This is a genomic window from Roseicella aerolata (genome assembly GCF_020523605.1).
Lineage (GTDB): Bacteria > Pseudomonadota > Alphaproteobacteria > Acetobacterales > Acetobacteraceae > Paracraurococcus > Paracraurococcus aerolatus.
This window is the reverse complement of sequence record NZ_JAJAQI010000025.1, coordinates 1-54962: the sequence shown is the minus strand read 5'-3', so window position 1 is coordinate 54962 and position 54962 is coordinate 1. Positions and strand designations below refer to the sequence as shown.

Sequence of the window (54962 nt, the reverse complement as noted above, 5' to 3'; positions counted from 1 at the left end):
GCATCGGCCCTGACCCGCAGCCGCCCCGGGCGGCCGGGGCGGTGCCGGCGGCCGAGGCCGGAGTCACGCGGCAGCGTGCTTCCGGGGCAGTTCAGCCTGGATCCCTTCGCCCCCGGCCCCGGACCGGGGCGATGGCGCGCCGGGCCGGGGATGGCGGCGCGGATCAGCGCCGGTTGGCCACCTCCAGCCCGCTGCCCGTAGGCGCGGGCGTCATCCCCGGGCCCTGGGCCGGCTGGCAGCCATCCAGCACCGGCCGCCAGTCATTGGTCCGGCAGCGCTTGCCGCGCTCGCAATAGCCGACCACCACCGCCTCCTCGTTCACCAGCGTGTGGACGGCACAGGGGCGCTGCATCAGCGCGGGATGGATGCGCAGCTCCTCCCAGCTCAGCGCCTGGGTGGAGAGCGAGACCGCGCGGACGGCGGTCAGGTCGGCCTCCTCGGCCGATTGCCTGGGCCCGGCGCAGGCGACGAGACCAAGCAGCAACAGCAATGGGGCGAAACGCATGGTGGAACCTCCACCGGGAGGATTAACTCCCCTCCATGATCTGTTTTCGCAACAAGGCTGCGAGCAAACGGCATGGCAGGTCACGAGTCGGGGCGCAAAAGGCGATGCCGCCTGGCGCAACTCCACCGTACCGTTATCCCGCCCGCGGGAGAGGGCAGGGCGGTCCGGCCGCCGGCCTCAGCCGCCGCCACAGGCGCTTCGCCGCAGGCCGCGCGGCGCCGCCGCCTCGGGCGCCTGCACCAGGCTCAGCAGGCAACCGCCCTGCAGCAGGGTGAAGCGCAGGTCATGCGCCCCGGCATGGCCGCGCAGCGGCGGCTCCGGCCAGAGGGCGAGGGTCGGCGCCGCCCTCTCCCGCGCCAGCGCCTCCAGCAGGGCGGCCCGGCGCTCGGGCTCCGGGTCGAACTCATCGCCCTCGAACAGCACCACGGCCAGGCGCGGGCCGGCGGCCGGCAGCCCGGCCAGCAGGCGGCGGAAATCATCGGCGGCGGCGCCGTGATTGTTCGGGCGGCTTAGCTCCCCATGCGCCGCCGGGGCGGTGGCGATCACCGCCTCCACCAGCTCGGGCCGCTCGGCGGCGGCCATGATGGCCTGCCAGCCGCCGCGCGACTGGCCGCCGAGGATGATGCGGCGGTACCCCGCCTCCCGCAGCGCCGGCAGGCCGGCGGTCAGGCGCGGCAGGCTGGCATAGAGGCTGTCCTCGCCCGGGTGCCGGTCGAAGCGCAGCACATCCCAGCCATTGTCGTTGAGCAGGGAAACGAAGGCCGGCGTCGGCGCCTTGCGGTTGTCCCGCTCCGGCCCGCCATAGCCATGGCTCCAGACCAGCACGCCGCGCGCCGTCTGCGGGCCGCGGCGCAGCAGCAGGGGCGCAGGGCGGAAGGGGCCGATCCCGCCCTCGGCCAGCGGCACGGCGGGGCCGCCGGGCCGGCCGGCATCCAGGGCCAGCAGGCGGCATTCCGCCTGGAGCTGGCCGAGCGCGCGCCGGCAGCGCTCCAGCGCCGCCGCCTCGGCCTGCCCGGGTGTCGCGGCGCCGCCGGCGAATCCCCAGGCGGAGCGGCCGGCGGGATCGCGCGCGAGCGCGAAGGCGGCATGCGGCATCATGCCGCGATAGAGCAGGCCATAGGTGGCGGCGAGGGTAAGGGAGGGGTTCGGCGCGCCGAGGGCGGCGACCGCAAAGACCTCCCGATAGGCGGTCTCCTCCGCCACGGATTGGGCGGGCGCGTCGCGCAGCGGAAGGAGCAGCAGCAGCAGCAAGGCAAGCAGGCGGTGCATCACGGACCTGGAACGGGTTGCCGGAGGATGGGACGGGGCGGCAGCCGCCGCAATGCCGGGGCGCCGGCCGGGCGGGCGGTGGGCGGGACCATCATGCCACCGCTGCGGACCGGCGGCGTTCGGGCCGTCAGCCGCCGCAGCCGCGCGCGGCCCGGCGGCGTGCCGCCGGAAGCACGAACGGACCCGCGGCGCAGGCCGGCCCGGCCCGGCGCCTGGGGCCAGGCGGGAGACATGCCATGCCCATCCCCCTCTGCGGTTGCCATCCGGGCTTCCCCCTGGCGCCGGGCCGGCGCGGCCTGGCGGGCCTTGCCGCCGGCGCGCTGGTGGCCGCTTCCCTGCCCGGCGCCGCGCGGGCGGCCGACCCGGTGCGCAAGACCGACCTCACCCCCAACCAGGCGCTGGCCCGGCTGAAGGAGGGCAATGAGCGCTTCGTCACCGACGCGCCCTTCCGTGCCGCGCAGGGGCGGGAGCGGCGGGTCGAGCTGGCGCGCGGCCAGGCGCCCTTCTGCGTGTTGATCGGCTGCTCCGACAGCCGGGTGCCGCCCGAATTGCTCTTCGGCCGCGGCCTCGGCGAGCTCTTCATCGTGCGCAATGCCGGCAACACGGTGGACACCGCCGCGCTCGGCAGCGTGGAGTATGGCGTCGGGGTGCTCGGCTGCCCGCTGATCGTGGTGCTGGGGCATGAAAGCTGCGGCGCCGTCGCCGCGGCGGTGGATGCGGTGGAGCGCGATGCGAGCTTCCCCGGCGTGATCGGGGAGATGATCCAGCCCATCATCCCGGCGGTGCTGACCGCGCGGCGGGAGGGCGGCCGGACCCTCGATGCCGCCGTGCAGGCCAATGCGCGGCGGGTGGCGATGCGGCTCCGGACGCAGAGCGCGGTGCTGCAGCAGGCGCTGACGGCCGGGCGGCTGAAGATCGTGCCGGCGCATTACGACCTGGATGACGGGGAGGTGCACTGGCTGGAGCAGGGCTAAGGGGTGGCAGGAAGGCTGCGGGGCGGGACGCCACCGGCAAGGCCGCACTTCCCTCACGCGGGACAGAGGCTTATTCCCTTGGCCCGAGCAGATCATGACGGCCATGAACGACGCCAGCACCGCTTCCCGCCCGGACCAGCGCCAGGACATCCGGCACGACTTCAAATCCGCCGAGCCGCGCTGGCAGGCGGAATGGGACAGGCGCGCCTGTTTCTCGGTGCCCGACATCCCGCCACCCGAGGCGAAGAAATATTACGTCCTGGAGATGTTCCCGTATCCCAGCGGGAAGATCCATATGGGCCATGTCCGCAACTATACGCTGGGCGACGTGGTCGCGCGCTACAAGCGCGCGCGCGGGCACATGGTGATGCACCCGATGGGCTGGGACGCCTTCGGCCTGCCCGCCGAGAATGCGGCGCGGGAGCGCGGCATCCACCCCGGCACCTGGACCTACCAGAACATCGCCAATATGCGCGCCGAGCTGAAGCGCATGGGCCTCTCGATCGAGTGGGCGCGCGAATTCGCCACCTGCGACGCCGAGTATTACGGCCGGCAGCAGAAGCTCTTCCTCGATTTCCACAAGGCCGGGCTGGTCGAGCGGAAGGAGAGCTGGGTCAACTGGGACCCGGTGGACGGCACCGTCCTGGCGAATGAGCAGGTGATCGACGGGCGCGGCTGGCGCTCCGGCGCGCTGGTCGAGAAGAAGCAGCTCAGCCAGTGGTTCTTCAGCATCACCAAGTATGCGCCGGACCTGCTGGAGGCGCTGGGGACGCTGGACCGCTGGCCCGAGCGCGTGAAGCTGATGCAGGCCAACTGGATCGGCCGCAGCGAGGGCGCGCGGGTGCGCTTCCGGCTGGCCGAGCCGGTGGGTGGCATCGCCCAGGATGACCGGAAGGCCGAAGGGCCTGGAGGTCTGAATCCGGAGGCGCAGATCAGCGAGGTGGAGGTCTTCACCACCCGGCCCGATACGCTCTTCGGCATGAGCTTCCTCGCCGTCGCCGCCGAGCACCCGCTGGCCGCGGCCGCCGCGGCGCGTGACCCGAAGGCGGCCGAGTTCATCGCGGAGTGCCGCCGCATGGGCACTTCGGAGGCGGCGATCGAGCAGGCGGAGAAGCGCGGCTACGACACCGGCTTCCGCGTGCAGCATCCCTTCCTCGAAGGCGTGACCTTCCCGGTCTGGATCGCCAATTTCGTGCTGATGGAATACGGCACCGGCGCGATCTTCGGCTGCCCGGCCCATGACGAGCGCGACTTCGAATTCGCCTCCAAATACGGGCTGACGATCAGGCCGGTGGTGCTGCCGCCGGGCGCCGATCCCGCGCGCTTCTCGTTGGACGGCAAGGCCTATGTGGATGACGGCACCATCTTCAATTCCGGCTTCCTCGACGGGCTCGATGTCGCCGCCGCGAAGCGCAAGGCGATCGAGGCGCTGGAGCGATCGGGGCAGGGGACGGGCGTGGTCAACTGGCGGCTCCGCGACTGGGGCGTCTCCCGCCAGCGCTACTGGGGCTGCCCGATCCCCTTCATCCATTGCGAGGCCTGCGGCGTCGTCCCCGTGCCGGACGACCAGTTGCCGGTGAAGCTGCCGGAGGACGTGGATTTCTCGAAGCCGGGCAACCCGCTCGACAACCACCCCAGCTGGAAGCACGTGAACTGCCCGTCCTGCGGCAAGCCGGCGCGGCGCGAGACCGATACCTGCGACACCTTCGTGGACAGTTCCTGGTACTTCGCGCGCTTCTGCTCGCCGCGCGCGGACGCCCCGGTGACGAAGGCCGCCGTGGATGCCTGGCTGCCGGTGGACCAGTATATCGGCGGCATCGAGCACGCGATCCTGCACCTGCTCTACAGCCGCTTCTTCACCCGCGGCATGCGTGACACCGGGCACCTGACCATCGCGGAACCCTTCGAGGGGCTCTTCACCCAGGGCATGGTGCAGCATGAGAGCTACAAGGGCACCGATGGCCGCTGGCTCTATCCGGAGGAGGTGGAGTTCAGCCTCGCCCCCGACGGCACGCGCAGCGCGGTGGTGAAGGGCACCAACGAGCCCGTCACCATCGGCCGTGTCGAGGCGATGTCGAAGTCGAAGCGCAACACGGTGGATCCGGGCGCCATCATCGACAGATACGGTGCGGACACCGCCCGCTGGTTCATCCTCTCCGACAACCCGCCGGAGCGGGACATGGAGTGGACGGAGAGCGGCGTCGCCGGCGCCTACCGCTTCACCCAGCGGCTCTACCGGCTGGTGGCAGCGGCGCTGCCCGGCCTGCCGCCTGCCGGCACCTCGCCGGAAGGCGCGACGGGTGCCGCGAAGAAGCTGCGGCAGGTGACGCACAGGACCATCGCCGCGGTGACCGAGGCGCTGGAGAGCTTCGCCTTCAACGTCGCCGTCGCGCGCATCCATGAATTCGCCAATGCCATCGCCGATGCCGGGGAGGGTGAGGGCATGGGTGCCGCGCGACGCGAGGCGCTGGAGGCGATCGCGCGCCTCGCCTCGCCCATGATGCCGCACCTGGCGGAGGAGTTGTGGTCGCTGCTGAACCCGGGCACGGAGGCGCTGGTCGCCCAGCTTCCCTGGCTGGAGGCCGATCCGGCCCTGCTGAAGGCGGAGACGGTGACGCTCGCCGTGCAGGTTCTCGGCAAGTTGCGCGGCACGATCGAGGTGGCGGTGGACGCGGATGAGGCTACCATCTTCGCGCTCGCGGAGGCGGAGGAGAATGTGCAGCGGACCATTGCCGGCAAGCCCATCCGGAAGCGCATCCATGTGCCGGGCCGTGTCGTCAACTTCGTCGTCTAGCCTCGTGCCGCGCGACGACCGGGCGGGACAGGCGGGCCGCCCGCCCTCTCGCCGCGCCCTGCTGGGCGTGGCGGGGCTGCTCGGCCTTTCCGGCTGCGGCTTCCGCCCGCTCTACGCGCCGATCACGGCGGCGGATGGCAGCGAATCCGACCTGGCCACGGAACTCGCCGCGGTGCGCGTCGGGCCGATCCATGAGCGGTCCGGCCAGATCCTGCGGCGCAACCTGCAGCGGCGGCTGGAGGACAGCCAGCCGGGCACGCCTGCGCGCTACATGCTGAACGTGCAGGTGGTGCCGGGCATCGAGGTGCTGGGCTACCGGCGGGACGGCACCATCAGCCGCCTCCGCTACATCTTCACCGGCACTTGGGATCTGGCGACGCTCTCCGTCCCGCCGCAGACGGTGGCGCGCTCGGCAATCCCGTACCGGACCCTCGACTCCTTCAACATCCCGGACCTGCAGTTCTTCTCGGCCGACAGCGCCCGGGACGCGCTGGAGAGCCGGGCGATGGAGCAGATCTCCGAGGAGATCACCCGGCAGGTGGCGCTGGCGCTGCGGCGCCAGAAGGAAACCGGGACCGCGACCGGCTGAGGGCAGGGTTCCGGGCGCCGGGCCATTGCGGATCGCGTTCCTGCCTGAACGCCGGTCCGTTGCAGGCCCCTCTATTCGTGCAGCGTCACGCGCCCGGCCCTTCGCGGCCTGCCGCGATCTGCGCTTCTACCCCCCATACACAGGAGAGGGCGGCGATGGCGAAGCTCGACGCACGGCGGACCGGCGCCTTCCTGGCCGATCCGGGGGCCTGCCGCGTGGTGCTGCTGCATGGTGACGATCCCGGCCTGATCCGGGAACGCTGCGAGGCGCTGATCCGCACGGTGACCGAGGGCGACAGCCTGCGCCTGGTCGAGGCCGGCAAGGAGATGCTGCGGGCGCCGAATGCGCTGGCGAATGAGGCGGCGAGCTCCCCGCTGACCGGCGGGCGCGTGCTGGTGCGGCTGCGCGACGCCGGCGACGGCAAGCAGGCGGTGGAGGCCGCCAGGGCGGCGCTGTCCGGGCCCGGGCCGGGGCTGGTGGTGATCGAGGCGCCGGAACTGCGCACCTCCGCCGCGCTGTTCAAGGCGGTGGAAGGCTCGGCGGCCGGTGCCGTCATTGCCTGCTACCGGGAGCGGGGGGCGGAACTCTCGGCCTCCATCGGGCGGATCCTGCAGGAGCTGGGCGTCTCGGCCGAGCCGGCGGCGCTGGAATGGCTGGCGCAGCGCCTGGGCGAGGACCGGATGCTGCTGCGGCGGGAGCTGGAGAAGCTCGCCCTCTTCGTCGGGCAGGGCGGCAAGGTGACGCCGGAAGCGGCGGTCGCCTGCGTGGCGGAGGGCTCGGCGCTGGACCTGGAGGAGGCGCTGATGGCCGCCATGGCGGGGGAGGTGGCCTCGGCCGACAAGGCGCTGGACACCGCCTTCGCCGAGGGCGCGAACGCCGTGCAGGTGGTGCGGGCGGCGCTGCGCCATGTGCAGCGGCTGCACCTCGCCTCGCTGGCCGTGGCGGCGGGGGCGGCGCCGGCCGGGGCGCTGGAGGCGCTGCGACCGCCGGTCTTCTTCCGCCACAAGCCGGCGATGGAGCGGGCGCTGCGGGTCTGGCGGCCCGATGCGCTGGAGGCGGCCGGGGCGGCGCTGCTGGAGGCGGAGCGGCGGACCAAGACCACGGGCCTGCCGGCGAACACCATCGCCCGGAACGCGGTGACAGGGCTGGCGCGGCAGGCGGCTGCGCGGCGCTGAGGGGGTAGCGCCGTCATTACCTTGGGGTTGACGGTGCCCGCGGCTCCTGCGGCCTGCGCCTCGCCGCCGGCGTGGGAACGTCCTCGCGATCTCCTGGACGGCACGCCGCGCCGGGGCACAATCTGGTGACGGTGGCCACCGATCGGTGACGGCGCGGATCCCGGCCCGCCATCCGCTCGATGCGTCGGGCCTGTTCTGTGGCGGATGCATCCGGACGGCGACCGCCCCTCATCCCCCACCGGTCGCGCCGCCCGGGAGGTGCGCCATGACGACAGGCCCAGGACAGCCCAGCTTCAAGGAATTCGAGCGCGACGGCTGGCATCGGCAGGCCCCGCATTATGACGAGCGGGCCGGCCGGATGACGAGCGAGGTGGTGGCACCCCTGCTGGAGGCGGTGGGCGCCCGGACCGGCATGCGCCTGCTCGATATCTGCTGCGGGCCGGGCTACCTGGTGGATGAGGCGGCGGCGAGGGGCCTCGCCCCCATAGGCATCGATATCGCGCCGGCGATGGTGGAGCTTGCGCGCCGGCGGGTCATCGGTGCCGAGTTCCGCATCGGCGATGCGGAGGCGCTGGATTTCGGCGACCAGGCTTTCGATGCGGTGGTCTGCGCCTTCGGCCTGCTGCATCTAGCGCAGCCCGAGGCCGCGATCGCCGAGGCCTTCCGCGTGCTGCGGCCCGGCGGATGCTACGCCTTCACGGTCTGGGACGGGCCGGAGCGGGCGGCCTTCCTCGGCCTCGGCATGCAGGCGGTGCTGGCGCATGCCGATATGGGCGTGCCGCTGCCGCCTGGCCCGCCGATCTTCCAGCTGGCCGATCGCGCCGCCACCGGGGCGGTGCTGGAGCGCGCGGGTTTCCGCGCGGTGACGGTGCGGGAGATCCCCATCGCCTTCCGCGAGGCACGGCCCGAGGATGCCTGGGACTGGTTCGAGAAGAGCACCGTGCGGACCATGGGCCTGATCGCCCAGCAGAGGCCGGAGGTCCAGGCGCGCATCCGGGCCGCGATCATCGAGGCCGCAGGCCGCCATGCCGGACCCGCGGGCGTCGCCATCCCGAGCCCCGCCCTGCTCTTCGCCGCGCGGCGGCCGCCCCTGGCGTAATGCCCGGATGGGGGAGGGGCATTTTCTCCCCCTGCCCCTTACTGGTTCAGCAGGCGGATCAGCCCGTCGAGCTGATCCAGGTCGCGGTACTGGATCATCACCTGCCCGCCGCGCCCGCCATGGCGGATGCTGACCTTCAACCCGAGGCGGGTGGAGAGGTCCCGCTCCAGCGCGACGGTTTCCGGGGCCGGGGCAGCGGGCTTCGTCGCCGGATCGCGCGGCCTGGCGGCGACCAGGGCTTCAGTCTGGCGGACATTCAGGCCACGGTCCACCACCTCCAGCGCCAGGGCTTCGGCATCCGGCGCGGTCAGCAGGGCGCGGGCATGGCCGGCGGTGAGCGCCCCGTCGCGCAGCAGCTCCCGCACCCGCTCCGGCAGGGCGAGCAGGCGCAGGGTGTTCGCCACATGGCTGCGGCTCTTGCCGACGGCCTGGCCAAGCTGGTCCTGGGTCAGGCCGAATTCGTCGGTCAGGCGGCGGAAGCCCTCCGCCTCCTCCAGCGCATTCAGGTCCTGGCGCTGCAGGTTCTCGACCAGGGCGGCGGCCATGGCGGAGCGGTCATCCAGGTTCCGCAGGACGACCGGCACCTCATGCAGCTGGGCCAGCTGGGCGGCACGCCAGCGGCGCTCGCCGCCGATGATCTCGTAGCGGCCCGGGGTGCCGGGTTTCTCCCGCACCAGAATGGGCTGGAGCACGCCATGCTCCCTGATGCTGTCGGCGAGTTCCTGCAGCGGGCCAGGGTCGATCGGGCCGCGGGGCTGGAAGGGGCCGGGCTCCAGCATCTCGATCGGCAGGCCGCGGAGGCCCTCGCCGGCGGGCTGCTGGGCGGCGTCCGTCGTGGTAGGGGGCGGCGCCTCGCCGAGCAGGGCGGAGAGGCCGCGGCCGAGCCGCATGGGCTTCTTCGGGCCGCTCATGCGCGTTTCTGCCGACGCAGGACCTCGGCCCCCAGCGCGGCATAGGCCTGCGCGCCGGGGGAGCGGGCGTCGTAGAGGCTGACGGGCAGGCCGTGCGAGGGTGCCTCGCTGATGCGGATGTTCCGCGGGATCACGGTCTCAAATACCTTGTCCTTGAAGAAGCCACGCACGTCCTGGGCGACGAGCTCGGAGAGGTTGTTCCGGCGGTCGTACATGGTCAGCAGGATGCCCTCCAGCGCCAGGCCGGGGTTGAGGGCGCGCCTCACCCTCTCGATGGTCTGGGTGATCTGGCTGACGCCTTCCAGCGCGAAGAACTCGGTCTGCAGCGGCACCAGGACGCTATGGGCGGCGACCAGGGCGTTCAGCGTCAGCAGGCCAAGCGAGGGCGGGCAATCCAGCAGGATGTAGTCGAAGCTCCCGGTGAGCTTCGGGTCGGCATCGAGGGCGGCGCGCAGGCGGCGCTCGCGGTCCTCCATCGCGACCAGCTCGACCTCCGCACCGGCCAAGTCGGAATCCGCAGGGACGAGCTGGAGGTTGGGAACCGGGGTGGGGCGCAGCAGCTCGGCCAGGGGGCGGCCATCCACCAGCAGGGCATAGGTGCCGGCACCGCGCTCGGCCCGGTCGATGCCAAGGCCGGTGGAGGCGTTACCCTGCGGATCGAGGTCGAGCAGGAGCACCTTGTGCCCCGCCGCGAGGACGGTAGCCAGGTTGATGGCGGTGGTCGTCTTGCCGACGCCGCCCTTCTGGTTGGCGAGGGCAATGACGCGGGGACGGGCCCGGTCAGGCATGGAAGCCGGCAGGACGGATCTCACTGAGACGGAGGATGGTGGCGGAGGGCTCGGTTCGGCTCGCGAACCGCTCGATATGCATGATCCAGCCGCGGGCGGCATCCGTCAATTCCTGCTCGGCCGTGCGGCCCTTCGGAAACAGGGCAGTACCGCCAGGGGCGAGGATGCGGTGGGCATGCGGGAGGAGGTCGGCGAGCGGGGCGAGGGCACGGGCCGTGAGGATGGCCGCCGGGGGCAGGGTGGCGGCCTCGATTCGGGTGGGGTGGACCTTCATACGGGGCAGGTTCAGCACGCGCGCTGCTTCGATCAGGAAGGCCGATTTGCGGCGGTCGGATTCGACCAGATGTGTTTCACGGCCAGTGGTGAGGGCGAGCATGAGACCGGGAAAGCCGGCGCCGGAGCCGAGATCGACGAGCGGCCCTTCCATGGCTGGAACAAGGGGTGCCAATTGAAGCGAGTCCACCACATGGCGCTGCCAGATGGCTGCCTCGTCCCGTTCGGCCGTCAGGTTGATCCGGGCATTCCATCGCAGCAGCAAGGCGACGAAGTCACGCAGCGCCGCCTCCGTTTCACGTGGAACACCCAGATTAAGGTCGGATGGTTTCACGTGAAACGCACCTCGCTCCGGCGGAGATGGACGGCGAGGGCGGCCAGCGCGGCGGGCGTGATGCCGGGAACGCGACCGGCACTGCCGAGCGTGGCAGGGCGGGCCCTGTCCAGCCGCTGGCGCATCTCGGCGGAAAGCCCCGGCACCTCGGTGAAGTCGATCCCCGCCGGGATCGACAGCCGCTCCTCCCGTTCCAGCACACGCAACTCAGCTGCCTGGCGCTCCAGGTAAGGGGCGTAGAGCGCCTGGGCTTCCAGCTCCGCCCGCACCCGCCGTGGCAGGTCCCGCAGCCAGGGGAAGAGGCGGTCCGCCGCTTCCGTCGTGAGCGCCGGCAGGGCAAGCGCTTCCAGCGCGCTGCGCCAGCGGCCATCCTGGTTGATGGGAATTCCGGCTGCGAGATACCAGGCCGGCGAGCCGCCTTCGGAGCGGGAGCGCGCCAGCGCATCCTGCACGGCCGCGGCGAAAGCACGATGGGCACCCGTCCGCTCCGGCCCCACCACGCCCCAGGCGATGCCTTTCTCCGTCAGGCGCAGCCCGGCATTGTCAGCCCGCAATGCCAGCCGGAACTCGGACCGCGCGGTGAGCATGCGGTAGGGCTCCGTCACGCCCTGCAGCACCAGGTCGTCTACCAGCACACCGGTATAGGCTTCGCCCCGGGTCAGCACACGGTCAGGTTCGGCACCGCCCGCACGGCAGGCAGCGTTCACCCCCGCCATCAGTCCCTGGGCCGCCGCTTCCTCATAGCCGGTCGTGCCGTTGATCTGACCGGCAAGGAACAGGCCGGGGGCCGCGCGCACTTCCAGCGTCGGCAGCAGGGCGCGCGGGTCCACATGGTCGTACTCGATGGCATAGCCAGGCCGCAGGATGCGGGCGCGCTCCAGCCCCGGGATGGACGCGATCAGGGCCTCCTGCACGGCCTCAGGCAGGCTGGTGGAGATGCCATTGGGATAGACCGTGTCGTCCTCCAGCCCTTCCGGCTCCAGGAAGATCTGATGCCGCTGCCTGTCCGCGAAGCGGACCACCTTGTCCTCGATCGAAGGGCAGTAGCGCGGTCCCACCCCTTCGATCCGGCCGCCATAGACGGCGGTGCGGTGCAGGTTGGCGCGGATCAGATCATGCGTCGCCGGCGTGGTCGCGGTGATCGCGCAGGCGATCTGGCGATTGGTAATCCGCTCCGTCATCCAGGAGAGCGGCTCGGGCGGGTCATCGCCCGGCTGCGGCTCCAGCGCCGCCCAGTCGATGGTCCTGCCGTCCAGCCGTGGCGGGGTGCCGGTCTTCAGCCGGGCCAGGGGCAGGCCCAGGCGGTGCAGCGTGTCCGAGAGACCGATCGCGGGTTCCTCGCCCGCCCGGCCGGCCGGGATGCGGGTCTCCCCGATATGGATCATGCCGCGCAGGAAGGTCCCGGTCGTGATGACCACCGCCCCGGCGCCGATCCGCCGGCCGGAGGCGGTCACCACACCTGCGATGCGGTTGCCGGGGCCGACCACCAGATCCTCCGCCGCCTCGGCTGCGATGGTCAGCCCCTCGGTTGCGTGCAGCAAGGCCTGCACGGCCTGGCGGTACAGCCTGCGGTCGGCCTGGGCGCGCGGCCCCCGCACCGCCGGGCCCTTGCTGCGGTTGAGCAGCTTGAAATGGATGCCGGCGGCATCCGCGGCACGGCCCATCAACCCGTCCAGCGCGTCCACCTCCCGCACCAGGTGCCCCTTGCCCACCCCGCCGATGGCCGGGTTGCAGGACATCTCGCCGAGTGTCTCCACCCGGTGCGTCAGGAGCAGGGTCTGCGCCCCGCAGCGCGCCGCGGCCGCCGCCGCCTCGCAGCCGGCATGGCCGCCGCCCACCACCACCACATCGAAGATCGCGTCGAACATGGCAGGGGTATAGCGAAGCAGCGGCGCACGACGAAGCGCCACGCGTGTACAGCGGATTGCGTTCAGAACTGAACGCCAATCCGTGACCGGCTATGCGGAGTCACGCTCCCTGGCGTTCACGCCCCTCCGCGATCTGCTCTAGCCGATCCGGAAGCCCAGGCCGTCCTGCCACATCATGGTGGCGAAGCGCGTATCGGCCACCAGTTCCTCCGCCGCTACGCCGCCGCGCTCCAGCACGCCCCGCACCCCGGCGAGGCGGTCCTCGTCCAGAGTCGCCACCACGCCGCAACTGATGCAGAAGCCCCAGACCCGGCCGATGCGGCTAGCGAAGATGGTGCCGGGTGGTGCCGTCTCCGCAATGTTCTGGTCCACCAGCCAGACCTCGCCGCCCAGCAGCGCATCCTCGGCGATCAGCCCTTCCTCCGGGTGCCGGTCCAGCACGCGGAAGATGGACAGCCAGGAATGGGTCAGGGCGTTCAGCACCAGCGCGCCTTCTCCGGGCAGGCGGGCATGCTGCCGCGCCACCCGGTCGATGGCGCGCGAGCGGCCGGGCGGCGCCGTATAGATCGCCAGGTCGAAGGCATAGGCCAGCTCCTCCTCCGAGACCTGGCCCATCTCGGCATCCATGGACAGGCCGAGGCGCTTCATCTGCTCCAGCACCTTCTCGCGCGGGGTCACCCGCACCGCCATTTCCTGAAGCCGCTGCCGCGCCGCCGCGCAGCGGCCGTAGATGTCGCGGATCTCGTCGCCGGTCATCGCCATGGCGTCACTTCCCGATGCAGAATTCGCCGAAGACGGCATCCAGCACCGCCTCCACCCCGACCCGGCCGGTGATGCGCCCGATCGCCCGCAGCGCCGCCCGCAGCGCCTCGGCCCGCAGTTCAGGCAGAGGAGCGGTGTCAAGCTCGGCCAGCCAGCCGGCGGCCTCGGTCAGGGCGGCGCGGTGGCGGGGGCGGGTCAGGGGGGCTTCGGCGGCAAGGCCGGCGCGCGCCGTGGTCTCCTCCGCCAGCCGCGCACGCAGGGCAGCCAGACCATCGCCGGTGCGGGCGGAGACGGGGAGGGGCGCGATGCCGCCGATCGAGGCCGGCGCCGGCGCCAGGTCCGTCTTGTTCGCCAGGACCAGCACGCCGGGCTTCACCCAGGCCAGCGTCTCCGCATCCGGCGCCTGGTCGGCGGCAAAGACGGTGAGGACAAGGTCCGCTTCCTCCGCCCGGCGGCGGGCACGGCGGATGCCCTCCACCTCGATCTCATCCGCCGCCTCGCGCAGGCCGGCCGTGTCGGCCAGCGTCACCGGCACGCCGGCCAGGTCCAGCCGCACCTCCACCACGTCCCGCGTGGTGCCGGCGCGGGCGGAGACGATCGCCGCCTCCCGCCCCGCGAGCGCATTCAGCAGCGAGGACTTGCCGGCATTCGGGGCGCCGAGAATGGCGACCAGCAACCCCTCCCGCAGCCGCTCGCCGCGATTCGAGTCGGCCAGATGCGCCGCGATCTCCGCCCGCAGCGCCGCGGCGGCGGTGGCCACCGCATCGTCCAGCCCGGCCGGCAGGTCCTCGTCCTCGAATTCGATGAACGCCTCCTGCCGGGCGAGCAGGGCGGTGATGCGGGTCGCCCAGCCGCCATAGAGCGTCGCTAGCGCCCCCTCGGCCTGGCGGAGCGCCTGGCGGCGCTGGGCGGCGGTCTCGGCGGCGATCAGGTCGGCGATGCCCTCGGCGGAGGTCAGGTCGAGCCTGCCGTTGAGGAAGGCGCGGCGGGTGAACTCCCCCGGCTCGGCCGGTCGGGCGCCGGCGGCGACCAGGGCCTCGGCGACGCCGGCGATCACGGCGGGGCCGCCATGCAGCTGCAACTCGGCGCTGTCCTCCCCGGTGTAGCTGGCGGGCCCCGGGAACCAGAGGACGAGGGCGCGGTCCAGCACCTCCGCGGTCTGCGGGTGGCGCAGGCGGCGGAGGGAAGCATGGCGCGGGGCGGGAAGGGCGCCGGCCAAAGCGGCGAGGGCGGCGGCGGTGCCGGGGCCGGAGAGGCGCAGCACGGCGACGGCGGCGCGGCCGGCGCCAGAGGCCAGGGCGAAGATCGTGTCGGTCATTCGGCATCGAGGGGGGCGCTGCCCCCTTCACCCCCGCCAGGGGTCAGGCGACCCCTGGACCCGGCCTGGGTTCGAGCCCTGGGAAAAACCATGGGAGATCGGCGGCCATGCCACCGAGGAGCCACGCTTTGGCCTTGGCGGTGATCGCAGGGAGACAGGGCTTCCCCGTCACGCAGCACGCAACCGGGATCTCCGGGGCCCCCCGCGGACAGTGCCACGCGCATCACCCCTTCGGGACAACATCCTTCTCGGTCAGCATCAGCCGCGGCACCCGCCCGCCGCGCTGCAGATGCGCCGCAAGGATCTCGTCCACATCGGCCGGCGTCTCCGGCCGGTACCAAACCCCTTCCGGGTAGATCACCAGCGTCGGCCCGAATTCGCAGCGGTCCAGACATCCCGCCTGGTTGATCCGCACGCCTTCCAGCCCGAGTTCCTTCGCCCGTGCCTTCATGTAGTCCCGCAGCTTCTCGCTGCCCCTGGCGGCGCAGGAGCCGCGCTTGTGCCCGTCCGGCCGGCGGTTGCAGCACACGAAGACATGCGCACGGAAATAGGGGGGCGGGTCGGCGGGAACGGGTGCGTCGGCCAAGGCGTCTCTCTCCGGTGGGCCTAAGGGGACGACTGCTGGGAAGCCGGCCCGTCGCACCCCATGTAGGGCAGATCGCCGAAGGGCGGAAACGCCCCGAGGCGCGACTCCGCCATGTAGAGAAGAGCGACCTCCCCCTCTCGCGGCCAGGGTGATCCCCGATGTCCAGGCTTCCGCCCGAGAACCTGCTGCGCCACGCCACCTCCCCCTACCTCCTGCAGCATGCCGACAACCCGGTGCACTGGCGCGTCTGGGGGCCTGAGGCGCTGGCCGAGGCGGAGGCGCTGGACAGGCCCATCCTGCTCAGCGTCGGCTACGCCGCCTGCCACTGGTGCCATGTGATGGCGCATGAGTCCTTCGAGGACCCGGAGACGGCGGCGCTGATGAACGCCCTCTTCGTCAACATCAAGGTGGACCGGGAGGAGCGGCCGGATATCGACGCGCTCTACATGAATGCCCTGCACCTGATGGGCGAGCATGGCGGCTGGCCGCTGACCATGTTCCTGACCCCGCGGGCCGAGCCCTTCTGGGGCGGCACCTATTTCCCGCCGGAGCCGCGCTACGGCCGCCCCTCCTTCCGCCAGGTGCTGCAGGGCATCGAGGAGGCCTACCGGGCCGAGGGCGGCAAGGTCACGCAGAACGTCCAGGCGCTGAAGGGCGCGCTCGCCCGGATGGCGCAGGCGGCGCCGGGACCCGTCCCGGACCGGGAGGTGCTGGCCCGCATCGCCCTCGGCCTCGTCCAGCACACGGACAAGGAGGAAGGCGGCTTCGGCGGCGCGCCGAAATTCCCCAGCCCGCCGATCTTCCGCTTACTCTGGCAGATGCGCCACCGCCTGGGCCAGCCGGCCTGCGCGGAGGCGGTGGAACTGCTGCTGCGGCGGATGTCCCAGGGCGGGATCTACGACCATCTCGGCGGCGGCTATGCCCGCTACAGCACGGACGCCATCTGGCTCGTCCCGCATTTTGAGAAGATGCTCTACGACAACGCCCAGATCCTGGAACTGCTGGCGCTGGTCCATGCCGACCGGCCCGACCCGCTCTTCGCGCAGCGTGCCGAGGAGACGGTCGGCTGGCTGCTGCGGGAGATGGTGGCGGAAGGCGACGCCTTCGCCGCCACCCAGGATGCGGACAGCGAGGGCGAGGAAGGCAAATTCTACGTCTGGTCGGCGGCGGAGGTGGATGCGCTGCTGGGCGAGGACGCTCCGCTCTTCCGCCAGGTCTATGACGTGACGCCGGAGGGGAATTGGGAGGGGAAGAACATCCTCCACCGCCGCCACGCCGCGGCGCCCCTCTCCGAGGATGCCGAGGCCACCCTCGCGCGCTGCCGCGCCCTGCTGCTGGATGCGCGCTCCAGGCGGGTCTGGCCGGGCCGCGACGACAAGGTGCTGGCCGACTGGAACGGGCTGATGATCGCGGCGCTCGCCCGCGCCGCCTTCGCCTTCGACCGTCCCGACTGGCTGCTGCCCGCCCGCCGCGCCTTCGCCTTCGTCGCCGGCCGCATGCTGGCCCCGGATGGCCGCCTGCTGCATGCCCTCCGCCACGGCCAGGCTTCCGCGGCCGGCCTGCTGGAGGACCATGCCGCCATGGCCCGCGCCGCCATCGCGCTGTTCGAGGCGACGGGGGAGGCCGCCTATCTCGGCAATGCCATCGCCTGGGCCGATCTGGTGGAGACGCATTTCGCCGCGCCCGATGGCGGCTACTTCACCTCGGCCGAGGATGCGCAGGATGTGCTGGTCCGCGGCCGCAGCGCCATGGACAACGCCACCCCCTCCGGCAACGGGATGATGGCCGAGGTGCAGGCGAAGCTCTTCCACCTGACCGGCAATGACCGCTGGCGCATTGCCACGGAGACGACCATCGCCGCCTTCGCCGGATCCGAGGGGGTGGCCGCCATGCCCGGCCTGCTGGTCGCCACCGACCTGCTGACCGAAGCCGCGACGGTGGTGGTGGTCGGCGACCCGGCCGAGCCGCGCGCCCGGGCGCTGGCGGCGACCGCGCTGGCGCATCCGGACCTGACGACGGTGCTGATCCGGACCGCCGGGGCGCGCGACCTGCCCACGAGCCACCCCGCGCATGGCAAGGGCATGGTCGGCGGCAAGCCGGCCGCCTATGTCTGCCGCAACGGCAGTTGCGGCCTGCCCGTCACCGATCCCGCATTGCTGCCGCTCGCGCTCAGCCGCGAGGACCTCCTGGCCGCGTGATTTCTTGCCTGTGCATATAATCATCCCGGCAGCGCATCCGCTTGACGCTGGCCCGGCTTGGGTGTGCCATCCCCCGCTTCATGCCCCACATCACCATCCATACCCCGCTCGGCGAACTCACCGTCTTCGAGGAGGACGGCGCGATCATCGCGCTCGACTGGGGCCGCGGCGTCGCCCCGGCGGGCGCCGGGGAGCCGCCGACCCCGCTACTGCGGGAGGCCGCGGCACAGCTTCACGACTATTTCGACGGCCAGCGCACGCAATTCGACCTGCCGCTGAACCCGCATGGCAGCGAGTTCCGCCGCAAGGTCTGGGATGCGCTTCGCCGCATCCCGCCCGGGGAGACGCGCAGCTATCTCGACATCGCGCGCGAGATCGGCTGCCGCTCCCCCCGCGCCATCGGCCAGGCCAATGGCGACAACCCCATTCCCATCATCATCCCCTGCCACCGCGTGGTGGCGGCGGATGGCTCCCTCGGCGGCTATTCCGGCGGCGACGGTGCGGCTACGAAGCGTTACCTCCTCGCGCTCGAAGCCCGGTCCCGTGCCGGCGCCGGGGCGGGGGAACTTCCCCTCATGCAGCCCCAGGGCGGGGCGACTGTCCAAGGAACCTCCCGATGATCCACGCCATCCGCGTCCATGAGCACGGCGGCCCCGAAAAGCTGGTCTGGGAGGAACTGCCGAAGCCGAGCCCGAAGCCGGGCGAGGTGCTGATCAGGCAGCATGCCGTCGGGCTGAACTACATCGACGTCTATTTCCGCACCGGCCTCTACAAGGCTCCCTCCATGCCGGTGACGATCGGCATGGAAGGCGCCGGCGTGGTGGAGGCGGTGGGCGAGGGCGTGACCGAGCTGCAGGCCGGCGACCGGGTGGCCTATGCCGGCGCGCTCGGCGCCTATGCCGAATACCGCTGCGCCCCGGCCGAGAAGCTGGTGAAGATCCCGGAGGGGATCGACTTCACCCAGGCGGCGGCGATGATGCTGCAGGGCATGACGGCGCAGTTCCTGATCAAGCGCACCTATCCCGTGAAGCAGGGCGACACCATCCTGGTGCATGCCGCCGCGGGCGGCGTCGGCAGCATCCTGGTGCAATGGGCGAAGCATCTGGGCGCGACCGTCATCGGCGTGGTCTCGACGCCCGAGAAGGCGGAGCTGATCAAGGGGCTGGGCGCCGACCACGCCCTGCTGACCAGCGAGAACATCCCGGCGCGGGTGAAGGAGATCACGGGCGGCGCCATGCTGCCGGTGGTCTATGACAGCGTCGGCCGCGACACCTTCCTCACCTCGCTCGACTGCCTCCGCCCCTTCGGGCTGATGATCAGCTTCGGCAATGCCTCGGGCCCCGTCACCACGGATCTCGGCGTGCTGGCGGCCAAGGGCTCGCTCTACGTCACCCGCCCGACGCTCAACACCTATACCGCGAAGCGGGAGGATCTGGTGGCGACGGCCAACGACCTGTTCGAGGCGGTGCGGTCCGGCGCGGTCAGCATCAAGGTCAACCAGACCTATCCCCTGAAGGACGCGGCCGAGGCGCATCGCGCGCTGGAATCCCGCCAGACCACCGGCAGCACGGTGCTGCTGCCCTGACGCCATGGCCGTGAGGTGTCCGGCCGCGCACGGCGCGGCCGGCTGGAGCAGATCGCGGACGGGCGTGAACGCCCGGGAGCGTGAATCTGCTCTATAATCAATGACCTACAGCGGACTGGCGTTCAGTTCTGAACGCAATCCGCTGTAGACTGCGCCGCATGGACAGGCTGCAGCAGCTCCAGGTCTTCCGGCGGGTGGTGGAGACGGGGAACATCACCCGCGCCGCCCGCGACCTGGCGATGAGCCAGCCCAGCGTCTCCCGCATCGTGGCCGAGCTGGAGCATCGGCTCGGCGTGCCGCTGCTGCTGCGCTCCCCCCGCGGCCTCTCGGCGACCGAGGCAGGAACGGCCTTCCACCAGGAAGCGGTGCGCATCCTCGACGCGCTGGAGGAGGCGGAGGCGAATGCCCGCGGCCTGCAAGGGGCGCCCACCGGCCTCGTGCGCATCTCCTGCGTCGCCTCCTTCTACAACGCGGTGGTGCTGCCCTGGCTGGCGCCCTTTCTGCTGGCCAATCCCGGGCTTTCGGTGGAGGCGCGGCTGGCCTCCCGCCCCGTGGATCTGGTGGAGGAGGGGATCGATCTCGGCATCCGCATCGGCCCGATCCGGCAGCAATCGCTGATCGCGCGGCGGCTGGGGCGCGTCGATTTCGCGCTCTTCGCCGCGCCGGCCTATCTGGCGCGGGCCGGCATGCCGGAGATGCCGGAGGAGCTGGCGAGGCACGAATTCTGCACCCTGCGCACGGCGCGGCCCGGCGACCTGCTGGTGCTGGAGGGGCCGGATGGCGCCACGGCCTCGGTGCCGATGCAGGGCCGCTTCGCCTCCGACGATATCGGCGCGGTCCAGGTGGCGGCGGAGGCCGGGCTCGGCCTCGCCCTGCTCGCGCCCTGGGGCGTGATGGGCCAGGTGGCGACGGGGCGGCTGGTCCCGGTGCTGCCGGGCTGGCGCGCCGAGCCGCGGGAGGTGAATGCGGTCTGGCCCGGCGGGCGGGCCCTGCCGCGGCGGGTGCGCGCGGTGCTCGACCTGCTGGTGGAGAGATCGGCGGCGGAGCCGCGGCTGCGGGCGCGGTAGAGCGGATCGCGGGCGGGCGTGACCTGCTCTACCCCCCGGTCGGCTTCACGTAGTAGCTGTACCGATACGCCTCCCGCAGCCCGAGGCTCTCCTGCAGGGCGCGCGAGGGCCGGTTGCCCGACGCCACCTGGGCATAGAGCGCCTCCGCCCCCAGCCCCCGCGCCCACTGCGCCGCGGCGCGGATGAGCCGGGCGCCGAGGCCGCGGCGGCGGAAATCCGGCCGCGTCGCCAGGTCGAAGATGCCGCAATGCGCACCGTCCGCCACGGCGAAGAGGCAGGCGGCATCCACCCCTTCCTCCCGCAGCACCAGCCAGGCGCCCGGGGCGGCCAGCAGGTCCTTGTTGCGCAGCTTCTCCGCCCGGCGGGCCGGCGTCTGGTGCTCGGCCGTCGCCACCAGCGCCATCCAGGCCTCGCTCGGCCCGCCCTCGTCACGCACCTCCGCATCCGGCCGCGCGACCGGGACGAGGGGGCCGGCATGGACGATGGTGGGGTCCTTGTCGGGGAGGTAGCCGCGCGCCAGCAGCGCCTCCGCGAGGCCCGGCGGGTCGAGCGGGGTGGAGCGGAAGCGGCTGGGCAGGCCGAGGCGGTGATAGGTCGCCTCGATCCGCCCGATGCGGGCAGCGAGGTCCGGATCGGGCGCGGGGTCGAGCGCGCAGCAGGCATTGGCCCGGCCGGTGCCGCCGAGGAAGGCCTTCAGGACGAAGGGCCCGTCCCAGGCATGGCGCGGCGCGGGCAGGGCAGTGAGGCAGGCGCGTTCGAGCGCGGCGATCGCCGTCAGGGACATGGGCGGCGCCTCGGGCATGCGGGGGATCTCCACCGGATCGGGGCGGGCAGCATGGCGGCGCGGCGTCCGGCTGGCCAGGGCAGGGCGCCGCGCTTGCGCCTGCCTGGCCGCGAAGGACCGATAGCTGCGGCGGATCGGCGTTCAGACAGGAAGGCCATCCGCCGCAGGCGCGTCCGCCGGCCCCGGTGCCTCCCAGCTGCCGTCCGGCCGGAGCCGCCAGACCGGGCAGGCCGGGTCGGGCGCGGCCAGTCGCCGCACCTCCAGCGCCAGGCTGCCGCTGTTGTTCGCCGCGGTCTGCCACCAGTCATTGGCGAAGAGGTAGAGCAGCCCGCCCGCCGGCGCCTGGCTGTGCAGGACCAGGGCATCGCCGGGCCGGCGCAGGCTGGCTCCGACCGGCGCGACCTGCCGGCGCAGTTCCTCCGGGTCGCGCCAGAAGAGATAGGCCATCAGCCGCAGCAGCCCGTATTCCTCCAGCGGCCAGGCGCGCCGGTGCGCGACGGTGGCCGAGAGCGCCATCCAGTCCACGCCCGGCAGCCGGCGGCGCCAGAAGAGCGGGCGGCGCAGGTCCAGCCCGCGCGCCACCTGCCCGGCCGGGCCGGTGGGGGCATGGCCGGCATCGCGCCAGGCACCGCCGAGCCAGGTGATGCGATAGGCCGCCCCCGGCTCGATGACGAGGCCGGTGCGGTCCCAGCTCCGGTGTGCCTCCGTCCAGATCTCGATCGCCTCATCGGGCGCGAGGCGCAGCAGGTCAGGCCGGTGCAGCAATCGGCGGGACGCCTCCGCCCGCTCGGCCACGCTGGGATGCAGCCGGCCTCGTACGCCGGCATCATGGCTGGCATCGCCGGGCACGGGATGCCAGCGCGGCCAACTGCCGATCCAGCCCCAGGCCGGGCGGCGGGCGATCTCGTCATGCAGCCGCGCCAGCGGGTCGGGGCGCAGCGCCGCGCGCAGGCCGGGATGGAAGGAGAGGCCATGGTCCTCCGCCTTCTGCATCATCCAGTCGAGCGCGATGTCGGAGAGGCCCGTATCGGCATAGCCGCCGCCCACATCCGCATGCGCGCCGCGGAACCAGACCTGCTCGAAGCGCTCGGTCCAGCTTCCCTCCGCCGGGTGGTTGAAGGGGGTGGGGAAGAACTGGGCGCGGCGCTCATCCATCGCCATGGCGTGGTAGACGCCGCGGCAGATCGGCGCCGGATCGGTGTGGTAGGCGGCGCGCGAGACCAGGCCGCGCAGGGTGAACCACCAGCCCCAGAGCGGCGCGCCGAGCGAGGCGACGGTGTCGAAGACGCCGAGGAATTCGACATCCACCTCCGGCCAGAGCAGGGAGGGGTCGATCGGCACGCCCTGCCGCGACTGCCGCCGCGCGAGGTGCAGCCGGACCAGGTCCGGCGCATAGACCATGTTGCCCGCCTTCAGCAGGCCGGAGCGGCGGATGATCCCGGCGACCACGCGCACGGTATAGGCGCCGCGGGAGAAGCCGATGAGGTAGATGCGGTCGCCCGGCCGGTACTGCCGGACGATCTCCGTATAGGCCCGCGTCGCGGCCTCCGCGACGCCGCCGCCGGCCGCGGATTCATAGAGGGCGACGAGCCGCACCCAGAGCGAGGCGAGTTGCGCCACCAACCCGGCGCCGAAGATGGAGAGCAGCGACTGCACCCGCTGCGCCCCGATCGCGGCGGAGGAGACGCCGGTGCCGACGCCCGGCAGGTACCAGACCGTCTGCGTCTCATCGTTCAGCAGCGCCTGGGAGAGCTTGCAGACATTGGTGGTGGCGGGCCGGCCATCCTCCATCCTGTCCGGCGCGTTGCCGGTGCCGTCGCAGAGGATGACGATGCGCCGGCCGCCCGCCGCGCGGGGCGGGGCAGGGCCGAGCGGCGGCGGCTCGGCCTCGAAGCCCCCTGCCGGCACGAGCCGGCGCCAGCGCCCGAGCATGCCGCCGATGGCGAGGAGGCCGGAGAGGGTGGCAGCGAGCGGCACCAGGAGGGAGAGCCAGTCCCGCGCGACGGCGTGCAGCCAGCCCGGCAGGGGTTCGGGCGCGAACGCATCGAAGCCGAGCCGCCAGAGCCGGGCGAGACCCCAGCCCACCAGGAGGGCGACCAGGGCGGCGACGACGAGGCCCGCCGCATGCCGGGCCCGGTGCCGCCAGAGGCCGATGAGCGCAACCTGGACCAGGCGCATGGCCCAGCGGCCGAGGGCCCAGCCGAGCACGCCGAGCGTGACGACCACCGCGAGGAGTTGCGGCAGCTTCAGAAGATCCTGCATCCCGCATCCTGCGAAGGGATGCGGCCGAGACTATCGGTTAGCTGACCAAAGAAACAACTTTCCCGGCCATGCTCAGCCCTCGGCGGCCAGGCGCTGCACCGCCTCCCGGTAGGTCGCCTCGAACAGCGCATCGAGCGCCGGGTTGACGCCGCGGAGGCCGGCGGCGACGCGCCCGGCCCAGCCGACATATTCCAGGCGCCGCGCATGGTCCCAGCCCTTGGGCGGGCTGGCGCTGATGGCGCGGAGGTTGGAGATCTTGTCGGCCAGCTTCAGTTGCTTCGCGGCATCCGATTTCTTCGGCCCGTTCCGCACCTGCAGGCCCTTGCGCACCTCCTTCGGCAGGGACTTGTCGTCCGAGACCTCGGCGACGATGCCGGCGACCTCGGCGCCGAAGGCGGCCTCGATCTGGGGCAGGGTGCAGGGCTCCGGGTCCTGGTCGCTGTCCTCCACGGTGTCGTGCAGCAGGGCGGCGATGATGGCCGCGGGCGGCGCGGCATGGGCGGCGAGAATCTCCGCCACCTCCAGCACGTGGTTCACATAGGGCTCCGACGCGGCGCCCTTGCGGCGGTGGGTGGCGTGGATGCGGGCGGCGAAGACGGCGGCGCGGAGGATGGTGGCGAGGTCGTTGGGCTGGGGGTCCATGGGGACAGGATATCACGGCCCCTTGGGCGAGATCACGGCATGCTCCGCCTCGCCCCGGTCCCGCCGGGTATCCGAAGGGCTCATGTTGGCGGCCCTCCGGGCGCTGGCGTCGCGGCATGGGCCGCGGGCCGCAGGTCGGGACGTCATGCGCCGGGCATGAGGCTCGCCGCCGAGCCGCCGGCCACCCCGCAGGGGCCACCAGCGGGTATCAGCCCTCCGCGCGGTTGCGCATATGCCGCGCCAGGCCCTCGACCTGCGGCAGCACCAGCGCGCCGAGCGCCTGATCCGCCACCGTCTCCGCCCAGGCCCGGCGGAAGCAGGCGAGCCAGCCCTCGATCTCCGGCCCGGCGATCGGGGCGTGCAGGTGGCGCCGGCGCAGCATGGGCGGGCCGTGCCGCTCGACGAACAGGGGCGGGCCGCCGAGCCAGCCGGTCAGGTACTCGAACAGCTTCTGCTCGGAATTCCCGAGGCTCGGCGGGTGGATGGCGCGGCAGGCGGCGGCCTCCGGCAGGCTGTCCATCAGTTCGTAGAAGCGCTGGGTGAGGCGGCGCACCCCCGCCTCGCCGCCGATGCGGTCATAGGGGGTGGGCTGGGTCGGGTCGGACACGGAAAGCTCCCGGCGGATGGCAGGCGAGGCGCATCGCGCATCCGGCCTGAATGGCCCGGCAGTCCGGGCCGCCGCGCCATGGCGGACCGCGTTCCCGCCGGAACCCTGATCCACCGATGGTCACGAAGGGTGAAAGGGCAGGCGATCGCTCCGGGACGTGAATACCCCGGAGCGAGCCGATCTACGCCACCGCCTGGGCCGGCTGGCGCTGCACCCGCAGCCAGCCGGTCGCCAGCAGCGCCACGACCAGCAGGGCGATCGAATACCAGTTGAGCGGGGCCCAGCCCAGCCTCTCCTGCAGGAAGCCGGCGAGGAAGCTGGCGGCGGCGGTGGTGCCGAAGACCAGGAAGTCGTTCAGCGCCTGCGCCTTGCCGCGCTCGCTCGGCCGGTAGCAGGTGGTCACCAGCGTGGTCGCGCCGACGAAGAGGAAATTCCAGCCGACGCCGTTGAGCGTGAGGGCGATGCGGAAATGCCATTCCGACTGGCCGGCGAGGGCCGCCGCGACGCCGGCCAGCAGCACCGCGATGCCGGCGAACATGACGTTCAGCGTGCCGTAGCGGGTGATGAGGTTGCCGGTGAAGAAGGCCGGCACGAACATGCCCATCACATGCAGGAAGATGACCCAGTGCGCTTCCGCATGCGGCAGGCCGCAGGCGACGATGGCGAGTGGCGAGGCGCTCATCAGGAAGGACATGATGCCGAAGGCGACCATGCCGCAGATCACGGCCGCGACGAAGCGCGGCTGCGACGCGATCTCCCGCAAGGGCCGCGGCGGCAGGGCCGCGGCCGCATCCGTCCCGCCGGTGATCGAGCCCGGGCCCTGCATGGGCGGGAAGCGGATGAAGGACATGATGGTGAAGACGGTCAGGTGGATGCCGACCATCGCCGCATAGGTCGCGAGGTAGAGCGGCACCACCTGGTCATGCGTCAGTCGCACCAGGCTCGGCCCGAGGATGCCCGCCACCACGCCGCCAGCCGTGACCCAGGAGATGGCCTTGGCGCGATAGGCCGGCGGGGCAAGCTCGACCGCAGCGAAGCGGTACATCTGCAGGCTGGCGACGGCATAGCCGAGGATCAGCCCGCCCAGGCACATCAGGATGAAATTGGCGGTGAAGAGGCCAAGGCCCACCACGGTGGCCCCGGCCATGCCGAATACCGAGCCGGTGCGGAAGCCGAAGCGCCGCCCCATGCGCTGCATCAGCAGCCCGGCCGGGAAGACCGCGAGCATCACGCCGAGATGCTGCATGGTGACCGGCAGGGTGGCGAGGTCGCGGTTTGGGTAGAAGGTGACGACCGAAAGCGCGGTCGCCGCGAACATCATGGTGTTGCCGGCCTGCCCGATCGCCTGGCAGCAGGCAAGGAGGAAGAGGTTCCGCCGCATGGCGGCGTCGAGAGTCTGCTGCATCGGCCTACCGGCGTTTCCCCTGTGGATCATCGCCGCTGCGGCTGGCCCGGACAAGGCGGGCTGCCGGCCGGAACGCGCATGGCCGGGCTGCCCGCAGCGCGGGTGCGCCGCCGCGGAAGGGGGGATGCGAAGGCGCAGACGGCGGCGAAACGAGGCGGGGAGCTGCGGCGGACCGGCCTTCGATGCCGGTCTGCAGGCAATCCTCCGCAGGTCACTGCCCGCGGGGCAGGGGTCCGTTCCGGGGCGTCCGGCGCTTCCGCGGCCGACCCCTGGGGACCGGCGGCGCCCGGCCGTCCCTGCCGGCGGCGGGCGCTGCCCGCGCCGGCCGGCGCTTCCGCGACGCGACCGCGGTCAGGTATTCATCGCGTCGAAGAAGTCCTGGTTGGTCTTGCTGTATTTCAGCTTGTCCAGCAGGAACTCCATCGCGTCCTGGATGCCCATCGGGTTCAGGATGCGGCGCAGCACCCACATCTTGGACAGGGTGTTGCGGTCCACCAGCAGCTCTTCCTTGCGGGTGCCGGACTTGGTGATGTCGATCGCCGGGAAGGTCCGCTTGTCCGAGAGCTTGCGGTCGAGGATGAGCTCGGAGTTGCCGGTGCCCTTGAACTCCTCGAAGATCACCTCGTCCATCCGGCTGCCGGTGTCGATCAGCGCGGTGGCGATGATGGTGAGCGACCCGCCTTCCTCAATGTTGCGGGCCGCGCCGAAGAAGCGCTTCGGGCGCTGCAGGGCGTTGGCGTCCACGCCGCCCGTCAGCACCTTGCCCGAGGAGGGTACGACCGAGTTGTAGGCGCGGCCGAGGCGGGTGATGGAATCCAGCAGGATCACCACGTCCCGCTTGTGCTCGACCAGGCGCTTGGCCTTCTCGAGCACCATCTCCGTCACCTGGACGTGGCGCGTCGCCGGCTCATCGAAGGTGGAGGCCACCACCTCGCCCCGCACGGTGCGGGCCATGTCGGTGACTTCCTCCGGCCGCTCGTCGATCAGCAGCACCATCAGGAAGACATCGGGGTGGTTCGCGGTGATCGACTTGGCGATGTTCTGCAGCATCACCGTCTTGCCGGTGCGCGGCGGCGCCACGATCAGGGCGCGCTGGCCCATGCCGATCGGCGCGATCAGGTCGATGACGCGGTGGGTGTAGTCCTTGGTCGGCCCCTTCGCCACGGATTCGAGGTCCGGGTTCTCCATCTTCAGCCGGCGCGTCGGATAGAGCGGCGTGAGGTTGTCGAAGTTGATCCGGTGCCGGAGCATCTCCGGCGGCTCGAAATTGATGGCGTTGACCTTCAGCAGCGCGAAGTAGCGCTCACCATCCTTCGGCGCGCGGATCTGGCCTTCCACCGTATCGCCGGTGCGCAGGCCGAAGCGCCGCACCTGGGCGGGGGAGACATAGATGTCGTCCGGGCCGGGCAGGAAATTGGCCTGCGGGCTGCGGAGGAAGCCGAAGCCGTCCGGCAGGATCTCCAGCGTGCCTTCGCCGTAGATGGCCTGGTCGTTGTCCGCCAGCTGCTTCAGGATCGCAAACATCATGTCCTGCTTGCGCAGGGATGACGCGTTCTCGACCTGCAGCTCCTCGGCGAAGGAGAGGAGTTCGGCGGGGCTCTTGGCCTTGAGTTCGGAAAGATGCATGGCGCAGCGCGTCCATATGCCGGGGAAGCGGGACCCTTCCCAGTCAGGCCGGCAGTGGCGCGGAGGAGCCGCGCCGATGCCCCGGCCGTTCCGCCTGTGCCGCGAACACGTCCGCTACCTGCTTGCAGGAACGGATCGGGGCCGTCGGCCGGCGAAGTCCCGAGGAGAGGAGGGAGGTAGGGCGGCACGGCGCGAAACGCCTGCACCACCCCAGGGAGCACCGCGACCCTAGGGACCGCGCCACCGCCCGTCAACCGCGGAGTTGGTCCGCGCGACAGGCAAGTTCAAGACCCCGGGCTCAGAACGGCTTGACGATCACCATCAGCACGATCGCGATCATCAGGACAGTCGGCACTTCGTTCATCGCGCGCCAGTAGCGCTCGGTCCGCGGCCGCTCCCCCCGCTCCATCGCCTTCCGCCCGAGGCTGAGATGGTGGTGGAACCAGGTCATGCCGATGACCGAGAGCAGCTTCACATGCCACCAGCCCGCGGTCCAGCTGACGATGCCCGGCGTCAACACCAGGGTGATGCCGAGCAGCCAGACCACGATCATCGCCGGGTTCATGATGGCGCGGATCAGGCGGCGCTCCATCACCTTGAACAGCGCGTCCTGCTCCCCGCCCACCGGCACCTGGCTGTGATAGACGAAGAGCCGCGGCAGGTAGAACAGCCCGGCCATCCAGGCGATCACCGCCATCAGGTGGAAGGCCTTCACCCAGGGGTAGGCGGGCGCCAGCAGGTCGAAGGTCACGCCGCCTTCTCCTGCAGCCCCAGCAGCCGCGGCAGGTCCTCCATGCGCGCGAAGGGCTCGGCCCCGACCGCGGCCAGGACCGCTGCATCCGTCTCCCGCGTCAGGCCCAGCACGCGGCAGCCGGCGGCGATGCCGGCGCGGCAGCCGAGCAGGCTGTCCTCCACCACCACGCAGGCCGCGGGTGCCGCCCCGCAGGCCGCCGCCGCGGCCAGGTAGATGTCCGGGGCCGGCTTCGGCTCCGCCACATCCTCGAAGCTGAAGACCCGTTCCCCGAACAGCCCGGCGATGCCGAGCCGGCCGAGCTTCGCCCGCAACTCGATGCGGGAGGAGTTGGAGGCGACGGCGACCGGCAGGCCGGCCGCCGCGACGGCCCGCAGCGCGGCCAGCGCGCCCGGCACCGGATCGAGCCCTTCCATCAGCGCACCGGAGATCGCCTGGCCCAGCTCCCCGGCCCAGCGCGGCGGCAGCGGGCCGACCCGTGCCTCGATCATCGGCAGCATGTCCGGCAGCGCCATGCCGAGGAAGGTCTCGCGCGCCTGATCGGGCGAGAGCCGCCAGCCGCGCGCCGTCAGGTCGGCCGCGACGATGCGGTTCACCAGCCCTTCGCTGTCGGCCAGCACGCCGTCGCAATCGAACAGCACCGCCGCGGGGCGGCGCGCGGGCGGAAGGGTCACGCCGCTTCCTTCACGCGCGCCTTCGCCCGGGCATGCGGGCAGTCGCCGAAGGGTTTCGGGCATTGCCGCCCGCCCGCGAAGCTGCACAGCGCCCGGCCGCCGGCCCGGGCACCGCGCACCAGGTCGCGCAGCGCGGCGATGAAGCCCGGATCGCTGTTCTGGGCGGGCACGCGGAAGTAGCCGGGCACGCCGAGGCGCTCCGCCTCCTCCCGGTACTCGACATCCAGCTCGACCAGCGTCTCGGAATGCTCGGAGACGAAGGCGATGGGGCAGACCAGCACCGCCACCTTGTCATGCGCCGCGCGCTCCAGCTCCGCCTCGGTGGAGGGGCCAATCCATTTCTGCGGCGTCACCCGGGACTGGTAGCAGACCACGTGGTCGAGCCCCTCGATCCCGAGCCGCTCGACCACCGCGGCGACGGTCTGCTCGACCTGCCACTGGTAGGGGTCGCCGGCCTTCACGATGCTCTCCGGCAGGCCATGGGCGGAGAAGAGGATCCGCAGCGGGACGCCCTCCGGCAGGCCAGCCCGCGCCTTGTCCCAGGCGCCGCGCACCAGGGCGGCGGTGGCCTCCGCGAAGGCAGGGTCGGAATGGTAGCAGCAGAGGGTGGTGGTCGGGACCGAGAGCCCCGCCTTCCGCGCCGCCGCCTCCCAGGCCGCCAGGCTGCTGCCGGTCGTCGTCGTGGAGAACTGGGGATAGAGCGGCAGCAGCAGCACCTCATCCGGCGCCCAGGCGGCCACGGCGCGCGCCGCCTCCTCGCTCATCGGGTGCCAGTAGCGCATGGCAACGAAGCAGCGATACTCCGCCGCCTCCCCCGCCAGGGCGGCATCGAGCGCCCGCGCCTGCCCCTCAGTCAGTTCCAGCAGCGGCGATTTCCCGCCGAGGATGGCATAGTTCTCGGAGGCCGCCCTGGTGCGGCGCCTGGCGATGAACTTCCCCAGCCAGGGCCGGATGAAGCCGGGCACCCGCAGGATGGCCGGGTCCATGAAGAGGTTCTCGAGGAAGGGCCGGACGCTCTCCGGCCGGTCAGGCCCGCCGAGGTTGAACAGCACGATCGCCACGCGCGGCCGGGCCGCGCCGGATCGGTCCTGGATGGGGGTCGGAGGGCTGGCGGCCGCGGTCTGGTCCATGTGCCGGAGATGACATGCCGCGGGGGCAGGTCAAGGCCATAACGCCCGGGTGCTGTGGATAACCGCCAGCCGCGCGCGCCTCAGCCCGTCCGCACCAGCCGCACCAGCGCCGAGACATGCTCGGGCGGCGTCGTCTTCTCGATCCCATGGCCCAGGTTGAAGACGAAGGGCCGGCCCCGCATGGTCCCGAGGATGCTGCGCGCCTCCGTCTCCAGCGCCATCCCGCCGGCGATCAGCGCCAGCGGATCGAGGTTGCCCTGCAGCGCCTGGTGCGGCGCGACGGCCGTGGCGGCCCAGCGCAGGTCCATCGAGGTATCCACGCCGAGGCACTGCACGCCGGTCCGCTGCGCGTATTCGGCCAGCATGGGCCCGGCGAGGCGGGGGAAGCCGATGATCGGGATGGTCGGGTTCACCTTGCGGATGTTCCGCACGATCTGCCCGGTCGGCTCGATCACCCAGCGGCGGAACTGGGAGGGGGAGAGCATGCCGGCCCAGGAGTCGAACAGCATCAGCACCTCGGCCCCTGCCTCGGCCTGGGCCAGCAGGTAGCCGGTGGTCGCGGTGACCAGCGTCCGGATCAGGGTGCCGAAGAGCTGCGGGTCGGCATAGGCCATGCCGCGCGCCGCGGCGAAGTCCCGGCTGCCATGGCCCTCCACCATGTAGCAGGCGACGGTGAAGGGGCTGCCGGCGAAGCCGATCAGGGTGACCTTCGGGGCATGCGCGTCCAGCGCCGCCCGGACCAGGCGCACCGTCTCGAAGATCGGGGCGGCATTGGCCACGCAGACCGAGGGGTCGAGCGCCCCGATCGAGGCCGCGTCGCGCACCGGCTGGAGCTGCGGCCCCTCGCCCTCCGCAAACCTCAGCGGCTGCCCCATGGCCCAGGGGACCATGAGGATGTCGGAGAAGAGGATGGCGCCGTCCATGCCGTAGCGGCGGATCGGCTGCAGCGTCACCTCCGCCGCCAGCTCCGGATTTGTGCACAGGGCGATGAAGTCGCCCGCCTGGGCCCGCACCTCCCGGTATTCCGGCAGGTAGCGGCCGGCCTGGCGCATCAGCCACATCGGCGGGGGCCAGACGGCCTCGCCCCCCAGGGCGCGCAGCATGGGCTTCGAAGGGGTCGCCATGGCCGGCGCGGGGCGTTCACTCTCCATGGCCGCACTCTCTCGCAAGAAAACAGGATTCTTAAAAGGTGGTAGGGCAATTAGGGCCTGTGGATGATGTGGAGACAATTGGTTCGCGAACGATCCACAGCCCCGTCCACAGCAGGAATGTCCGGCGACTCGGTGGAATCATGGGGATAAAAGGGAGTCGCCCGGATTCCCGTCGCGACCCCCGTCGCGATCCTCCCGCCGGTCGGTCCGGACAGGACTCGTTAACCCAGTCCCCCGGTCCCATCTGGCGGTCCAGAGTTGTCCCCATTATCCCCCGCCGTTCACGGGATTCTCCCGCCATGCCCCACCGCGCCATCAACCTCCACCTGGTCTCCGACAGCACGGGGGAGACGCTGAATTCCATCGCCCGCGCCACCCTCGCCCGGTTCGAGGACCATCACGTCATCCACCACCGCTGGAGCCTCGTCCGCTCCCGCCTCCAGCTCGACCGGGTGCTGGAAGGGGTGCAGCACGAGCCGGGGCCGGTGCTCTTCACCCTGGTGGACCGCAGCCTGCGGCATGCGCTGGAGGAGGTGTGCGAGCGGCTGGGCGTGCCCTGCCTCTCGGTCCTCGACCAGACCATGGACCTGCTGCAGAGCCAGATCGGCGCCCAGGCGAAGGAGAAGCGGGCGGCCCAGCATGTGATGGATGCCGATTATTTCCGGCGGATCGACGCCATGCACTATGTGCTGGCGCATGACGACGGGCAGGGGACGGCCGGCATCGCGGAGGCGGATGTCTGCCTCGTCGGCGTCTCCCGCTCCTCCAAGACCCCGACCTGCTTCTACCTGGCCAATCGCGGCATCAAGGCGGCGAACGTGCCGATCGTCCCCGGTGCCCCGCTGCCGCGGGAGATCGAGAACCCCCCCTGCCCCGTGGTCGGGCTCACCATCGAGGCGCCGGCGCTGATCGAGATCCGCCGCCACCGGCTGCGGCTGATCGGCGCCGACGGCGTCCGGCAGAGCACCACCGACTATATCGACCCCGAGAGCGTGAAGGCCGAGATCCTGGCCGCGCGCCGCCTGTGCACGGCGCGCGGCTGGCCGGTGATCGACGTGACGCGCCGCAGCATCGAGGAGACGGCGGCGACGGTGCTGCAATTGATGGATGCCTGGCACGCCCGCCGCGGCCAGACGGCGCCGCAGCCCGCGGCCGCGGTGCCGGCCGCCGGGGGCGGCGCGTGATGCCGGCGCTGCAGCGGCCCGAGCCGCGGCTGATCCTCGCCACCGCCTCCGCCGCCCGGCGGGCGGTGCTGGCCGGCGCCGGGCTTGCCTTCACGGCGGAGGCGGCGGCGGTGGACGAGGCCGCGCTCAAGGAAAGCGCCCAGGCCGAGGGGCTGAGCGCGGACGACGCCGCCATGCTGCTGGCCGAGGCCAAGGCGCAGCGCATCGCCCGCCGCCACCCGGAGGCGCTGGTGATCGGCGCCGACCAGATGCTGGTCTGCCCGCAGGAGGACGGCGGCCTCCGCTGGTTCGACAAGCCGGCCGACCTGGACGGGGCGCGGGCGCATCTGCGGGCGCTGCGCGGCCGGACCCATACCCTGGTCTCCGCCCTGGTCTGCTGGCGGCATGGCGGCAGGGTCTGGCAGCACATCGCGCGGCCGCGCCTGACCATGCGCGATTTCGGCGACGAGTTCCTGGACGCCTATCTGGCGGCGGAGGGGGAGGCGGTGCTGTCCTCGGTCGGGGCCTACCGGCTGGAGGGGCCCGGGGTGCAACTGTTCTCCCGGGTGGAGGGGGAGCACAGCGCCATCCTCGGCCTGCCGCTGCTCCCGCTGCTGGACTTCCTGCGCGGGCACGGGGTGCTGCTGCGGTAGGGCAGATCGCGGGGGGACGTGGACGACCGCCGCGTGACTCTGCTCGAGAACCAAGGGCCAGAGTGGATTGCTGTTCCATACTGCAGGCACTCCGCAGCCGGGCGCCGGACCGGTTTCCTTCGAAACTCTGATTGACTGATTTGTGATTGTACACGATCCTGCGATCACGGCGGGCGCCCGGCCCCGCGACACCCGCAGGATGCCCCCCATGTCCCTTCCGCCCCGGCCGGCCGGCGACCATCTCCGCAGCGATGCCGGCCAGCTCCAGTCCGCGCCGGCCGCGCTGCGCGGGCATCTGGCGCTGCTGGAGGAGAACCAGGGCGAGACGCCCTGGTGCGGCCCCGCCGCCCTGGCCCTGGCCACGGGACGCAGCTATGCGGAGGCCAGCGCGATGCTGCGGGCCATCGCCCCGCCCTGGTACCCCGCCGAGGGGCCGATCGTCACGGCCTATTGGCGGGACCTGCTGGGCGGGCTGGAGATGGCCGGCATCCCCTACGCCCCGCTTGCCCTGCCGGAGCGCCGCCGCAGCCTGATCCGCTTCGTCCGGGACGGGCTGGAGCAGGGCTGGTACCTGCTGCGCATCACCGACCATTTCCTGCTGCTGCGCAGCCACGGCTTCGGCCTGGGCACGCTGCACGACAACCGCCACACAGGCGTGCTGGTCTCCCGCAAGGCCCATGGCGGGCGGCATGTGACCCATGCGGCGAAGCTGCTGGGCGGGCCGCTGGCCGGGGCCTAGAGCGGATCGCTGCGGGGCGCACCGGCGGGCCACTACCCCTTCGGCGGCACCGCCTCCAGCACCGCATGCAGCGCCGCGATCGTCTCCGGCGGCAGGCGCCGGATGTCCCGCGCCAGGCGGTTGGCCAGCGCCGTCGCCTCGGCCGAGAGGCCGGAGGTGTCCACCACCACGCGCGGGTGGGAGATGCGGGCAAGCCGCGCCATCTCCTCCGCATCGTCCCAGATCAGGCCGAAATACTCGTTCACCTGATGGATCAGCCCGGGCGAGGGCCGGCCGCGATGCCCGTGCTCCAGCGCCGAGAGATAGGCGGCCGAGACATGCAGCGCGCGCGCCAGCTCGGTCAGCGTCACCCCCCGCGCTTCCCGCAGCGTGCGCAGACGGGCGCCGAAGGGGGTCACCCCCGCGGGCCCTTGGGCCGGCGCAGCAGCAGGATCACGGCGCCGGGATTGCCCGCGGCATGGTGCGCGGCGCCGAGCAGCAGGTGGCGCAGCTCCGGCGCGTTCAGCCAGTGCGGCAGCTCCCGCCGCAGCACGCCGGGCTCATGCCCGACCGAGCCCTTGCCGGTGACGATGGCGACGCAGCGCAGGCCATCCGCCTGCGCCTCATGCAGGAAGCGGCGGACGGCGGCATGGGCGTCCTGGGCGCGGCGGCCATGCAGGTCCAGCGTCCGCTCCGGCCGGGTGTCGCCGCGGCGCAGCGCCTTCCAGCGCTTGCCGTCGAGGCCGGGCGGCGCATGGCCGATCTGCAGCTCCACCCCGCGATGCTGCACCGGGGGCGCGGGCCGGGGCGCGGCCGCGGCCGGCGCAGGGGTGGGTGCCGCGGCGGCGGGTGCCGCGGCCGGTGCCGGCAGGGGCGCCAGCGCCTTGCCCGGCAGCGGCGCCACCTGGGCGCGCGTGGTGTAGAGCGTCCAGAGGGCGCGCTCCGCCTCGGTCAGCCCGCGCCGCGCGCGGGCGCGGGGGGCGGCCGGGAGCCAGGCCCCAACTGCTTCGGAGGCACGCCCCATGGGTCGTCAGTCGCCGGGCGGGGCGAGGCCGCCCGGTTCGGCGGTGCGCGGCGGCGCGACGGCATCGCCGGGCGGCAGGGCCGCGGGGTCGTCATCCACCAGGATGATGTGCAGCCGCCGGGGCCCATGCGCGCCGAGTTCCAGCGTCTGCTCGATATCGGCGGAGCGCGAGGGGCCGGTGACGAACATGATGTTGCGCGGCATGAATCCGCCGGAGACCGCATCCTGGCTCTCGGCCCGCAGCCGGTCCCAGGCTTCCTCATAGGCGCCCACGATCGCGCTGGCGCGCAGCACCACCACTTCGGTTTCCACCAGCAGGTTCAGCGTGGTGGGGCGGTGGGGGGAGGAGGGGAGCATGAGCGTCCCCGTCTCCGCGATGCCGGCCCAGCCATGCTGCACGCTGACCTGGTCTGTGGCCTGGGCGCGGCGCCGCTCGAAGTCCAGCAGCGGCCGCTCGGCCCAGGGAATCGCCTCGAATTCCGGATGCGGGGCGAGGGCGAAGCGCGGCGGCAGGTTCTGCGTCGCCAGATAGTCGGCCAGCGCCGCGGGCACGGCGGCGAGGTCCGGCACCCGCTCCACCGTGCCGAACTCCTTCTCCACATTGCGGATGAAGAGCGCGACCTGATCGGGGCGCGGGAGGCGGGAGCGGGCCGGGATGAGGTGGCGCGGATGGGTGGCGAGGCGCCCTTCCAGCATCGCCTGCTGGTCCGCCGGCAGTGGCCCGCGCTTCAGCCCGCGACGGATGGCGCCGAGGATGGCCTCCTTGGTCATCGGGCGGGCTCCACGAGGTCGAGCCGGCGCCCGATGCGGTCGAGGCGGGTCTCCACGCGGTCCAGCCGCGCGGAGAGGATGGCGGAATGGCTGGCCTGGGTCGCCGCGAGATTGGCCGTCTGCTGCTTGACCGAGGTCATGCGGGTCTTCAGCTCCTGCACGTCCAGGGCCATCCGGTCCATCCTCTCATCCAGGCGCCGCAGGTGGATCAGCGTCAGGTTTTCCGGCGCCTCGCTCACCGCCGCGCCTCCCGCTGCGCCTTGGCATAACGCGCCATGAAGGTGCCGCCCGGCTCCGGCGCCGGCAGGTCGCGGCCGCCCGTCCAGCCGCCGGCCAGGGGCAGGGACCGGAAGGCCCCCTTGCCGCGACCGAGCAGGCCGAGCGCGCCGATCGCCGCCCGCGTCGCCCAGCGATAGGCCGCCGGCCGCCGCGCGAACCAGGCCCAGAGGCCGAGATTGGTCCGCTGGGTCGCGGGTGTCAGGTGGCGCTCGAATTCCCGCTCCCGCCAATGCCGCATCAGCTTGGGCAGCGGGATCTTCACCGGGCAGACACTCTCGCACTTGCCGCAGAAGGTGGAGGCGTTGGGCAGCATCGCCGTCTTGTCGATGCCGACCAGGCTGGGCGTCAGCACCGAGCCCATCGGCCCCGGATAGACCCAGCCATAGGCATGGCCGCCCACCGCGCCATAGACCGGGCAGTGGTTCATGCAGGCGGCGCAGCGGATGCAGCGCAGCATCTCCTGGAACTCGGTGCCGATCATGTTGGACCGGCCATTGTCCACGAGGATGACGTGGTATTCCTCCGGCCCGTCCAGGTCGCCGGGGCGGCGGGCGCCGGTGGAGAAGGTGGTGTAGACGGAGAAATCCTGGCCCGTGGCGCTGCGCGCCAGCAGGCGCAGCATGTTGCAGGCATCCTCGAGCGTCGGGACGACCTTCTCGATGGAAGCGAGGGCGATATGGACCCGCGGCAGGGTCTGGGTCAGGTCGCCATTGCCCTCATTCGTGACGATGACGCTGCTGCCCGTCTCGGCGATCAGGAAATTGGCGCCGGTGATGCCGACATCGGCCGCCAGGAACTTCTCCCGCAGCTTGCCCCGGGCCTCGGCCAGGATGTCGCGCCGCTCGGCGAAGACGCGGTCGGCCGGCAGGTCGGTGTGCAGGCGGCGGAAATCCGCCTCCCAGTCCTCGCGGTTCAGGTGGAAGGCCGGGGCGATGATGTGGGAGGGGTGTTCCTGCCGGAGCTGCAGGATGTACTCGCCGAGGTCGGTCTCGACCGGGCGGATGCCATGGGCTTCCAGATGGGCGTTGATCCCGAGCTCCTCGGAGATCATCGACTTGCCCTTGGTGACGGTGCGGGCGCCGGCCTTGCGGCAGATCTCCAGCACCGCGGCCCGGGCGTCGTCGGCGGTGGAGCACCAGTGCACCTGCCCGCCGGCTGCCTTCACCTTGGCCTCATAGGCCTCCAGGTAGAAGTCCAGATTGGCGAGGGTGTGGTTCTTGATGTCCCGCCCCGTGTTCCGGAGCTGCTCGAATTCCGGCAGGTTCGCCACGGCGGCGGCGCGGCGCTGGAGAAAGGCGCCCTTGGCGGTGCCCAGCGCCTTCTGCAGGCCGGGATCGGCCAGTGCGCGCGCGGCGTTCTCCTTGAAGGCGGGCGAGGTGATGGCGACCACGGGGCAAGCTCCTGTCTTCCCCGTATGTAGCGTCTCGGGCGCGCCTGGTCAGGGGGCGCCGGCGGTCAATGGCCCGTCTCCGTGCCATGATGGGCGTGCGGCGCCTTCCGGTGATGCGGCTCGGCCAGGTGGTGCAGCTCCGCCCTTGCCCGGGCCAGCTCCTCCTCGCTCTTCTCCTCCAGCGCGATCAGCCGGTTATGGGCGCCATGCGTCGCCCGGATCAGCTCGTCCAGCTTCAGCTGGATGGCCTGGGTGTCGCGGTTCTGGGCGTGCTGGATCAGGAAGACCATCAGGAAGGTGACCACCGTGGTCCCGGTGTTGATCACCAGCTGCCAGGTGTCCGAGAAGCCGAAGAGCGGGCCGGAGACCGCCCAGGCCAGCACGACCGCGAGCGCGAGCGAGAAGGCCCAGGGGCGGCCCGCCTGGCAGGAGGCCCAATGGGCGAGCCGGGCGAAGAGCGTGGAGAGGCGCATGGCCCAGCATAGCCGCCCGGCCCGTTGCGATGCGTGATGGGCGGGTGACATTGTTGCCACCCGCCGCCGCCATCACTCCGCCGCCGCGGCGAAGAAGCGGTTCTTCAGCCCCTTCTGGTTCTCGTAGATCGAGCCCTGCTTCGAGGCCGGCGGCAGCGGCAGCCGCACCGGTACGGGCGCGAGGCGCGGCGAAAGGGTCGGCTGCCCCGCGACCATGAGCCGGTCATAGGCCTCGATCCCTTCGGGGAAGCCGAGCAGCGGCCAGGCATCCGCGGCGCGGAACTGGAACAGCAGCAACCGCCGGTCCCGGTCGGAGGTATTGGGCGCCGAGCCGTGCACCGCCCGGACATGGTGGATGGTGATGGAGCCCGCCTTGCCGGTCAGCGGCACGGCCCTGGCGTAGTCCACTTCCTTCTTTCCCGGGTCCATGGCGCCGCAGAAGCAGCCGTCCTCCCCATGGTGGTCGTACACCACCGGGTCCTTGTGGCTGCCCGGGATGATCAGCAGCGGGCCGTTCTCCAGCGCCATGTCGTCCATCATCACGCCCACGGCCGCGAGGTCGTCATTGGTGTGGGGGTAGAAGGCCCAGTCCTGGTGCCATTCCACCGCGGCGCCGAAGCCGGCCGATTTCAGGTTCAGCTTCGCCGTGTCGAAGCGGATGTCGGGACCCCAGAGGGCCTGCAGCACCCCGACGATCCCCGGGTGGCGCACCAGCCGGCCATAGGCCTCATGATGCAGATGCGGCGCCTTGATGCGGCGGACGCGCGGCTGTTCCGGGGTATGGCTGTCCTCCAGGTCGTAGATCGCATCGTGCCGGGTGACCTGCCGCGCGCGCTCGACGAAGCCGTCGGTCACGGCGCGGAGCTCGGCGACCTCCGCCGGGCTCAGCACATCCGGCACCACGATGGCGCCGACGCGATCGTATTGCTGCTTCTGGGCCTCTGTCAGCATGGGCCTTTCCTCCTCGGGTCTTCTTGCCGGCAGCCTGGGCCGTCCTGCCGCCGCGGTCGATGGGGCGTCTTTCGCGGCCGCGCCGCTGCAGTTCTTTATTCTCCGGGCAGACTCCCGTGTCCGGCTGTTCACGGCCCCTCGCGGTCTGCCCTAGCTCCGGTACCAACGCTGGGCCGCGCGCTGCGCTTCCCGCATGCTGTCCGCCGGGCGCTGCTGGCCGGTGACGACCCGGGCGAACATGTCGACCACGACCCAATTCTCCGCCACCGCCCCGGCCGCCGCGGTGATGGGGCCGCGGAAGCCCTCGTAGAACGGGGTGTCCATCGCGTCGCGGTAGACCCGCAGCTTGGGGTCGGAGGACCAGACGGCGCTCTGCCCGTAGGCCTTCAGCGGCTGGGACCAGTAGCCGAGGCAGCCGGTGAGCCAGGGATCGTACTGCTCCGCCTCCATCATGAAGCGGATGTACTCCTTCGCCGCGTTCGGCACGCGGGTGTAGCGCGGCACCATGGCGTTCAGCGTGAGCGCCGTCTCCGGCGCCTTGCTGGCGGCGCCGTGCGGCATCTCGGCATGGTCGGTATCGGCGGCGATGGCGTTCTGGGCCGCATCACCCGCGGTCTTGAGCGAGTAGTAGATGGAGACGCCGTTCTGGGTGAGCCCGATCTCGCCGGCGACGAAGGCGCGGTTGTTGGAGGCGCCGTTCCAGGCCATGGTCCCCGGGATCATCGTCTCCTGCATCGCCCGCGCGTAGTCCAGGGCGCGGGCGACCGCCGGCGTGTCCAGCGTGACCTTCCCTTCCTCATCGGTCAGCGCCGCGCCATGCGACCAGAGCAGCCAATTGGCATAGCCCGGCGCGTCGCCCGGCGCATGGGAGAGGGCGAAGCCGCAGGGATGCCCGATGCGCTTCAGCCCCTGGCAGAGCCTCAGGAATTCGCCGAGATCGTTGGGGATTCCGTCGAACCCCGCCTCCCTCACCCAGGACCTGCGATAGACCACCGGCCCCGTGGTGCCGCCCATCGGCAGGCCGAGCCAGGTCTCCGTCCGGAATTTCTTCCCGTAGACCTGCGCCAGATCGTACCAGCCGCCGTATTTCGCGCCGAGATACCCGGCGAGGTCGGTCATCTCCGTGACCTTGTCGGCATAGAGATGCGGGTCTGGCCCGAAGCCGATGATCACATCCGCCCCCTGGCCGGTATTGAAGGCGACCGCGACCTGCACCGGCATGTCCGGCCAGTTCACGTAGTCCACCCGCACCTCGATCCCGGTGGCCTGGGTGAAGCGGCGGGTGTTCTCGTTGAAGATCGCCTCATCCGGGTCGATGTACTTGGCCGGACGCAGCACCCGCAGGCGCGCGCCGCGTTCCAGCGTATGGCGGGGCGGCGGGACATCGGCCGCGGTGATGGCGCGGGCCGGCAAAGCGCCGGCGGCGAAGACCCCGGCGCCAAGCGCCATGGCCTGGCGCCGGCCCGGCCGGCGCGTCCTGGACTCCGTCATGCTGTCCTCCCCCGCGGCAGACCCGCCCGGAAACGCTATCGGAGGAGCGCGCGCGACCGTGAACAACTTGCCGGGACGTGACCGGGGCCGGGCGGGGCGCTACAGCGGATTGCGTTCAAAACCGAACGCCAATCCGCTGCAGGCCATTGTCCGTAGAGCAGATTCACGCTGCGGGGCGTTCACGCCCCTCCGCGATCTGCTCTAGCCTCGCCGCAAAGAAACTGGAGGGATGTCCATGGACCAGGCGATGGCCGCATGGCCGGCGCGCGTGGCGGGCGAGGCGGCGCTGGCGCGGCGCGGCCGCACGCTGGATGCCGATCTGCTGATCGAGATCGGCGACAGGGCCTGGCTGGCGGCGATCCGCCGCGGAGAGGTGCAGGAGGTCCGGCGCGGCCCCTTCGTGCTGCCCTCCTTCACCCTGGCGCTGCGCATCACGGCGGAAGGCATGGCGCGCTTCCTCTCGCCGGAGCCCGTGCCGGGCTGGAACGACCTGCTGGCGCTCCGCCGCCAGGGCGCCCTGCGGATCGAGGGCGACACCGCTGTCTTCTTCGCCCATCTCGCCTGGTTCAAGGGGGCGCTGGCGCTGCTGCGGCAGGGCCCGGCGCCGGCGAAGGAGGCCGCCGCGCCGGTCGCCTGGGGCGAGCCCGCCTTCGAGCCGATCACCGGCCGCTACCTGCGCATGGACATCGCGGGCCGCCCGCACCGCATCTATGTGGAGGAAGCGGGAGAGGGCGTGCCGCTGCTGCTGCTGCACACCGCTGGCAGCGACGGGCGGCAGTGGCGCGACCTGCTGAACGATGCCGGGATCACCGGGCATTTCCGCTGCATTGCCTTCGACATGCCCTGGCACGGCAAGTCCTCCCCGCCCGCGGGCTGGGAGAGGGAGGAATACCGGCTGACCACGGCCGGCTATACCGGCCTGGTCATGGCGGTGGCCCGCGCGCTCAGGCTCGAGCGGCCGATCGTCATGGGCTGCTCCATCGGCGGGCGGATCGTGCTGGACCTGGCGGCGGAACACCCGGACGAACTGCGCGGCGTCATCGGCCTGCAGGGCAGCGCCTTCACCGGCAGCTATTACGACCTCTCCGTCCTGCACCACCCGCGCATCCATGGCGGGGAGGTCTGCGGCGCCATGGTCTCCGGCCTCATCGGCCCCGCGGCGCCGGAAGCGGGCAGGTGGGAGACGCTGTGGCACTACATGCAGGGCGGCCCGGGCGTCTTCCGCGGCGACCTGCATTTCTACGCCGAGGAAGGCGACCTCCGCGGCAAGCTCGCGCGCATCGACACGGCGCGTTGCCCCGTGGCGCTGCTGACCGGCGAGTTCGACTATTCCTGCCGGCCGGAGGACACGCGCGCGACGGCGGCGGCGATCCCGGGGGCGCGGGCGGTGATCATGCCCGGCCTCGGCCATTTCCCGATGAGCGAGAATTTCGCCGCGCTGAAGCCGCACCTGCTGCCGGTGCTGGAGGAGATGGCGGCGCGCCGATAGCGGCGCGCCCCTGCAGCCTCAGCCGCGCGTCAGCTCCTGCTCCACCAGGGTCGCGAAGAAGCTCGCCCCCACCGGCAGCATGTCGTCGTTGAAGTCATAGGCGGGGTGGTGCACCGGCACGCCGCCCTTCTCCGGCCCCTGACTTCCTCCCCTTTGGCCCATCATGACGAAGGCGCCGGGGCGCTTCAGCAGCATGAAGGAGAAATCCTCCCCGCCCATGATCGGCGGGGCGTCGCGGATCACGCGGCTCTCGCCCAGCACCCTGGCGGCGGCCAGGGCGGCGCGCGCCGTCTCGGCCTCATGGTTCACGGTCGGCGGGTAGAGGCGGTTGTAGACCACCTCCGCCACCGCCTCATGCGCCGCCGCCGTGCTCTCGGCGACCTGGGCGATCAGCCGCTCCATCATGTCCCGCGTCTCGGGCAGCAGGGTGCGGACCGTGCCGGAGAGCTTCGCCGCGTCCGGGATGACGTTGTCGGCGCTGCCGGCATGGAACTGGGTGATGCTGAGCACGGCGGAATCCAGCGGGTCGGTCCGCCGCGCCACCAGCGCCTGCAGCGCCACCAGCACATGCGCGCCCACCAGCACCGGATCCACCGCGACATGCGGCCGCGCCGCATGGCCGCCGATGCCGCGGATGGTGATGTAGACGCGGTCGGAGGCGGCGAGGATCACGCCCGGCACCACCTTCGCCTCGCCGAGCGGCAGGGTCGGGTCGTTGTGGATGCCGTAGACGGCATCGCAGGGGAAGCGCTCGAAGAGGCCTTCCTGCACCATGACATTGCCGCCGCCGCCGCCCTCCTCGGCCGGCTGGAAGATGAAGTGCACGGTGCCGTCGAAATTCCGCGTCTCCGCCAGGTATTTCGCCGCGCCCAGAAGCGTGGCCGTATGGCCGTCATGGCCGCAGGCATGCATCTTGCCGGGAATGGTGGAGGCATGCGGCAGGCCGGTCTGCTCCTGCATCGGCAGGCAGTCCATGTCGGCGCGCAGGCCGATGCTGCGGGAACTGGTCCCGTTCTTCAGCACGCCGACCAGGCCGGTGGTGGCGAGGCCGCGATGCACCTCGATGCCCCAGGATTGCAGCTTCGCCGCGACGATGTCGCTGGTGCGGTGCTCCTCGAAGCCGAGTTCCGGATGGGCGTGGAAGTCCTGGCGCCACTCGGTCATCTCGGACGCGAAATCGGCGATGCGGTTGATGATGGGCATGGGGTCTCCGACGGGCGGCCGATGACCAGCGCGGAGGTCTGAATCGGCCCGCCCAAGATGTGGTCCGGAAGCAAGCGCAGCGGCCGGTGCTTGTCGAGGGGGCCGCCGCGGACATGTTTCCCGTGAAACGAGGGGTGGGCGTCGGCCGGTTGCGGGGAAGCCGCGCCGGGCGGATGATGCCCGGCAAGACCGCACGGAAACGTCCATGAGCACCCCCTTCCTGGTCGGCAACGGCGCCGGCTTTTCCGGCGACCGCGTGGATGCGCCCATCCCCGTGGTGCGCAGCCTGGTCGCCCGCGGCCTGCCCGCCGCCCTGTTCTTCGAGACGCTGGGCGAGCGCACCGTGGCCCTGGCGCAGCTCGAGCGCCGGCGCGACCCGGAACTCGGCTACGAGCCGATGCTGGAGCGGCTGCTGGAGCCGATCCTGAAGGACTGCGTCACCCACCGCATTCCCATCCTCGGCAATTTCGGCGCGGCCAACCCCCCGGCGGCGGCGCGGTTGATCGCGCGGCTCGCGGTCCGGCTCGGCCTGCCGGACTGCCGCATCGCGGTGGTCACCGGCGATGACGTGACCTCCTCCATCGCGCTGGACCAGTTGCCGGTGCATGAGGCGGATGACAGCATCGAAACGAAATCGGCGCGCCTGGTCTCAGCCAATGCCTATATTGGCGCCGCCCCGCTGGTGGAGGCGCTGCGGCAGGGCGCGGATGTGGTGGTCGCCGGCCGCACCTCCGATCCGGCGCTGGCCATCGCGCCGCTGGTCCACCATTTCGGCTGGTCCTTCGAGGACTGGGAGAAGCTGGCGATCGGCGCCGCCTGCGGCCACCTGCTGGAATGCGGCAGCCAGGTGACGGGCGGGGTCTTCTGGGACCCCGGCTGCAAGGACATCCCCGACCCCTGGAACATCGGCTTCCCCATCGCGGAGGTGACGGCGGAGGGCGGCCTCGTCATCACCAAGCCCGAGGATACCGGCGGCATCGTGGACCTGCGCACGGTGAAGGAACAGCTTCTGTATGAGCTGCACGACCCCGCGCGCTACATTACGCCGGACGTGGTGCTGGACATCATGGGATGCACCGTCGAACAGCTGGGCAAGGACCGCGTCGCGGTGCGCGGCCTGCGCGGCCATCCGGCGCCGGACACGCTGAAGGTCACCGCCTGCTTCGAGGGCACCTGGCTGGGCGAGGGCGAGGTCTCGGTCGCCGGTCCCAACGCCCTGGCGCGGGCGAAGGCCACCGCCGATGTGCTGCTGCGGCGCCTCGGGATGCGTGGCCTGCCGGTGCGGGCACGGGTGGACCTGATCGGCGTCGCCTCGGTGCATGACAGCGACGACGGCGCGCTCTGGCGCGGCTACCAGGGGCCGGAGCCACCGGAGGTGCGCATCCGGCTCGCGGCCGAGGGGAGCGACCGCGACGCGGTGGACCAGGCGGCGCGGGAGGTGCTGGCGCTGCTCTGCTGCGGCACGGCGGGCACGGGCGGCGCCCGCTGGCGCCTGACCCCGCGCATCCTGACGCGGAGCTACCTGGTGCTGCGGGAGAGGGTGCCAACCAGCGTGAAGGTCCGGACCGCGCAGGAGATGGCGGCATGAGCGAGATGATCGAGGTGCCGCTGCACGCGGTGGCGCACAGCCGGGCGGGGGACAAGGGCAACCGCTGCAACATGTCCCTCATGCCCTATGATCCCGCGCTCTACCCGATCCTGGCGGAGCAGGTGACGGAGGAACGCGTGCTGGCGCTGTTCCGCCACCGCGGCGCGACCAGGGTCACGCGCTACGACCTTCCCCTGCTGCAGGCCTTCAACTTCGTCGTGGACGATGTGCTGGAAGGCGGGGTGAACGGCAGCCTCAACCTGGATGGCCATGGCAAGACGCAGTCCTTCCGCCTGCTGTCGCTGACCGTCCGCGTGCCGAAGGCGCAGGCGCCGGGCTGAACCGCGCCCCCTTTCGCACGGGGTCACGCCTGCGGGCCTTCACGCCCCCTGGCGAACCGGTCTGCCCCGGCGCGCAGACGCCAGGATGTCTGCCGGGGCCTGTTGAAGAATGGTCCGCCATGGGCGCCCTGATCCGTCTCCGTGGCAGCGGGCGTAAGCCGCCCGCCAGGCACCGGACGTCTTCAGCAGGTCCTGCCGGCCGGGTTCATGCCAGAGGCCGTCGATGGTGGCCCATCAACCTCCCCCGCGCCGGGCGGTTTGCTCCGCACAGCCCGGCTGCGCCGCACCGGCGGCATGAACGGCCCTCAGGCGATCACGCGCATCCCGGCCCTGAAGCGCTGCCAGTTCGCCACGTAATGCGCCGCCGAGGCACGGAGCTGCTCCGCGATGGAGGGATCGAGGGTGCGCACCACCTTGGCCGGGCTGCCGACGATCAGCGAGTAGTCCGGGAACTCCTTCCCTTCCGTCACCAGCGCATTGGCGCCGACGATGGAGAAGCGGCCGATCTTCGCGCGGTTCAGCACCGTCGCGCCCATGCCGATGAGCGAGCAGTCCCCCACCGTGCAGCCATGCAGGATGGCATGGTGGCCGACCGTCACATCCTCCCCGACCGTCAGGGGAACGCCGGCATCGGAATGCAGCATCGCGCCTTCCTGGATGTTGGTGCGGGCGCCGATCACCATCGGGTCGTTGTCGCCGCGGATGACCGCGCCGAACCAGACGCCGACATCCTCGCCGAGGGTGACGCGGCCGACCACATGGGCATCGGGCGCCACCCAGTAGCGGCCGGCCTCCGGCAGGGTCGGCACCAGGTCGTTCAGGGCATAGACGGGCATGGGCGGTTCCTCCTCCCGCCCGTCATAGAACAGGTCGCCGGAGGGCCGAAGCGCCGGCAGGCCTGAATCTGCCCTGGCAACGAAAGGCCGCCCGGAGGCACGGCGCGGTCAGCCCCGGGCGCGCCCCTCCCCGGTGATCGGGACATGGGAGGGCGGGTCGCTCGCCGGGAAGCTCTCCTCGCTCTCCTCGTCCACATAATCCTCCTGCTGCGCCTCCAGCATGCAGGCGAGCGTCCAGTGCTCCTCCGCCCGTCCCTCCGGGCAGCCTTCCGCCTGCCAGAGCAGATAGGCCCGCTCGCGGATGCGCCGCTCCATTTCCGTGTCCGACATCCAGGCCTCCCTTTGCGTGCTGGGGCAGCATGAGGTCGTGCGCCATGGGCGGCGCATCAACCACCCGCCAGCAGCCGCCAGAGCAGGGGCAGCAGCAGCGCCGTCGCCAGCGCGTTCAGCCCCATGGCAAGGCCGCTGAAGGCCCCGGCGGTGGCATTGACGGAAAGGGCGCGCGCCGTGCCGATGCCATGCGCGGCGGTGCCGATGGCGAGCCCGCGCGCCCGCCAGTCCCGGACGCGCGCAAGGTCCAGCACCGCCGGCCCCAGCGCCGCGCCCACCACGCCCGAGCAGATGACCACGGCCGCGGTGAGGGAGGGCAGGCCGCCGATCCGTTCCGCGATGCCCATGGCGACCGGCGTGGTGACGGAACGCGGGGCGAGGGAGGCGGTGACCTCCGGCGCCGCCCCCAGCGCCAGCGCCATGGCGACACCCGCCGCCGCGGCGAAGACGCCGCCGAGCAGGACCGAGAGCAGCGCCGCCAGCGCCGAGCGCCGCACCGCCTGCCATTGCCGGTGCAGCGGCACCGCCAGCGCCACGGTCGCCGGGCCGAGCAGGAAGTGGACGAATTGCGCGCCCTCGAAATAGGCGCGGTACTCGACGCCCGAGAGCAGCAGCCCCCCGGCCAGCAGCGCCACGGCGAACAGCACGGGATTGGCCAGCGGATGCCGCCCGAGCGCCCGCTGCAGCCGGAGCGCCCCGAGCCAGGCAAGCAGCGTCGCCGTCAGCGCCGCCAGCGGCTCCCGCGCCAGATAGACCCAGACCTCGGCCAGGTCCCGCATCAGCCGAGCCTGCGGAGCAGTGCCTGCGCCAGCCGCCCCGTCGCGGCGATGGCCAGCAGCGTGCCGGCCAGCACCGCCAGCGAGATCGGCGCCCAGTCCCGCGCCAGCAGCGGCAAGTAGAGCACCACGCCGACGCCGGCCGGCACGAAGAGCAGGCCGAGATGGCCGAGCAGCGCGTCGGCGGTCGCGCCGAGCCCGGCCGGCGCCTCCCGCCCCCGCAGCACCAGCGTGGCGAAGAGCAGGACCATGCCGAGCACCGGGCCGGGGACGGGCAGGTGCAGGCTGCGCACCAGGATCTCGCCGGTGAGCTGGCAGAGAAGAAGGGTGGTCAGCGCGCCGATCATGCGGGCTCCTCCGGGCAGGGCGGGCACCATGCCGGATGCGGCGCGCGGCGGGTATGCCGGGGTTGGTCCCGATCCTGTCAGCGGAGCGGGCGGGGCGAGCCGCCGGCCGGATGGCCCCGCCGGAGCCGCGCCGGCCGGGGCCGATCCGCCGCCGGCCCCTGGGCGGAGGGCGGCGCTTTGCCGAGGGGCGTTCCCGCCCGTCCGCGATCTGCTCTAGCCTTCCCGGCAGACGGCCAGGAAGGAACAACGCCATGTCCTCGCTCAGCGCCCTCAGCGGCCCGCGCATCAAGGCCCCATCCGGGTCTGGCCAGCCCTATGAGACCATCGGCATCGACCGGCTGACCCCGGTGATCGGGGCCGAGATCAGCGGGGTGGACCTGGCCGCTCCCGGCAACCACCAGATGGCGGAGATCCACCGCGCGCTGGCCGAGCACCTGGTCATCTTCTTCCGCGACCAGCGCATGACCCAGGAGCAGCATCTGGCGTTCGGCCGGACATTCGGGGAGCTGCACCTGCACCCGGCGGCGCCGCACGAGCCGGGTCATCCCGAGCTGATGATCATCAAGGCGGACGAGAATTCGCTGCGCGCCAATGGCGAGGGCTGGCATTCCGACGTCTCCTGCGACGAGGAGCCGCCCATGGGCAGCATCCTCTATATCCGGGAATGCCCGCCCGCCGGGGGCGACACGCTGTTCGCCAACATGTATGCCGCCTATGACGCGCTGTCGGACCGGATGAAGGCCTATCTGGAAGGGCTCACCGCCGAGCACAGCGGCGAGCATGTCTATCGCGGGATGTATGCGAAGGAGGGCGTCGCGGACCGGCCGAGCTATCCGCGGGCCGAGCATCCGGTGGTGCGCACCCATCCGGTGACGGGCCGGAAGGCCCTTTATGTGAACCGCGGCTTCACCACCCGCATCCTCGGCATCCCCCGCGACGAGAGCGACGGGATCCTCGGCTACCTCTACCAGCACATGGAGAACCCGCTGTTTCAGTGCCGCTTCCGCTGGCAGCCGAACTCCGTCGCCTTCTGGGACAACCGGTGCACCCAGCACCGGGCGATGTGGGACTACTGGCCGCACCGGCGCTACGGCAACCGGGTGACGGTGAAGGGCGAGAGGCCGGTTTGAGCCGCGGCGGCGGTCCTGTAGTTTCGCCCCCATGCTGACGGACCGCCGCATCCTGCTGATCCTCTCGGGCAGCGTCGCCGCCTACAAGGCGCTCGACCTCACCCGCCTCCTGCGCAAGGCCGGCGCCGCCGTCACCGGCGTGCTGACCGCGGGCGGCGCCCGCTTCGTGACGCGGGAGGCGCTGGCGGGCATCACCGGCGCCCGCGTGCATGACGACCTCTGGGCCGCCGAGGCGGAGATCGGCCATATCCGCCTGGCGCGCTGGCCGGACCTGGTGGTGGTGGCGCCCGCCTCGGCCGACCTGCTGGCGAAGATGGCGCATGGGCTGGCGGATGACCTCGCCTCCACCATCCTGCTGGCGACGCGCGCCCCGGTGCTGGTGGCGCCGGCCATGAACCCGGCGATGTGGGAGCATCCGGCGACGCGGGCCAACCTGGCGCTGCTGCAGGCACGCGGCGTGCAGGTGGTGGGCCCCGGCGTGGGCGCGATGGCGGAGCCGGAGAGCGGACCGGGGCGCCTCTCCGAGCCGCCCGAGATCCTGGCGGCCATCGAGGCGATCCTCTCCCCCGCCGGCCGGCCGCTGGCGGGGCGGCATGCCCTCGTCACCTCCGGCCCGACGCATGAGCCGATCGACCCGGTCCGCTACATCGCCAACCGCAGCAGCGGCAAGCAGGGCCATGCCATCGCCGCGGCGCTTGCCGCGCTCGGCGCGCGGGTCACCCTCGTCTCCGGCCCGGTGGTGGTGCCGGACCCGCCGGGCGTGACGGTGCTGCGCGTGGAATCCGCGCGCGAGATGCTGGCCGCCTGCGAGGCGGCGCTGCCCGCCGACATCGCCGTCATGGCCGCCGCCGTCGCCGACTGGCGGGTGGCCCAGGCTTCGACGCAGAAGCTGAAGAAGGCGCCCGGCGCGGCGGCGCCGATCCTCGAGATGGCGCTGAACCCCGACATCCTGGCGACCCTCTCCCGCCATCAGCGCCGCCCCGGCCTCGTCATCGGCTTCGCGGCGGAGACGGAGAAGGTGGTGGAGCACGCGAGGGAGAAGCGGCTGCGCAAGGGCTGCGACTGGATCGTGGCGAACGATGTCTCGGGCGGCGTCATGGGCGGGGAGAGCAACACCGTCCACCTCGTCACCGCCGGGGGGGTGGAGGACTGGCCGGAACTGCCCAAGGCGGCGGTGGCGGAGCGCCTAGCGCAGAGGATCGCGCAGGCGCTGGGCTGACGCCGCAGGCTCCACGCGCCCGGCGCCCGCCGCCCCGGTGCCGGACAGCCGGCGGGAAGGCGCCGCACGCGGCTGCGCCCCCCGGCGAACGATGCGGCACCCTGGCCCCGGGCCATGGTCGCCCCCGCCGCCCGGCCGCTCCCCAACGCTCCATGCTGTGCCAGAATGCGCCGGCGCGGATCGGAGCAAGCCATGGCATACGACGTGATCGTGGTCGGCATCGGCGGCATGGGCAGCGCCGCCGCCTGGCAGCTCGCCCGGCGCGGGCAGCGCGTGCTGGGGCTGGAGCGCTTCGACATCCCGCATGCCATGGGCTCCTCCCACGGCGTCACCCGTATCATCCGCCTGCCCTATTACGAGGACCCGGCCTATGTGCCCCTGCTGCACCGCGCCTATGCGCTGTGGCGGGAGCTGGAGGCGGCGACCGGCGAGCGGGTGCTGATCACCCATGGCTCGCTGGATGGCGGGCTCGAGGATGGAGAGGTCTTCGCGGGCGCGCTCGCCTCCGCCCGGCTGCATGCCTTGCCGCATGAGGTGCTGACGGGCGCGCAGGTGAACGAACGCCATCCCGGCTACAGCCTGCCCGCCGGCATGCGCACGGTGTTCCAGCCCCAGGGCGGCTATGTGATGAGCGAGCGCGCCATCGTCGCGCATGTCCGCGCCGCCCAGGCGGCGGGCGCCGAGATCCATGCGCGCGAGCGGGTGCTGGGCTGCGAGGCGCGCGGGGGCGGGGAGGGCGTGGTGGTCACCACCGATCGCAGCCGCTACGAGGCCGGGCGGCTGGTGCTGACCGCGGGCGCCTGGATGGCCGACCTCGCGCCGCTGCTGCAAGGGATCGCGGTGCCGGAGCGGCAGGTGCTGGCCTGGCTGCAGCCGCAGGCGCCCGAATTGTTCACGCCGGAACGCTTCCCGGTCTTCAACCTGGAGGCTGCGGAGGGCCGCTACTACGGCTTCCCGGTGGTGGAGGTCCCCGGCTTCAAATTCGGCCGCTACCACCACCGCGGCGAGACCATGCCGGCCGAGGCGATGCGGCGCGAGGTGGAGGCGGAGGACGAGGCGCTGCTGCGCGGCTTCGCGGAGCGGTATTTCCCCCACGGCACCGGCCCGACCATGGCGCTGCGCGCCTGCATCTTCACCAACACGCCGGATGAGCACTTCATCCTGGACCACCACCCGGCCTACCGCCAGGTGGTGCTCGCGTCCCCCTGTTCCGGCCATGGCTACAAATTCTGCAGCGTGGTGGGGGAGGTGCTGGCGGACCTTGCCACGGGGGACGGGGCCACGCGGCACGGGATCGGCTTCCTGCGGCTGGGGCGGCTGCGCAGCGCGGCGTAGCGGGGGCGGCTAGAGCAGATCGCGGACGGGCGGGAACGCCCGGGAGCGTGAATCTGCTCAAAAACAAGGAGCTGCAGCGGGTTGCGTTCAGATATGAACGCAACCCGCTGCAGGTGCGGCCCGAAGCGGCCATTGCCGTCCGACGCGGCGGTCGGAAGATGCCGCTTCCTCCGGTGGTCCGGACCTCGTATTCGGGTTGGCGAACCGGCCGTGCGCGCGGCGGGCAACGGCGCCCTGTCATAGCCGCCGAGCAGAACCAGCTTCAGGCATGGGCTGTTGAGCGCCCCACACCCCGAGGAGCGCAGCATGAGCGCCGGAACCTACAGCATGGGCGACCGGATCCCGGTCGCGAGCATCGCTGACACAACCGCGGCACTCGCCGAGGTCGTGCTGCCCACCTTTGCCAAGGGCGTGATCATCCGGCGCCCCAAGGTCATGCGCCTGGCCGAGCGCATGGACCTGGACCGCCGCGCCGTGCGCCGCATGCAGAAGCTGCGTGAGACCTATGGCGACGGCCCCCTGATGCTGCGCCTCCCGCTGCGCAACCAGGCCCTGATCCTCTCGCCCGGGGACGTCCAGCGCGTGCTGGAGGGGACGCCGCATCCCTTCTCGCCGGCCAGCGCGGAGAAGACCGCCGCGCTCGCGCACCTCGAACCGAAGGCCTCCCTGATCTCCGAAGGGCCGGAGCGGACGGAGCGCCGGCGCTTCAACGAGGAGGTGCTGGACAGCCGGCGCGACGTGCACCGCATGGCTGGCCACTTCATGGAGGTGGTCGGGCAGGAGGCCGCCGGGATGCTGGAGGCGGCGCGGGCGCAGAAGGAGCTCTCCTGGGACGAGTTCTTCACCGGCTGGTACCGCATCGTGCGCCGCGTGGTGCTGGGCGACGCTGCGCGCGACGACTACGAGCTGACGGACATGCTCGCGAAGCTGCGCGCGGCCGGCAACTGGGCATTCCTTCACCCAGGCCACAAGGGCAGGCTGGAGCGCTTCCACCGACGGGTGGATGAGCACCTGCGGCGGGCGGAGCCCGGCACGCTGGCCGCCGTGATCGCCGCCACACCGCACACGCCGGAGACGGCGCCCTCGCACCAGGTCGCGCACTGGTTCTTCGCCTTCGACCCGGGCGGCATGTCCACCTTCCGTGGCCTCGCCCTGTTGCTCGCCCATCCCGAGCAGGAGGCGCGCGCGCGGCGCGAGATTGCGGAAGCCGGACCCGGCGGGCGAGCGAACCTGCCCTTCCTCCGCGCCGCCATCCTGGAGGCGCTCCGACTCTGGCCCACCACGCCGGTCATTCTGCGCGAGACGCGGGAGGAGACGCTGTGGCGCGGCGGCGCCATGCCGAAGGACACGAGCGTGCTCATCTTCGCGCCCTTCTTCCATCGCGATGACGCAAACCTGCCCCATGCAGACACCTTCCATCCGGACCTCTGGCTGGACGGGCCGCGCCAGGGTGGCTGGCCACTCGTGCCGTTCAGCGGCGGCCCCGGCATCTGCCCGGCGCGCAACCTGGTGCCGATGCTCGGCAGTGCAACCATCGCTGCCCTGCTGGCGTCCGGCCGCCTTGCGCTGAAGGACCCGTCGCGGCTCGATGCGTCGCGGCCGATGCCCGCGCTGCTGGACAACTATACCCTGGCCTTCGTGCCGCACTCCTGAGCGCGGCCGCGGAACGGCTGCCGCGCGGCCGGGTTCATGCCCTGGCTGCGGAGATGGAGAAGCCCCTGCATGAGCCGGGACCAGGCCCTCATCACGGGGATCCTGCTAGCGACCCTCGTGATGTTCGCCTGGGGCAGGTGGCGCCATGACATGGTCGCCATGGGCGCGCTGCTGGCCGCGGTGGCCGCCGGGCTGGTGCCCGGGGCAGAAGCCTTCGCCGGCTTCGGCCATGCCGCGGTGGTGACGGTGGCCTGCGTGCTGGTGCTGAGCAGCGGCCTGCAATCCTCGGGCGCGGTGGACGCGCTGGCGCGGGTCGCGCTGCCGCGCGCGGGGCGGCCGCTGGTCAGCGTCGCGGCGCTGACCGCGCTCGGCGCCGCGCTCTCGGCCTTCATGAACAATGTTGGCGCGCTGGCCCTGCTGATGCCGGTCGCGATCCAGCTCGCCGCGCGCGAGGGATTGCCGCCGGGGCGCGTGCTGATGCCGCTCGCCTTCGGCTCCATCCTCGGCGGCATGACGACGCTGATTGGCACGCCGCCGAACCTTGTCGTCTCCGGCTTCCGGGCGCGGGAGGACGGGGCGGGCTTCGCCATGTTCGACTTCGCGCCGGTCGGCGTCGCCGTGGCGCTGGCGGGCGTACTGTTCGTCGCCGTGGCGGCACGCTGGCTGGTGCCGGTGCGCGAGCGGCGCGGCGCCGATGCCTTCGATACCGGCGCCTACCTGACAGAGGTGCGCGCTACCGACGACAGTGCCGCCGTCGGCATGACGCTGCGCGAGATCGAGCAGGCGCTCGAGGCCGACGACGTGCAGGTGATCGGCCTGGTGCGCCACGACGTGCGCGTGGGCGTGCCGCCGCCCCAGCACCGGGTGCAGTCGGGCGACATCCTGGTAATCGAGGCGGGGCCGGAGGGCCTCGCGGCGACGCTCGCGCGACTGGGCCTGACGCTGGAGGAAGACGTGCCCGTCCTTGGCGATGCCGCGCCGCGGGCGGCGGAGGCGAGGGAGGGGGGCGACGCAGCGCCGGCCGATGACGACCTGGTGCTGGCCGAGTATGCGGTGCTGCCGGGCGCGGCGGTCGTCGGCCGCTCGGCCACCGACATCAGGCTGCGCGACCGGTATGCGGTCAACCTGCTCGCCATCTCTCGCCAGGGACGGCAGACGATCGCGCGGCTGCGGAAAGCGAAGGTGCGGCCGGGTGACGTGCTCCTGCTGCAGGGCTCACCGGAGGCGATGGCCGAGTTCGCCTCGCAGTTCGGCTGCGTGCCGCTGGCCGACCGGACGCTGCGGCTGCCGGCGGCGCGCCAGGCCTGGACGGCAGCCGGCGTCATGGTGGGCACGATCGCCCTGTCCGCCTCCGGGCTGGCCGGCTCGGCGGTCGCCTTCGCGGGCGGCGTGCTGGCCGCGATGGCGCTGCGGGTGGTCTCGCCGCGGACGGTGTACACGGCCGTGGACTGGACGGTTGTGGTGCTGCTCGGCGCGCTGATCCCGGTGGCCGGCGCGATGGAGACCACCGGGACGGCGGAGCTGCTGGCGCGGCTCATCCTCGAGCAGATGGCGGGCGGCGACGCCGTGGTCGCGCTGGTGGTGATCCTGGTCGCGACCATGACGCTCTCCGACGTCATCAACAATGCGGCGACGGCGGCGGTGATGTGCCCGATCGCGCTGCAGACGGCCGGGCACCTCTCCGTCAGCGCGGATGCCTTCCTGATGGCAGTGGCGATCGGCGCCTCCTGCGCCTTCCTGACGCCCATCGGCCACCAGAACAACACCCTCATCCTGGGGCCGGGCGGCTTCCGGTTCGGCGATTACTGGCGGCTGGGCCTGCCGCTGGAGGTGATCGTGATCGCCGTGGCGGTGCCGATGCTGCTCCTCATCTGGCCACTGTGAGGGGGCGTGGGATGGCCGTGTCAAAGCGGGCGCCGGCTACCCGACCTTGCATAAGATCCGATCACCGCCTCAACCGGCCATCACCGTACCCAACCCCTCTCTTACCACCAGGCACTTGACCCCGGCCCGGTTTCCGGGCGGAACCGACCGGGATGATGGCCGGCTCACGCCGGCCATGACCACAGGGCAGAAAGGCAGGCCATGGGCGGACCGGCTATCGAGTTGAAAATCCTGGACAGCCGCCTGCGGGACTGGGGCCTGCCGCGCTACCAGACCGCCATGGCCGCCGCCATCGACCTGCTGGCCTGCCTCGACGCAGCAGTGGAGATCGCGCCGGGCGCGCCGCCCGCCCTCATCTCCTCCGGCATCGCCCTGCATATCGGCGATCCGGGGATGGCCGCGCTGGTCCTGCCGCGCTCCGGGCTCGGCCACCGGCAGGGGCTGGTGCTGGGCAACCTCGTCGGGCTGATCGATGCCGACTACACCGGCCCCATCATGGTCAGCGCCTGGAACCGCAACGCCCCCGGCACCCCGCCCATCCGGATCGCGCCCGGGGACCGCTTCGCGCAGATGGTCTTCGTCCCCGTCCTCCGGCCGGAATTCCTGGTGGTGGAGGAATTCACCGCCCCCTCCGGGCGCGGCGCCGGCGGCTTCGGCTCCACCGGCCACCGCTAGACCTTTATTGCCCTGACTGTGCATAGCCGCAGTGTTGGAAGTAGGCGGCGCACTCGCTCGGACTGAAGCGGTCGAGGAGACTGCCGATGGTATCCCAGAGGGTGCCGACGGTCCTG

Annotated in this window: 53 protein-coding genes; 21 read left to right on the top strand and 32 right to left on the bottom strand. The window is 72.0% G+C overall.

From position 1 onward, the window contains the following. Positions 1 to 163: 163 nt before the first annotated feature. Positions 164 to 505 (bottom strand): hypothetical protein, encoded by a 342-nt coding sequence (locus tag LHA35_RS16580; RefSeq protein WP_226609950.1) that lies wholly within the window; start codon positions 503 to 505, stop codon positions 164 to 166. A gap of 177 nt (positions 506 to 682) precedes the next feature. After that, positions 683 to 1774: an alpha/beta hydrolase gene (locus tag LHA35_RS16575; protein ID WP_226609947.1), complete on the bottom strand. Its 1092-nt coding sequence runs from the start codon at positions 1772 to 1774 to the stop codon at positions 683 to 685. Between the two features lie 236 nt (positions 1775 to 2010). Between LHA35_RS16575 and LHA35_RS16570 the strand changes: the two genes are divergently transcribed. From LHA35_RS16570 to LHA35_RS16550, 5 genes are all read left to right on the top strand, one after another. Further along, positions 2011 to 2748, top strand: coding sequence for a carbonic anhydrase (locus LHA35_RS16570; RefSeq protein WP_226609945.1), 738 nt, complete (start codon positions 2011 to 2013; stop codon positions 2746 to 2748). Between the two features lie 103 nt (positions 2749 to 2851). Beyond that, positions 2852 to 5542: a leucine--tRNA ligase gene (leuS, locus tag LHA35_RS16565; protein ID WP_226609942.1), complete on the top strand. Its 2691-nt coding sequence runs from the start codon at positions 2852 to 2854 to the stop codon at positions 5540 to 5542. Next, positions 5520 to 6131: an LPS assembly lipoprotein LptE gene (gene lptE, locus LHA35_RS16560; RefSeq protein ID WP_226609940.1), complete on the top strand. Its 612-nt coding sequence runs from the start codon at positions 5520 to 5522 to the stop codon at positions 6129 to 6131. The genes leuS and lptE overlap by 23 nt, the downstream gene beginning before the upstream one ends. 155 nt (positions 6132 to 6286) lie before the next feature. Next, positions 6287 to 7306: a DNA polymerase III subunit delta gene (holA, locus tag LHA35_RS16555; RefSeq protein WP_226609938.1), complete on the top strand. Its 1020-nt coding sequence runs from the start codon at positions 6287 to 6289 to the stop codon at positions 7304 to 7306. Positions 7307 to 7571: 265 nt separating this feature from the next. Next, positions 7572 to 8405, top strand: coding sequence for a class I SAM-dependent methyltransferase (locus LHA35_RS16550; RefSeq protein WP_226609936.1), 834 nt, complete (start codon positions 7572 to 7574; stop codon positions 8403 to 8405). A gap of 38 nt (positions 8406 to 8443) precedes the next feature. Here LHA35_RS16550 and LHA35_RS16545 read toward each other — a convergent pair whose 3' ends face one another. The 7 genes from LHA35_RS16545 to LHA35_RS16515 form a co-directional block, all read right to left on the bottom strand. Continuing rightward, positions 8444 to 9316: a ParB/RepB/Spo0J family partition protein gene (locus LHA35_RS16545; protein ID WP_226609934.1), complete on the bottom strand. Its 873-nt coding sequence runs from the start codon at positions 9314 to 9316 to the stop codon at positions 8444 to 8446. Then, positions 9313 to 10104 (bottom strand): ParA family protein, encoded by a 792-nt coding sequence (locus LHA35_RS16540; protein ID WP_226609932.1) that lies wholly within the window; start codon positions 10102 to 10104, stop codon positions 9313 to 9315. The genes LHA35_RS16545 and LHA35_RS16540 overlap by 4 nt, the downstream gene beginning before the upstream one ends. Continuing rightward, positions 10097 to 10711, bottom strand: coding sequence for a 16S rRNA (guanine(527)-N(7))-methyltransferase RsmG (rsmG, locus tag LHA35_RS16535; RefSeq protein ID WP_226609931.1), 615 nt, complete (start codon positions 10709 to 10711; stop codon positions 10097 to 10099). Before rsmG ends, LHA35_RS16540 begins: the two co-directional genes overlap by 8 nt. Further along, positions 10708 to 12579, bottom strand: a complete 1872-nt coding sequence (gene mnmG, locus LHA35_RS16530) for a tRNA uridine-5-carboxymethylaminomethyl(34) synthesis enzyme MnmG (RefSeq protein ID WP_226609929.1) — start codon at positions 12577 to 12579, stop codon at positions 10708 to 10710. The genes rsmG and mnmG overlap by 4 nt, the downstream gene beginning before the upstream one ends. A gap of 138 nt (positions 12580 to 12717) precedes the next feature. After that, positions 12718 to 13341 carry a hypothetical protein gene (locus LHA35_RS16525; RefSeq protein WP_226609927.1) on the bottom strand — a complete coding sequence of 208 codons (624 nt, stop codon included), beginning with the start codon at positions 13339 to 13341 and terminating at the stop codon, positions 12718 to 12720. A 4-nt stretch (positions 13342 to 13345) separates the two neighbouring features. Then, a complete protein-coding gene (gene mnmE, locus LHA35_RS16520) occupies positions 13346 to 14659 on the bottom strand; it encodes a tRNA uridine-5-carboxymethylaminomethyl(34) synthesis GTPase MnmE (protein WP_226609923.1) in 1314 nt (437 codons plus the stop codon). Positions 14660 to 14882: 223 nt separating this feature from the next. Then, positions 14883 to 15245, bottom strand: a complete 363-nt coding sequence (locus LHA35_RS16515; protein WP_226609921.1) for a (2Fe-2S) ferredoxin domain-containing protein — start codon at positions 15243 to 15245, stop codon at positions 14883 to 14885. Between the two features lie 158 nt (positions 15246 to 15403). Here LHA35_RS16515 and LHA35_RS16510 point away from each other — a divergent pair, with 158 nt between their 5' ends. The 4 genes from LHA35_RS16510 (at position 15404) to LHA35_RS16495 (ending at position 20095) form a co-directional block, all read left to right on the top strand. Then, positions 15404 to 17443 (top strand): thioredoxin domain-containing protein, encoded by a 2040-nt coding sequence (locus LHA35_RS16510; RefSeq protein ID WP_226609919.1) that lies wholly within the window; start codon positions 15404 to 15406, stop codon positions 17441 to 17443. Positions 17444 to 17523: 80 nt separating this feature from the next. Beyond that, complete coding sequence (locus LHA35_RS16505) at positions 17524 to 18063, top strand: methylated-DNA--[protein]-cysteine S-methyltransferase (protein ID WP_226609917.1); 540 nt, start codon at positions 17524 to 17526, stop codon at positions 18061 to 18063. Beyond that, positions 18060 to 19028 carry a quinone oxidoreductase family protein gene (locus tag LHA35_RS16500; RefSeq protein ID WP_226609915.1) on the top strand — a complete coding sequence of 323 codons (969 nt, stop codon included), beginning with the start codon at positions 18060 to 18062 and terminating at the stop codon, positions 19026 to 19028. The genes LHA35_RS16505 and LHA35_RS16500 overlap by 4 nt, the downstream gene beginning before the upstream one ends. 158 nt (positions 19029 to 19186) lie before the next feature. Next, the gene (locus LHA35_RS16495; protein WP_226609913.1) at positions 19187 to 20095 is read left to right on the top strand and encodes a LysR family transcriptional regulator; all 909 of its coding nucleotides are present in this window, start codon (positions 19187 to 19189) and stop codon (positions 20093 to 20095) included. Between the two features lie 28 nt (positions 20096 to 20123). On the opposite strand, the gene LHA35_RS16490 is transcribed toward LHA35_RS16495, so the two are convergent. The 10 genes from LHA35_RS16490 to hemE all read right to left on the bottom strand — a co-directional run bounded on the left by LHA35_RS16490 (position 20124) and on the right by hemE (position 31100). Then, complete coding sequence (locus tag LHA35_RS16490; RefSeq protein WP_226609911.1) at positions 20124 to 20897, bottom strand: GNAT family N-acetyltransferase; 774 nt, start codon at positions 20895 to 20897, stop codon at positions 20124 to 20126. A 123-nt stretch (positions 20898 to 21020) separates the two neighbouring features. Further along, on the bottom strand, positions 21021 to 23141 hold the full coding sequence (locus LHA35_RS28695; protein ID WP_264185591.1) for a DUF2235 domain-containing protein: 2121 nt from the start codon (positions 23139 to 23141) through the stop codon (positions 21021 to 21023). A gap of 72 nt (positions 23142 to 23213) precedes the next feature. Further along, positions 23214 to 23783, bottom strand: a complete 570-nt coding sequence (locus LHA35_RS16480; protein WP_226609909.1) for an HD domain-containing protein — start codon at positions 23781 to 23783, stop codon at positions 23214 to 23216. 208 nt (positions 23784 to 23991) lie between these two features. Then, positions 23992 to 24390 (bottom strand): group II truncated hemoglobin, encoded by a 399-nt coding sequence (locus LHA35_RS16475; protein ID WP_226609907.1) that lies wholly within the window; start codon positions 24388 to 24390, stop codon positions 23992 to 23994. 181 nt (positions 24391 to 24571) lie between these two features. After that, a complete protein-coding gene (locus LHA35_RS16470; protein WP_226609904.1) occupies positions 24572 to 25795 on the bottom strand; it encodes an MFS transporter in 1224 nt (407 codons plus the stop codon). Positions 25796 to 26146: 351 nt separating this feature from the next. Further along, positions 26147 to 27421: a transcription termination factor Rho gene (rho, locus tag LHA35_RS16465; protein WP_226609902.1), complete on the bottom strand. Its 1275-nt coding sequence runs from the start codon at positions 27419 to 27421 to the stop codon at positions 26147 to 26149. Positions 27422 to 27719: 298 nt separating this feature from the next. Continuing rightward, complete coding sequence (hemJ, locus tag LHA35_RS16460; RefSeq protein WP_226609900.1) at positions 27720 to 28172, bottom strand: protoporphyrinogen oxidase HemJ; 453 nt, start codon at positions 28170 to 28172, stop codon at positions 27720 to 27722. Then, positions 28169 to 28846: an HAD family hydrolase gene (locus LHA35_RS16455; RefSeq protein ID WP_226609897.1), complete on the bottom strand. Its 678-nt coding sequence runs from the start codon at positions 28844 to 28846 to the stop codon at positions 28169 to 28171. Before LHA35_RS16455 ends, hemJ begins: the two co-directional genes overlap by 4 nt. Continuing rightward, positions 28843 to 29976 carry a ferrochelatase gene (gene hemH / locus LHA35_RS16450; protein ID WP_226609895.1) on the bottom strand — a complete coding sequence of 378 codons (1134 nt, stop codon included), beginning with the start codon at positions 29974 to 29976 and terminating at the stop codon, positions 28843 to 28845. Before hemH ends, LHA35_RS16455 begins: the two co-directional genes overlap by 4 nt. A gap of 80 nt (positions 29977 to 30056) precedes the next feature. Continuing rightward, entirely contained in the window at positions 30057 to 31100 is a 1044-nt protein-coding gene (hemE, locus tag LHA35_RS16445; protein ID WP_226610010.1) for a uroporphyrinogen decarboxylase, read from the bottom strand. Positions 31101 to 31426: 326 nt separating this feature from the next. Here hemE and LHA35_RS16440 point away from each other — a divergent pair, with 326 nt between their 5' ends. From LHA35_RS16440 to LHA35_RS16430, 3 genes are all read left to right on the top strand, one after another. Next, the gene (locus tag LHA35_RS16440) at positions 31427 to 32311 is read left to right on the top strand and encodes a pyruvate, water dikinase regulatory protein (RefSeq protein ID WP_226609893.1); all 885 of its coding nucleotides are present in this window, start codon (positions 31427 to 31429) and stop codon (positions 32309 to 32311) included. Next, positions 32311 to 32943 carry a Maf family protein gene (locus tag LHA35_RS16435; protein WP_226609891.1) on the top strand — a complete coding sequence of 211 codons (633 nt, stop codon included), beginning with the start codon at positions 32311 to 32313 and terminating at the stop codon, positions 32941 to 32943. Before LHA35_RS16440 ends, LHA35_RS16435 begins: the two co-directional genes overlap by 1 nt. A 208-nt stretch (positions 32944 to 33151) precedes the next feature. Then, a complete protein-coding gene (locus LHA35_RS16430; RefSeq protein ID WP_226609888.1) occupies positions 33152 to 33682 on the top strand; it encodes a hypothetical protein in 531 nt (176 codons plus the stop codon). A 32-nt stretch (positions 33683 to 33714) separates the two neighbouring features. On the opposite strand, the gene LHA35_RS16425 is transcribed toward LHA35_RS16430, so the two are convergent. From LHA35_RS16425 to LHA35_RS16390, 8 genes are all read right to left on the bottom strand, one after another. Continuing rightward, the gene (locus LHA35_RS16425; RefSeq protein WP_226609886.1) at positions 33715 to 34080 is read right to left on the bottom strand and encodes a helix-turn-helix domain-containing protein; all 366 of its coding nucleotides are present in this window, start codon (positions 34078 to 34080) and stop codon (positions 33715 to 33717) included. Continuing rightward, positions 34077 to 34685, bottom strand: coding sequence for a Smr/MutS family protein (locus tag LHA35_RS16420; RefSeq protein ID WP_226609883.1), 609 nt, complete (start codon positions 34683 to 34685; stop codon positions 34077 to 34079). Before LHA35_RS16420 ends, LHA35_RS16425 begins: the two co-directional genes overlap by 4 nt. 6 nt (positions 34686 to 34691) lie before the next feature. Continuing rightward, positions 34692 to 35456, bottom strand: coding sequence for a LutC/YkgG family protein (locus LHA35_RS16415; RefSeq protein ID WP_226609881.1), 765 nt, complete (start codon positions 35454 to 35456; stop codon positions 34692 to 34694). Next, complete coding sequence (locus LHA35_RS16410) at positions 35453 to 35695, bottom strand: hypothetical protein (RefSeq protein WP_226609879.1); 243 nt, start codon at positions 35693 to 35695, stop codon at positions 35453 to 35455. Before LHA35_RS16410 ends, LHA35_RS16415 begins: the two co-directional genes overlap by 4 nt. Further along, positions 35692 to 37125, bottom strand: coding sequence for a LutB/LldF family L-lactate oxidation iron-sulfur protein (locus tag LHA35_RS16405; protein ID WP_226609877.1), 1434 nt, complete (start codon positions 37123 to 37125; stop codon positions 35692 to 35694). The genes LHA35_RS16410 and LHA35_RS16405 overlap by 4 nt, the downstream gene beginning before the upstream one ends. 65 nt (positions 37126 to 37190) lie before the next feature. Then, positions 37191 to 37598 (bottom strand): low affinity iron permease family protein, encoded by a 408-nt coding sequence (locus tag LHA35_RS16400; protein WP_226609874.1) that lies wholly within the window; start codon positions 37596 to 37598, stop codon positions 37191 to 37193. A 72-nt stretch (positions 37599 to 37670) separates the two neighbouring features. Next, positions 37671 to 38549 carry a phytanoyl-CoA dioxygenase family protein gene (locus LHA35_RS16395; RefSeq protein ID WP_226609872.1) on the bottom strand — a complete coding sequence of 293 codons (879 nt, stop codon included), beginning with the start codon at positions 38547 to 38549 and terminating at the stop codon, positions 37671 to 37673. 150 nt (positions 38550 to 38699) lie between these two features. After that, positions 38700 to 40040, bottom strand: a complete 1341-nt coding sequence (locus LHA35_RS16390; protein WP_226609870.1) for an ABC transporter substrate-binding protein — start codon at positions 40038 to 40040, stop codon at positions 38700 to 38702. 235 nt (positions 40041 to 40275) lie between these two features. On the opposite strand from LHA35_RS16390, the gene LHA35_RS16385 reads away from it, so the two are divergent. Then, on the top strand, positions 40276 to 41529 hold the full coding sequence (locus LHA35_RS16385) for an alpha/beta fold hydrolase (protein WP_226609867.1): 1254 nt from the start codon (positions 40276 to 40278) through the stop codon (positions 41527 to 41529). A gap of 18 nt (positions 41530 to 41547) precedes the next feature. Here LHA35_RS16385 and LHA35_RS16380 read toward each other — a convergent pair whose 3' ends face one another. Continuing rightward, positions 41548 to 42732: a M20 aminoacylase family protein gene (locus LHA35_RS16380; RefSeq protein WP_226609864.1), complete on the bottom strand. Its 1185-nt coding sequence runs from the start codon at positions 42730 to 42732 to the stop codon at positions 41548 to 41550. Positions 42733 to 42937: 205 nt separating this feature from the next. Here LHA35_RS16380 and LHA35_RS16375 point away from each other — a divergent pair, with 205 nt between their 5' ends. Beyond that, a complete protein-coding gene (locus tag LHA35_RS16375) occupies positions 42938 to 44320 on the top strand; it encodes an acyclic terpene utilization AtuA family protein (protein ID WP_226609862.1) in 1383 nt (460 codons plus the stop codon). After that, on the top strand, positions 44317 to 44661 hold the full coding sequence (locus LHA35_RS16370) for an AtuA-related protein (RefSeq protein WP_338050898.1): 345 nt from the start codon (positions 44317 to 44319) through the stop codon (positions 44659 to 44661). The genes LHA35_RS16375 and LHA35_RS16370 overlap by 4 nt, the downstream gene beginning before the upstream one ends. A 305-nt stretch (positions 44662 to 44966) precedes the next feature. Here LHA35_RS16370 and LHA35_RS16365 read toward each other — a convergent pair whose 3' ends face one another. The 4 genes from LHA35_RS16365 to LHA35_RS16350 all read right to left on the bottom strand — a co-directional run bounded on the left by LHA35_RS16365 (position 44967) and on the right by LHA35_RS16350 (position 46950). Beyond that, the gene (locus LHA35_RS16365; protein ID WP_226609860.1) at positions 44967 to 45497 is read right to left on the bottom strand and encodes a gamma carbonic anhydrase family protein; all 531 of its coding nucleotides are present in this window, start codon (positions 45495 to 45497) and stop codon (positions 44967 to 44969) included. Between the two features lie 108 nt (positions 45498 to 45605). After that, entirely contained in the window at positions 45606 to 45827 is a 222-nt protein-coding gene (locus LHA35_RS16360) for a DUF2934 domain-containing protein (protein ID WP_226609858.1), read from the bottom strand. A 56-nt stretch (positions 45828 to 45883) separates the two neighbouring features. Beyond that, positions 45884 to 46606, bottom strand: a complete 723-nt coding sequence (locus tag LHA35_RS16355; RefSeq protein ID WP_226609855.1) for an LrgB family protein — start codon at positions 46604 to 46606, stop codon at positions 45884 to 45886. After that, positions 46606 to 46950, bottom strand: coding sequence for a CidA/LrgA family protein (locus LHA35_RS16350; RefSeq protein WP_226609853.1), 345 nt, complete (start codon positions 46948 to 46950; stop codon positions 46606 to 46608). Before LHA35_RS16350 ends, LHA35_RS16355 begins: the two co-directional genes overlap by 1 nt. A 251-nt stretch (positions 46951 to 47201) precedes the next feature. On the opposite strand from LHA35_RS16350, the gene LHA35_RS16345 reads away from it, so the two are divergent. From LHA35_RS16345 to dut, 6 genes are all read left to right on the top strand, one after another. Next, on the top strand, positions 47202 to 48080 hold the full coding sequence (locus LHA35_RS16345) for a TauD/TfdA dioxygenase family protein (protein ID WP_226609850.1): 879 nt from the start codon (positions 47202 to 47204) through the stop codon (positions 48078 to 48080). Between the two features lie 31 nt (positions 48081 to 48111). Continuing rightward, positions 48112 to 49299, top strand: a complete 1188-nt coding sequence (gene coaBC / locus LHA35_RS16340; protein ID WP_226609847.1) for a bifunctional phosphopantothenoylcysteine decarboxylase/phosphopantothenate--cysteine ligase CoaBC — start codon at positions 48112 to 48114, stop codon at positions 49297 to 49299. A 192-nt stretch (positions 49300 to 49491) separates the two neighbouring features. Then, complete coding sequence (gene solA, locus LHA35_RS16335; RefSeq protein ID WP_226609845.1) at positions 49492 to 50634, top strand: N-methyl-L-tryptophan oxidase; 1143 nt, start codon at positions 49492 to 49494, stop codon at positions 50632 to 50634. 306 nt (positions 50635 to 50940) lie between these two features. Next, positions 50941 to 52287 (top strand): cytochrome P450, encoded by a 1347-nt coding sequence (locus LHA35_RS16330; protein ID WP_226609843.1) that lies wholly within the window; start codon positions 50941 to 50943, stop codon positions 52285 to 52287. Between the two features lie 69 nt (positions 52288 to 52356). Beyond that, positions 52357 to 54171, top strand: coding sequence for an SLC13 family permease (locus LHA35_RS16325; RefSeq protein WP_226609841.1), 1815 nt, complete (start codon positions 52357 to 52359; stop codon positions 54169 to 54171). 201 nt (positions 54172 to 54372) lie between these two features. Then, complete coding sequence (dut, locus tag LHA35_RS16320) at positions 54373 to 54846, top strand: dUTP diphosphatase (protein WP_226609838.1); 474 nt, start codon at positions 54373 to 54375, stop codon at positions 54844 to 54846. The last annotated feature ends 116 nt before the right edge of the window (positions 54847 to 54962 follow it).

What these genes read in the sequence shown, in the direction of transcription:
- LHA35_RS16580 (WP_226609950.1), bottom strand. Translation starts at nt 505, where the DNA reads ATGCGTTTCGCCCCATTGCTGTTGCTGCTTGGTCTCGTCGCCTGCGCC.
- LHA35_RS16575 (WP_226609947.1), bottom strand. Translation starts at nt 1,774, where the DNA reads ATGCACCGCCTGCTTGCCTTGCTGCTGCTGCTGCTCCTTCCGCTGCGC.
- LHA35_RS16570 (WP_226609945.1), top strand. Translation starts at nt 2,011, where the DNA reads ATGCCCATCCCCCTCTGCGGTTGCCATCCGGGCTTCCCCCTGGCGCCG.
- leuS (WP_226609942.1), top strand. Translation starts at nt 2,852, where the DNA reads ATGAACGACGCCAGCACCGCTTCCCGCCCGGACCAGCGCCAGGACATC.
- holA (WP_226609938.1), top strand. Translation starts at nt 6,287, where the DNA reads ATGGCGAAGCTCGACGCACGGCGGACCGGCGCCTTCCTGGCCGATCCG.
- LHA35_RS16550 (WP_226609936.1), top strand. Translation starts at nt 7,572, where the DNA reads ATGACGACAGGCCCAGGACAGCCCAGCTTCAAGGAATTCGAGCGCGAC.
- LHA35_RS16545 (WP_226609934.1), bottom strand. Translation starts at nt 9,316, where the DNA reads ATGAGCGGCCCGAAGAAGCCCATGCGGCTCGGCCGCGGCCTCTCCGCC.
- LHA35_RS16540 (WP_226609932.1), bottom strand. Translation starts at nt 10,104, where the DNA reads ATGCCTGACCGGGCCCGTCCCCGCGTCATTGCCCTCGCCAACCAGAAG.
- mnmG (WP_226609929.1), bottom strand. Translation starts at nt 12,579, where the DNA reads ATGTTCGACGCGATCTTCGATGTGGTGGTGGTGGGCGGCGGCCATGCC.
- LHA35_RS16525 (WP_226609927.1), bottom strand. Translation starts at nt 13,341, where the DNA reads ATGGCGATGACCGGCGACGAGATCCGCGACATCTACGGCCGCTGCGCG.
- mnmE (WP_226609923.1), bottom strand. Translation starts at nt 14,659, where the DNA reads ATGACCGACACGATCTTCGCCCTGGCCTCTGGCGCCGGCCGCGCCGCC.
- LHA35_RS16510 (WP_226609919.1), top strand. Translation starts at nt 15,404, where the DNA reads ATGTCCAGGCTTCCGCCCGAGAACCTGCTGCGCCACGCCACCTCCCCC.
- LHA35_RS16505 (WP_226609917.1), top strand. Translation starts at nt 17,524, where the DNA reads ATGCCCCACATCACCATCCATACCCCGCTCGGCGAACTCACCGTCTTC.
- LHA35_RS16500 (WP_226609915.1), top strand. Translation starts at nt 18,060, where the DNA reads ATGATCCACGCCATCCGCGTCCATGAGCACGGCGGCCCCGAAAAGCTG.
- LHA35_RS16495 (WP_226609913.1), top strand. Translation starts at nt 19,187, where the DNA reads ATGGACAGGCTGCAGCAGCTCCAGGTCTTCCGGCGGGTGGTGGAGACG.
- LHA35_RS16490 (WP_226609911.1), bottom strand. Translation starts at nt 20,897, where the DNA reads ATGCCCGAGGCGCCGCCCATGTCCCTGACGGCGATCGCCGCGCTCGAA.
- LHA35_RS28695 (WP_264185591.1), bottom strand. Translation starts at nt 23,141, where the DNA reads ATGCAGGATCTTCTGAAGCTGCCGCAACTCCTCGCGGTGGTCGTCACG.
- LHA35_RS16480 (WP_226609909.1), bottom strand. Translation starts at nt 23,783, where the DNA reads ATGGACCCCCAGCCCAACGACCTCGCCACCATCCTCCGCGCCGCCGTC.
- LHA35_RS16470 (WP_226609904.1), bottom strand. Translation starts at nt 25,795, where the DNA reads ATGCAGCAGACTCTCGACGCCGCCATGCGGCGGAACCTCTTCCTCCTT.
- rho (WP_226609902.1), bottom strand. Translation starts at nt 27,421, where the DNA reads ATGCATCTTTCCGAACTCAAGGCCAAGAGCCCCGCCGAACTCCTCTCC.
- hemH (WP_226609895.1), bottom strand. Translation starts at nt 29,976, where the DNA reads ATGGACCAGACCGCGGCCGCCAGCCCTCCGACCCCCATCCAGGACCGA.
- hemE (WP_226610010.1), bottom strand. Translation starts at nt 31,100, where the DNA reads ATGGCGACCCCTTCGAAGCCCATGCTGCGCGCCCTGGGGGGCGAGGCC.
- LHA35_RS16440 (WP_226609893.1), top strand. Translation starts at nt 31,427, where the DNA reads ATGCCCCACCGCGCCATCAACCTCCACCTGGTCTCCGACAGCACGGGG.
- LHA35_RS16435 (WP_226609891.1), top strand. Translation starts at nt 32,311, where the DNA reads ATGCCGGCGCTGCAGCGGCCCGAGCCGCGGCTGATCCTCGCCACCGCC.
- LHA35_RS16430 (WP_226609888.1), top strand. Translation starts at nt 33,152, where the DNA reads ATGTCCCTTCCGCCCCGGCCGGCCGGCGACCATCTCCGCAGCGATGCC.
- LHA35_RS16420 (WP_226609883.1), bottom strand. Translation starts at nt 34,685, where the DNA reads ATGGGGCGTGCCTCCGAAGCAGTTGGGGCCTGGCTCCCGGCCGCCCCC.
- LHA35_RS16415 (WP_226609881.1), bottom strand. Translation starts at nt 35,456, where the DNA reads ATGACCAAGGAGGCCATCCTCGGCGCCATCCGTCGCGGGCTGAAGCGC.
- LHA35_RS16400 (WP_226609874.1), bottom strand. Translation starts at nt 37,598, where the DNA reads ATGCGCCTCTCCACGCTCTTCGCCCGGCTCGCCCATTGGGCCTCCTGC.
- LHA35_RS16395 (WP_226609872.1), bottom strand. Translation starts at nt 38,549, where the DNA reads ATGCTGACAGAGGCCCAGAAGCAGCAATACGATCGCGTCGGCGCCATC.
- LHA35_RS16390 (WP_226609870.1), bottom strand. Translation starts at nt 40,040, where the DNA reads ATGACGGAGTCCAGGACGCGCCGGCCGGGCCGGCGCCAGGCCATGGCG.
- LHA35_RS16385 (WP_226609867.1), top strand. Translation starts at nt 40,276, where the DNA reads ATGGACCAGGCGATGGCCGCATGGCCGGCGCGCGTGGCGGGCGAGGCG.
- LHA35_RS16380 (WP_226609864.1), bottom strand. Translation starts at nt 42,732, where the DNA reads ATGCCCATCATCAACCGCATCGCCGATTTCGCGTCCGAGATGACCGAG.
- LHA35_RS16375 (WP_226609862.1), top strand. Translation starts at nt 42,938, where the DNA reads ATGAGCACCCCCTTCCTGGTCGGCAACGGCGCCGGCTTTTCCGGCGAC.
- LHA35_RS16370 (WP_338050898.1), top strand. Translation starts at nt 44,317, where the DNA reads ATGAGCGAGATGATCGAGGTGCCGCTGCACGCGGTGGCGCACAGCCGG.
- LHA35_RS16365 (WP_226609860.1), bottom strand. Translation starts at nt 45,497, where the DNA reads ATGCCCGTCTATGCCCTGAACGACCTGGTGCCGACCCTGCCGGAGGCC.
- LHA35_RS16360 (WP_226609858.1), bottom strand. Translation starts at nt 45,827, where the DNA reads ATGTCGGACACGGAAATGGAGCGGCGCATCCGCGAGCGGGCCTATCTG.
- LHA35_RS16355 (WP_226609855.1), bottom strand. Translation starts at nt 46,606, where the DNA reads ATGCGGGACCTGGCCGAGGTCTGGGTCTATCTGGCGCGGGAGCCGCTG.
- LHA35_RS16350 (WP_226609853.1), bottom strand. Translation starts at nt 46,950, where the DNA reads ATGATCGGCGCGCTGACCACCCTTCTTCTCTGCCAGCTCACCGGCGAG.
- LHA35_RS16345 (WP_226609850.1), top strand. Translation starts at nt 47,202, where the DNA reads ATGTCCTCGCTCAGCGCCCTCAGCGGCCCGCGCATCAAGGCCCCATCC.
- coaBC (WP_226609847.1), top strand. Translation starts at nt 48,112, where the DNA reads ATGCTGACGGACCGCCGCATCCTGCTGATCCTCTCGGGCAGCGTCGCC.
- solA (WP_226609845.1), top strand. Translation starts at nt 49,492, where the DNA reads ATGGCATACGACGTGATCGTGGTCGGCATCGGCGGCATGGGCAGCGCC.
- LHA35_RS16330 (WP_226609843.1), top strand. Translation starts at nt 50,941, where the DNA reads ATGAGCGCCGGAACCTACAGCATGGGCGACCGGATCCCGGTCGCGAGC.
- LHA35_RS16325 (WP_226609841.1), top strand. Translation starts at nt 52,357, where the DNA reads ATGAGCCGGGACCAGGCCCTCATCACGGGGATCCTGCTAGCGACCCTC.
- dut (WP_226609838.1), top strand. Translation starts at nt 54,373, where the DNA reads ATGGGCGGACCGGCTATCGAGTTGAAAATCCTGGACAGCCGCCTGCGG.